This window comes from Paenibacillus sp. MZ03-122A, assembly GCF_024213325.1.
In the GTDB taxonomy this organism is placed as follows: Bacteria; Bacillota; Bacilli; order Paenibacillales; family Paenibacillaceae; genus Paenibacillus; species Paenibacillus polymyxa_B.
This window is the reverse complement of sequence record NZ_JANAVI010000004.1, coordinates 115,344-173,014: the sequence shown is the minus strand read 5'-3', so window position 1 is coordinate 173,014 and position 57,671 is coordinate 115,344. Positions and strand designations below refer to the sequence as shown.

Here is a 57,671-nt window from a genome sequence, read left to right as displayed (position 1 = left end):
TTTGGTATGTCAAAATAAACTTCGGTGCCCGGCTCATGCTTTAGAATAATAACTCCCTCGCCGTACATAAGCTTGAGTCGTCTGTGCACATTGTACAAGCCGATCTGTTTAGCCGGAACCCGATCATGATAGAGGTTATCCACAACATCATCCCGTATACCTACCCCGGTATCCGCCACAGAAATACGCACCTTTTCTCCACGATCCTTTACAGAAATAGTTACTGTACCTGACCCCTTTTTCTTGAGGATTCCGTGATTAATCGCATTCTCAACCAGGGGCTGGATAATAAGACTAGGAATACGCACAGACACCTCATCCATTACATATTCTACCTGAAGCCGGTTGCCGAAGCGTGCTTTCTCAATTTCCACGTAATCAGACACCTGCTGAAGCTCTTTATGAATTTCGATCAAATCATCATTCAGCTCCAAATTATAGCGCAGATAGCCCGATAAATTAATGATCAGCTCTCGTGCCTTATCCGGCTTGGTGCGTGTCGTAGAGGCAATGGCGTTCAGCGCGTTAAACAGAAAATGGGGATTAATTTTCGTTTGGAGCGCCTTTAGCTCGGCTTTATTCGCCGCTTCCTTAATTTGCTCCACACGCGACACTTCCATTAACGTGGAAATGATTTGAGACAAGCCAATCGCCATCGTTTGCAACGGATACGTGATTTTATAAGCTTTGCGATAGTAAATCTTCAAGGTTCCAGTTACTTCTCCCCGCTCCTCTAACGGGATAATGAGCAGAGACTGGATTTGCGGTGTTTTATCGTCTGCAATATGGTTGCGAATCGTGATTTTACCGCTGCGGATCGTCGATTTAGTCACATCGCTAATAATCTCATCTCCGATGTGATAACGCTCTTCGCCAAAACCGACATAGGCCAGCACATCTCTGGTATCGGTAATCGCTACCGCGTCTGCCTTGATATCTTCTTTTATGATCGAACAAATGGTATGCAAGGATTCCGCATTAATGGAGCGAAAATAAGGCAACGTTTTGTTGGCAATATCCAATGCCAGCTTGGCCTGTCTGGCCGCGATATTCTCCTTTTCCCCTTCCACACTCTGGATTAATAGAACGATTAAACCGATACTGACTTCTCCGATAATCATCGGTAGACCAATTTTGGAAACGATGTCCACACCAAGGCCATGGGGTTGTGCCATCACCAGAATGAGCAGCATCGTCAATGCTTCGCAGACCATACCTGCGGCGATACCGACCAGCCATCTCTTGGAACGGTTAACCCTGCGGCCGATATATCCTGACACCACACCTGCCAAAATACTCGTAATCAGACACGGAATCGAGGTCACTCCCCCGATATCAATTAGATAACGATGGATCCCTGATACAATACCTGTAACGATCCCAACCCAGGGTCCAAACAAAATACCGCCCGCCATAATTGCAATGATTCGAACGTTAACCAGCGAACCTTCGACTTCAATCCCGGTGTACGTACCGAACAGTGCAAACATGCAAAAAATCAACGTTAGTAAGGTTAGCTCTGCCGGGGAATGACTGTTCTTTTGCAAGGTTTCCTTAAATCGTGGGATACGTGTAATAAAAAACAAACAAATCAGTAACAACGCTGCGCGCTCAAATAGCTGCATCAGCATTTCCAACAAGGCGTTCACCTGCGTTCCTCCCAAATAAAAACGGATATGCCTACATAGGTTGTGTTATCGTGTACGTCGTTCATACACACCATACCCAAGTATCATCAAGCCACATACGAATAAAATAATAACAAATATATTGTCAACAAAACTCGGCATATCAGGTTCTGACATAGAGATGCCCGAACTATTTAATTTAACAGGTACGGAATTCGCAGCCCATTGAATGACCGATATAAAGCGCTCCATCGTATAAATCACTCCGCTACCCAACAGGCTCAACACGCCGATCAACAAATATTTAAGCTCCATAAGAATTTATTCCTCCTTAATTACAAAGCATTTAAACTGCCACAAATTATACCATCAACTTCCATCTAATTATAGCGTCTAGAATCCCCTCTTCATTTCCCTTCTTCAAACGCAGTAAAAAACCGGAGAGTACCGCTTGATAGCGATAATCCCCGGATCTCTAGTCCGATAATGAAGTATTTCGGTTATTTGCTTTTGCTGATTTCGGTAGGAATGTTGTCCTCCTTCTGATCATATACCAGTTCTTTTAACTGGATAATCAACGTCTCCAGCTCATTAAACCCGGTCACCATATTGGAGGTTATATTTCGTTGTTCCTCTACTCCAGCCAAAATTTGCTCTGACGCTGCACTCGCTTGTTCTGTAACGCTTGAAAACTCCTCCATCTCTTGAACGACCTGAGATGAGAATTGCTGCATACTATTCGTACTGGCTTCCACCTCCACGGCCTGCAGCAGCACTTTATTGGCATTTTGCAGGATATCCTCCAGTACAATTTCGGTCGAATGGGCCGATTCCATACTCTGCTGTAGTCTTTGCTGTCCCATGTCAAATTGGCTTACGACAGAATCCATCTGAGTTCTCAGTTGGGTCAAAATACCTTCCATTGCCACCGAGGTATTCCCTACCATTTCAGCCAAATTACGCACTTCGCCAGCCACGATGGCAAACCCTTTTCCATGCTCTCCCGCTCTGGCGGCCTCAATGGATGCATTCAAGGACAGCAAATTAGTTTGTTTCGAGATTTGAGTAATATCTTTGAGCATGGCAGACATATTATCACTTTGTGTTTTAAACTCGTCCAATTCTTCTTTGGTACGACTCATAACCAGACCCAAATCCTTAATTTGAGACGTTAATGCAAGCAGTTGACTGATCCCTCTGCTCCCGGCACTTTTCGTATCTTCGGAGAGCTGCTTCAATTCTCGTGAATGATCGGCAACCTCGCGCACGTGCTGGTCAGACTGAGCCAAGTTATCCGTTACCTCAGTGATATTCGAAGCTTGCATTTCTACCCCTTTGGCAACCTCCTGAAACCCGATGGCGACTTCATTCGTCACGCTGCCCGTAGCATCCACTTGATTTCTGAATCGTTCTGTGAAGCTATGCAATCCAGCTACAGCCTGTCTCACTTGTTCAAACAAAAATTCAATACGTTGCCTTGTGGCATCCATATCTTTATTTTGCTCTTCCGTTTTCTTAAACTGCTTTTGATTTAACACCGATACCACTAACAATAGCAAACCAATCAGTAAAACAATAATAAACTCGTGCACATAACGCAAAGGACCGGTAGCCGGAGGAGTTGCTGGCGTACCGATGGTAATTTGTATAAAAATATTACACAGATTTAAGACCATTGCTATCAAAAAATATCGGTAAGATGGGTAGAGCAACAACAATGAACAAATAAAGATCGTAGTCATTGCCTCCACGCTAGATAAGTTTACAAATATACATATTAATACGCTATACAACGTAATAATCCAAGGAATAAGGCGGATTCCTTTCTTTTTCATATTCAGAATCGTCAAAACTGCGGCGACTACAAATCCTACACCACTAGACATCCACACCGATGGATTAGATAATGCCGGGATGGTGCTGCTCAAGGTCATAATCCAAAAAATAATGATCACCAATTTGTTTCTTTGCCACAACAATTCATTTGTTCTGTCCATGATTGTGTACGCGCTCCTTAGATATATATTAGGTATTTATAAAATAAAAATGTAAATGCCATACTATATATATCGTCATATCAGAACGCGTATTGAATGAAAATCGTACGAACACCACATTCCCTTTTAAACACCAAATCACAACAGGACAACTTTTTAAAGAGAAAGAGTATGTAAGTGTAAAAAAATGAATGCAAAAAAATCGCCCCCTGGCAGGGAGCGATTTTGAATACCTTTTTGATGATCTTCTGCAATTGAAAAAGATTCATAAGCCAACTGAAAACATTAGGATTCCTTGTTTTCGGAAGCCTCTTCAGCGCCTTCAGTTGCCGCTGCATCACCTTCCACAGCAGCATTTTCTACTTCAACTGCACGCGGAACGATAATAGAAGCAAGCAGTTCTTCTTCAGGGACGTGCAGTGTTACTCCTTTAGGGAGCTTCAAGTCGCTAGCGCTCAGCTTGTCGCCAACATCCAGTGCGGATACATCCACGTCAATGGTAGATGGTAAATCAGCAGGAAGGCCTTCGACTTCAACTTCCGTTTCCTGAACTTGCAGAATACCGCCTGTTTTTGTACCTACAGGTGTACCCTGATAATCAATAGAAACACGCACGCGAAGCGGTTTGTTTTTGGCAATTTTCAAAAAATCGGCATGCAGCCATTGGTTGTCACGCTGTTGATAATCTTTAATAATAACCGGAATGGTTTCTCCACCTTCTACAGTGAGGTTGAACACCTCTGAACGTCCGGTTTTGACTACTTTATTAAATTCCTTGGCATCGACATGTACAGGGGTTCCTTCAAGCTCAGAGCCGTAAACCACAGCTGGAATCCGTCCTTTTAACCTCAATTCACGAATAGCCGAACCCTTCTTCTCTGTTCTCGGCTGGGCGGTCAGTTGAATACTTCCTCCATTAGAACTCATGATATACAACCTCCTTCAGGTTACCTTACAAATGATTTTCCTCCAAGAATCTTGCCTGTTTACCAGTCGTACTACAGGATATAAGCCAGCAAGCTGGCAAAACTAAACAAGTCCATAATTCTATTTTACCCCTTTTTTCTGAAACTGACACACGTTTACATAAAAAAATAGCATTTCTCGAAATAATCGAAAAATGCTACTTTCGTATATATAGCGACCAAGCATACAAGTCTATCCGGCCCGATTATCATTTACCAGTAGCAAATATTCTTCTCTGCCACTATGAATCAATACCTGCATCACAGACTGGTTTAGGTCTATATCAATATAGCGATCTGCCTCAACATCCTTGGCATCCCAGTGATTAAGCCGGACAATGTAGCCAATTCGCTGTATATCAGGAGACACCTGAATACGCGCTATTGCACGACCGTCATCCAAATCACGAAATTCGACATGTCCGTCGCGGTGCCCAGTTCCCCATACCCATACGTTCCAGCCAGTGTATTGTCGATCTGCACGCTCGTAGATCAGTTCAATCGTGCGAAATGGAGCGATTTCCCTATCGTTTCCAAGCGGCACATCTGTCAACGCCATGGCTGTACCTGCAATTTCTTGATCTGTTCCCTCATCCGAGTCTTCCAATTCGTTCTCCGCCTGACGATTAACCTGATCTTGTTCAGTCAAAAAGGAGACTCCTGCAGGTTCTTCCTGATCATATAACACCATCATCGACCAGCGCGATACAGTCACACGATGGCCTACCACTTCATACCGTGTCTCATTACCAGCCCCGTGTGCGTCCACGACCACATGCCAACGATCCGATTCCGCAGGCAATAATATCGTTTGCTCTGTATCCGAGCCGTTATAAATCACCACAATATGATTCCAGGCATCGCCGTTAGCATGGTGCCTCAAAGCAAAAGCCACCACATGCCCACTGCTTTGCAGCATTTCCATATGCTGCTCCACCAACTCACGATGGTCCATTCGGAATGCCGGGTGGTTGCGCCGCAATGCAATTAAACCTTGGTAGTAATCAAACACTGGGCGAAACCTCGCCTTGTTATGCCAATGGATGGCATTCACCACATCTGAGCTTCGGTAGCTATTATGGTCTCCATATTTGGAGCGCAGCAGTTCATCCCCTGCATGAATAAAAGGAATGCCTTGCGATGTGAGTACCATACCGTTAGCCAACAGGGACTTGCGTACGGTTTCGTTCTCTAGCAAGTTATCTTCATCCAGTTCCCAATACGGGTCTGCTTCGGCAACAGCTTGTTCCGGTGTCCTCCCATCCTGTGGCTTCCCCTGCTCCCATTGTGGAAAACGACAGTGCTCCCGCAAATGTCTTACCGTCAAAATTTTATCCCACAGATTGAGATTATCGTGGGCAGTTACATAATTGACGGTCTCCGATGGCTGAGCTGTGAAATCATGAATAGCCCCAAAAGCACCTTTGAGCACCTGTTCTTCCTGATGTTCTGCCCCCGTGGCAAACCCGCTCCCAGTACCGTCGCTATCTCCCTTAATAGCAGAACGGTAGTTGTCGTTAAAAACGGCAAAGCCTTTGTCGCGTTGCGTTCCTTTTAGCGTAAGCAAGGGTTGCGGAGATTCTCCTCCCGTCCAAGGCTCACCATAGATCAGCAGATCGGGACGCACTTCAGAGCGAAGCTCCTGGGTAAGCTGCTCTACGGTCGGTGTATCCATCAGCCCCATCAGATCAAATCGAAAGCCGTCTATATGATATTCCTCTGCCCAATAGCATAGTGAATCCTTGATATACTTGCGCACCATCGGACGTTCGGTTGCCACCTCATTACCTACACCTGATCCATTGGTGAGCTGCCCTTGCTCATCCGTGCGGTAATAATATCCAGGTACAACAGGCTCAAATGGCCCCTGTTCCACCGAATAAGTATGGTTGTACACGACGTCCATAATGACACCGATGCCGGCAGTATGCAAAGACTGTACCAACAGTTTCAGCTCTCGTATGCGTGTCTCTGGATCAGCCGGATTGGAAGAATAAGACCCCTCCGGCACATTATAATGCTGCGGATCATAGCCCCAGTTATATTCAGTTTCTAATTCTGCAAAGTCATTCACCGTATGAAAATCAGCCACTGGAAGCAAATGAACATGTGTAATGCCCAGCTCCAGCAGATGATCCAGCCCGATGCTGTTCCCCTCAGTATCCTTCAATCCCGTATACGTAAAGGCCTCAAACCGTCCCTGAGCAGCAGATAAGTCTTTTTCCCCCCTATTAAAATGGGTATCCATCGAAAAATCACGCACATGAAGCTCATAGAGAATGGCATCTGTCGGTCGCTTAAGGGTAGGCCCCGCATCCAATTCCCATCCTTCCGGGTTGGTTTGAGCCAAATCAATGATCGCTGTACGCTGCCCGTTGGCTGATACCCCTGTGGCATATGGATCGGCAGCATAATGAATGGTGTTGTCCGCCCACTCCAGCCTGTACATGTAATAATATTTGTTCCAGTCCCCTTCCAGCTCTATAGACCATACACCTTGATCACCACGGCTCATGAGAAATTCCTGACCACCGCTGTGCTCCTGAACGTTCCCCTCCTGATCGTACACCCCCGCATCGTTATACAACGCTATATGGACCTGCTGCGCAGTCGGTGCCCATACCTTAAACTTGCTGCCCGCAGGCGTATAAGTAAGACCCAAATCATAACCTTCATATATGGGATATGTTGTGTGCTCAAGCTCATTGAGCTGATTGAAATCTGACATTCCTGTTCACCACCCATTTCTGTACATCGGCTTACAGCCTCTGTTCATCCATCATTTATGATGTTTATGACTTGTCAATATACCTCAGGATTTTGTAAAATCTTCACCTAATAGGCTATCAAAATAAGACAAGTTTGAAAAGCTGGATGATTTAAATAAGGATGACGCTTCCATTTCAACGCACACTCCATTTTATGACAAAACTATGAACAGGCTACAGCTTTTGCCCTTAAGGTATAACAATAGTTAGAAAAGTCAGGACAATCTACGGTTATCCATTTCAAAAATATCGTCTGCAATCCGCATGGTAGAACTTCGGTGCGAAACAAGGACAATCGTTTTATCTTGCTGCTGTTCCTTTAACGATTTTAAAATAATTGCCTCGTTCAGGCTGTCCAAATTGCTAGTAGGCTCGTCGAGCAGTAAGAGAGGCGCATTATGGACAAAGGCTCTGGCCAGCCCCAAGCGTTGGCGTTCTCCACCGGACAGCCTGTCCCCCAATTCTCCAACTCGGCTGTCATACCCTTGAGGCAAGGTCATAATAAAATCGTGCACGGATGCCTTACGTGCTGCTTCCACCACCTGCTCATGTGTAGCATCAGGCTTTCCGATTTTGATATTAGCTGCAATTGAATCATCAAACAGGAACGTATGCTGGTCTACATAGCTCTGTAAGCCTCTCAAATGTCGGGTCCCAATTTCCTTCAAATCGTGTCCGGATAGCAAAATTTCACCTTGCTGCGGGTCCCTAAATCGCATCAGCAACTTTAGCAGTGTAGACTTGCCAGAGCCGCTTTTACCCTGAATGCCTAAAATCCGCTTATGCGGTATCGTGAGACTTACATCATTCAGTACCGTTTGACCATCGTATGCAAAAGTCACCTTGTCTACTCGTGCCCCAGTAAAGGCAACACTCATCCCTTCGATATTTTCCTCAACCTCCGGGGTTTCCTCCAATAGACTCAACACTCGTTCCCCGCTCGCCAGCGTTTGAAGCAAATTGTTGGACAAGTTGCTCAGTGCGACGACCGGACCAAATGAACTAAACAGTGCAATGACAGAAATTAGCATACCTGTAAAGTCAACCTGACCATTAGACATACCGTACAAGCCAGCCAGCAGCATCAAGAATGAGAATCCAACTACAGCCGCATCTGTGATCGCTCTTGTGATGCCTTCATGATGCTTCAAGTCCTTCTGCTTGGCATCCAATTGATCCGTACGACGGTTAATCTCATTCAAACGTTGTTCTCCTTGTCCATATTGCACAATTTCCTTCATCCCCCGTAAGCTGTCCAAAAAGTAACTGCTCAGCTTGCCAAAGCTGCTTCGGTATTCCATCCCCTGACGTTTGCCCATACGTGACGTGAGTAAGGGAATAAATAAACCGACAGTTAGGTAAGCAAGCGCAGCGAGCCAGCCTAATAGAGGCTCATAAGAACCGATAAAAAATACCATGAGCAGTGAAGTGATGATGCCGATCATTACAGGCGCTATCGTATGCGCATAAAATACTTCCAGCAGCTCAATATCACTCGTAATGAGTGATATCAGATTCCCCTTGTCCTTGCCTTCCAATTTGGCTGGAGCGAGTCTGCGCAGGGCTTGAAGCACCTTGTCACGCAGTACAGCCAGTAGCTTGAAAGCGAGATAATGACCACTCATTTGCTCGCCATAACGGAATACGCCGCGCAGTACGGCACAAACCACGATCGACGTCAGCAAAAACAACATGGTGTAGCCTGTCGTGATGCCCGTTGCTGTAAGCAGAGCAAGGGCTCCATACACTATAATGCCAATAGCACAAATAAAACCAAGCACTCCTGTCACAATCGTGATGAGCAGTACAGGTAAAAGAGGTCCCGCCAATACCAATAATTGGCCCATGATCCGTAATCCGTGTCTACGCATATACAGCCCCTCCTTTTGCAAACTGCTCTACCCGGTGTTGACTGAGATACATATCCGCATAATGTCCCTGCTGGCTCAACAGTTCATGATGCGTTCCGGATTCTGCCACCAATCCGTTTTGCAGCACATAGATACAGTCGGATTGAACTACATTTTCCAGTCTATGCGAGATAAGAATCACTGTTTTTTGACCTGCCAGCGCATGTATTACCTCCATAATGCCTTCCTCACTCTCACTGTCAATGTTAGAGGTGGCTTCGTCAAAAATGTACACACGACTATCATGCAGCAATGCTCTGGCCAGTGCTAGCCGTTGGCGCTGTCCTCCTGACAGATTTGCCCCCTGCTCCTCCAGTTCTGCTTCCAGTCCTCCTTCTGAAAGAATAAAATCATACAGCTTCACTTGTCGCAAAGCTTCCAGCATTTGTTGCTCATCCGCGTGCTCATTGCCCATTTTTAAATTTGCTTCCACTGTGCCTTTAAAAATATAGCTGTTAAAACCAATCCAGATCATGTGACGCATGCGGCTTTCTTCCGAAATATCGGTAAGCTCGGTTCCTCCAATCGTCAGACTTCCTCGATACCCCTCGTGATGCCCAACGATCAATCCGGCTACCGTACTTTTACCAGAGCCTGATTCCCCAACAATTGAAACCAAGCTGCCCTGGGGAATATCCATGGATATATTTCGTAAGGTATCTCTTTCGTCGTAGGCGAAACTCACCTGTTTCAGTCGAATATCTGTGTTTTCTATGCTTTCTTGTCCTTGTATAAGATCCTCTGTACTCAACATTTGAAATATTTTGTCACTCGCTGCCATTCCGTTCATGGCGATATGGAAGTAAGAACCCAGTAAACGCAGCGGAATGAAAAATTCTGCTGACAGCAAAACAATGATGATCGCTCCTGCCAAGCCAATATGGCCTGAAGAATATTCACTTATCGCGACCAGTACACCCGCAGCAGCACCACCAAATGCGATAAGATCCATAATGGCCACGGAGTTAAGCTGCATAGTCAGCACTTTCATCGTCATTTTGCGAAAGTCCTCAGCTGCTGTGTTCATTTCCTGATGTTTATCCTGGTCTGTTCCGTACATTTTGAGCGTAGTCAGACCTTGTACATTCTCCAAAAAGCTGTGGCCCAGATTGACGTAACTGCCCCAATATTTCCGAAACAGCTTTTTAGCCATCCTCATAATGACAATGATCGACACTGGAATTAAGGGAACGCAGATCAATAGTATAATGGCTGCTTTGAAGCTGACAAAAGAGAGGGTTATGAATAACGTTACGGGGGCAAGCAGACTGTAAAATAGCTGAGGCATATATCTACCGAAATAGGTTTCAAGCTGCTCTACCCCTTCTACAGCAACCTGAATAACCCCCGAGGTGGAGGTATGATCTGTATATGCGGGTCCCATCTTCAGCAACTTGCCGTAAATTTGCGAGCGCAGCGTTTTTTTAGCATTTACCGAAGCACGATAGGATAACATACTGGCTGCATAATTGCTCAGGCAGCGAACTGCAATAGCAGCAATAACAATGACCGTCATAGATAGAATCAGCTTGCGAGTCACTTGTCCTTCCCATGCCTGCTGCATAACAAAGGCCATAGGCAACACAGCGGCTATACTCCCCAAAAGACCGATCCACTGCACAAGCACACCCAATACGATATATTTCCGAGAATGTTCCACTAGACCGAGCAGATGGCTATCGACCATTTTAGACCTTTTTTTTGGAGTAGGTGTAGGTATAGGTTCAGATGAAGATGAAGGCGTTATTTTTGCTGCAGCATTTCTTATTGTTCCGATGCGGAATATAAAGTAATAATATTTAAAAAGGATGACCAAGACGATGAGCGCTTTCCCCCACACATTAGGCGTGAAAATAAAGCCTGTGATCAGCATCGCTGACGCTAAGCCCAATGTCATGATTTTCGTAGACAGCTTCAACGACCTTGTTTGAACAAAACTCTCTAGATGCTTTTGGTACAGAGAGGTATTCGAAAACCACTGGTGAATCCTTTCGGACCCCCGCATAAAGAAAAAGGTCGCTAGCAGCAGAAACGGTGTAGTCGGTAGCAACGGTAGCACTACACCAATAACTCCAAGCGCCAAAAATAAAAACCCTAAGGTAATATAGATCGGTTTCACTATAATCCTCCCTAATAGTTATAATAGTAATGATTTCATTTCATAGATAATGATAATCATTATCAATATAAACAATTTAAGCAGGTTGTTATGTGATATAAATCACGTATATAAAAATCCTCTTGAAGCACATCTCTACAGAACACGTTAGTGTTGATGTGAATGCTTTGTCTTCAAGAGGATTATCGAAAGTAGGTGTTGATAATTCGTTGTTTTATGAATTTATAATATCATATTGCTCCAATACCTGCCGATGTAACGGGTGGTCTGCGGTTATGGAAGTATAACGCGTCAGCGCCGCACCCAGTCCTTCACTGCGGATCACCTGCTGAAGCTCGACTGCCTCGGGGTCTTCCGTAATATCAAATTTACAGGCAGCAGCCATTCCTAACGCCAGATGATCCGTAGGGATGCCATACTCCTGCGCTTGGAGCGCGGGACGTACAAGACGATCATTTGGAGACAGCTTGCGCAACGGTGAACGTCCGACCCGAGTAACATCGTCTGTCAGATTAGGATTGCGGAAGCGATCCAAAATTTTAGAGATGTACTTCTTATGCTCCCCTTGATCCAAACCGAAGCGCTTCACAAGCACTGCTCCTGTCTCCTCCAGTGACCCTTGTATCGAATCCACCACCTTGCTATCCTTCAAGGCCTCCTGGATGGTAGCATAACCTGCGGTATAACCAAGATAGGCTGCCACGCAATGCCCCGTATTCACCGTGAACAGCTTTCGTTCAATGTAAGGCTCTAGATCCTGCACGTACAGGATGCCTTCGATTTCTTCATGCTCAGGTGCCATTTGTGAACGATCCACCACCCACTCGTAAAAAGGCTCTACCTGCACATGTAACGGGTCCTCGTGGTGTTGGATCGGCACAATCCGGTCTACAGCAGCATTGGGGAAATATACCGAAGCCTCAGCCTTGGCGCGGGTCGCCTCATCCAATAGTGCAAAAACATGCTCTTTCAGTTGGGCGCTGCCTCCGATTGCATTTTCGCAAGCAATCACATGCAGCGGGCCTGCCCCTCGCTCCACCCGCCGCGCTATTCCCTCGGCAATACCTGCTGCAATGTGCTTGAGGATGCCGACACCTACTGCGGTCGTTACCAGATCAGCGTGGTCTACCGCATCAGCTACAGCCGCTGCATCCTTGCCGTCAATCGCCGTTACATTCGTGACCAGCTCCGTATCCTTTGTATCATTGGCTAACTCTACGGTATATTGTTTACGACGGCGTAACTCGGATACAAGGGTGTCGTTGACATCTGAAAAGACAACCTCATAGCCTGCACGCGACAGAATTAATCCGATAAAGCCGCGACCGATATTTCCTGCTCCAAAGTGGACGGCTCTCATAGCTCCAGCTCACTTTCAAACAGATCTATAATTTCCTGCGGGGTCACCGCGTTGCGAAGTTTATCCATATTTTCTTCCTCCGCACACACCACAGCGATACTCGTCAAAATCTCCATATGATCGCCGCCTTGTGCTGCAATGCCGATCACCATATATGCTTTCTCTTCCCCAAAATCTACGCCTTGCGGGAACTGAACGATGGAGATGCCTGTGGATTGAATAAGCGTCTTGGATTCCTTGGTGCCATGTGGAATAGCCAGCCCATTCCCGATGTAGGTAGACACGATCTCCTCGCGTTCCAGCATCTTGTCAATGTACTCACTTGAAATATGTCCCGCATCCAGCAGGATTTGTCCAGCCATACGAATCGCCTCATATTTGTCTTTGGCGGTTGCGTTCATTTTTACTTTGTCTATCGTCATAATACTCACGGTAGATTCCTCCCTGTCCCTAATTTACTGTGGAAAAATTCAGCCAGCTCACTCGATATATAATTGACAATATGATCCCTGCTACCGTGTTCCAGTAGCGTAACCATGTCTTCCTGCAAGAGTAATGCACTAATCTCGCTCAATACCTCCAAGCTTTCTCTCGGCAGCTCACGAGGCCCCAACATGAGCAGCACGCATTCTACCTGTTCACCTGTATCCGCCAACAGCGGCTCTGCCAGCTTATACAAGGTAAGCGAAGGCTTGCGAATATAGTGGCTGCGCGTATGAACTAAAGCAATGGAGGTATCAGAGATCACCTGACTACCTTGGCGCTCTCTTTCCATGAGTTGTGCAGCAACCGCAGAAGGCTCTGTAACATTCCCCCGCCCCGCCTCCAGCATGCATATCGCCTCTACGGTCGCCGCCATATCCATCCCTTGATTTTCCAGCGGATACACTTGAAATTGCTGTACAATGTGTACAATTTCCTCGAGACTTTTCCGCAGACCGGTAAGCCACTCCATATCCTGGCCAGGCTGAACGGCCTGTTCCTGCTGATGATCATTGAGATGATGGAGTGTAATATGTTGGATGAAATGACGTAGACGGTCACTCTCCTCCTGCGTTAGCAGCGGACTGATCTTAAGATACCGATCTGGTTCAAGCGGTAGCTCTACTGTCGAAATGATCAGATCATAATCCTCCTTGGGAATCCGCGCCGCCTCGTACCATGAAGCCCTATCCACAATTTTGATCTGTGGGAGCTCTTTGGCGAGTCTTGTTGCCAGAAGTCTGGATGATCCAATGCCGCTCGTGCAGACTACAATGGCCCGCACTTCCCGACGCAATTGTCGCAGCCGCTCCAGCGAAGCGCCGAAATGCATGACGAGAAATCCGATCTCTTCATCAGGCACTTTCATTTCTGTCATGCTCGCCGCAGCCTTTTTCACTGATTCGAATAAGCTGCTGTAATCCTTGCGGATTTGCTGAAGGAGAGGGTTACGAATCGACCTGCCTTCCTTCAAACGTTTGAATACCGGAGCCATATGGGCAATCAGTCCTTCACGCAGAACACGGTCCTCTTTCAATGGCGTGCCTGTCTCTTCCTCCACACGACGAATCAACTCATGAACCGACTCCAACAGTACGAGATCATCCAACGGCAGCAGTCGGGTAGAGTGATCTTCGGCATCACGAAATAGCAGCCTGAGATAAGATCGTTCCGGCTCTGGAAATTCAATATCCAGCGCCTCTGACAACTCCGTGCATATGCGTTCCACCATAGCTGTGCGAAGCATGATATTTTCATCTGAATCTGTTTTTAAATACGAGAGAAGAGGATCTATAACATACCCGAGTCGAAGACGTACCAGCGAAACGCAAATTTGAATCAGCAGCTCCATGTATTTGCTTTCCACCATGTTTTCCAACCATTTTTCATGGGGCTGCCAGAGGGCCTTTTCCACGATTAGCAGGTTATCTCTGCCAATCATCTCCAGCAACTTGTCGGCAACACGGGTTACAGGACGAAGTTCTTCCCGGGCTGAAAACAGATCGGATTCATCCAAATATTCGAGAGCCAGCTCGGAAATCGCCCGTCTTTTGTCTGTCTCCCGCCCTGTAATCTCGACCCCGTACCCCCGTCTGCGCACAAGCATGAGTCCACGTTCCTCAATCCAGTCTTGCAATTCGTCTAGATCATGACTGACCGTAGTTACCGTGACTTTCAGGTCTGAAGCCAGCGCCAACAGCTTGATCGGCTCCCGTGTATCCAGCAGCATGCAGAGAACCACGATCTTTCTCTCCTCAGCCGAATATTCGTCTGACTTCGTATGCAGCAATTGTTTTCGCAGGCATACAAGCCGAGCTGGATCAGCATCTATACAGATACCGATCCCTGACTTTTTCTCCAGCTTCACCTCATGAGCTGCCAGCCAATGCTCGACTGCGCCCAGTTCCCGATGAACCGTCCTTGTGCTGACATTGATCTTCGTGGCAATTTCCCCGGCTGTAACCTCTTTGGACTGCTCCAGAAGATATTCCACGATGTCACGTTGTCGTTTCGTAATATTCATAAGCGCATACCGTTCCTTCCCAAGCTCATCCCTCCAGCAGGAGACGTACATTGCATACAGTCCGCCTGACTTCGATGGGGATTAAGAATCGGATTTCAGACGTTCAACCAGCGCTTCGTATTCAGGACTCTTCAGAAAATTGTCAATGGAAATGTGCTCAGCTTTCGGAGCTACTGTTTTAGCCCGGTCTGTCAACGTTTTTTGCGTAATGACAATATCCGCATCCTGTGGAATTTCACTGATTGCCGTATTCGTAACTGTTACGCCCACACCCGCCTGCTTCATTTTTTTGCGTAAAATCGAGGCACCCATAGCGCTTGAACCCATACCTGCATCACAGGAAAAGACGATTTTGTTCACTTCGGATTTATCCTTGAGCGTTCGATCTGCAGCAATTTCTGCAGCACGATCAGATTCGTGGTTATCTTCCATTACAGTGGCGTTAGCACTTGCACTCTTGCTTTGATTTTTCATATCTTTCAGGCGGGATGCAGCTTCCTCCAGCCCCTCTTCTTGTTGCTTACCAGTCTTGAGTAACACTGCGGCAACAGCAAAAGATACGACCGCAGCAGCGATCACCCCGCTTAGCATTGGCAAATATCCGCCTTTTGGCGTCATTAGAAAATAGGCGATGATGCTGCCCGGCGAAGGAGCAGCAACCAGTCCGGCACCTGTCAACATGAAACAGAAGGTTCCCACAACGCCCCCAGCTATAGCAGCAAGAATCAAAATCGGCTTCATCAAAATATAAGGGAAATAAATTTCATGAATCCCGCCGAAAAAATGAATGATGACTGCGCCAGGAGCCGACGACTTCGCAGAGCCTTTACCAAACAGGCAGTAGGCCAGCAAAATACCGAGCCCCGGCCCAGGGTTGGATTCCAGCATGAACAGTACGGATTTTCCTGTTCTTGCAGCTTCCTCCAACGCAATCGGACTTAATACTCCGTGATTCAGCGCGTTGTTTAAAAATAATACTTTTCCGGGCTCAATAATGAGGTTGACAAGCGGCAGTAGCCCTGCGTTCACGAGGAACTGTACCCCTGCCGACAATACTTGACTGATCATTTGTACAACCGGGCCGATCGCCACATGGGCAAGCAGTGCTAGAATGGCACCGATAATCCCGGCCGAAAAATTATTGACCAGCATTTCAAAGCCTGATCTGACTTTGCCTTCAATGGCCTTGTCGAACTTCTTCAATATCCACGCAGCCAGCGGACCAGCGACCATCGCGCCCAGGAACATCGGGATATCGGCTCCCACTATGACACCCATCGTCATAATGGCACCAATCACACCTCCACGTTGTCCGTGAATCATCGTGCCTCCCGTGTAACCAATCAGCAGCGGCAGCAAATAATTTTTCATCGGATCAACCAGTTGTGCGAAACCTTCGTTTGGGAACCACCCGGTCGGAATAAAGAGTGCCGTAATCAATCCCCACGCGATAAATGCTCCCATATTGGGCATAACCATACCGCTGAGAAAACGGCCAAAACGCTGTACGGCGACACGAGTGCCTCCTTTTGAACTTGGCTTTGCGTCCAATGTACTCATATTCAAATCCTCCTTGTAGGTAAGCATCACTACCTTTTCTTAAAATTCATACTAAATGACAGCGCTATCTTCATCAATGAAATGAAAACGTACTTTCGTCATGAACGTTGATGACAACATTTAAATTTAAATTAACCGAGAAGGTATTAGACCTGCATAATTCTTCTTAATATGACCTGTAGCTATAGAAATTAGTCGAAAAAACACTGTTGTAAATCTACACAATTTTAAAGTGATGCTCTCTTCTAAGCCTGAGAAGACAACGTAAATCCGTCTTCTAAAAGACAACAAAAAAATAGTCGCTATGTCAGGTCATAGCGACTATTTATACAAAAACTGAGCGGACTAACGATGCTCTTATTTAATTCAATATCCATATAAAAAACCAGAATAAAGCGTTATTATTTCATGCTGTATTGCTCATTATTGCACATCGGAAATCAACTGCTCGTATTGATCCGCAGACAGTAGCTTGCCCAATGCTTCCTCCACATCTTTATCTATCTCTACTTCGATCATCCAACCTTTTTCATAGGGAGATTCATTCACTAGCTCAGGCGTACTTTCCAGCGCTTCATTCACTTTTAATACGGTTCCCGTCACCGGAGCAAAAAGGTCGGATACCGTCTTCACCGATTCAATCGTACCGATTTCCGCTCCCTGCTCAATCGTTACTCCCGCCTCAGGTAATTCTACAAAAACAATATCACCCAGTTGATGCTGTGCAAAATCTGTAATACCAATCCGCAACGTTCCATTCTCTGTGCGCTGAACCCACTCATGTTCGTCTGTATACCAAAGTTGCTGCTTCACTTCACCCATTTTGTTCCCCTCGCTTCCATATGAATAAAATCGCTTTTGCTCACCTGTATTAGACAGGTTAAGATTATGACAACAGGAACACTCATGTCAATAATACTAACAAAAATACTTCATATGACCTCATATAGCGTACTATATAAAAATATGATAGCTTATAACAAACGCTTACATATCCTTATTTATATATTAAATGTTTTTTCTATTGTTTTTGATGACATTTTTATTGACATTTTGAATGAATTTGCGTATTAATGGGTTATAGCAAATGCTTTGGGAAACACCCCGACAACTGCAAACGCGGATGAACGCGGAGGGAGAGACTACCAAAAAGATTCACAAGCTGTTGCGGTTTGTGGGACAGTTGTGCACGCGAATCGGATCAAGTTGTTATCTGCAAAGCCAGGTAATATACTGTTGATCCCGAAGGTAGCGCCGAAGGAGTAAGCCTGCATTGCAGGTGAATCTCTCAGGCAAAAGGACCTCTGCCGGACGCATCTCTGGAGAGCATTCGCTATTGGAGCGGATCACCCAAGGGGAAACCCGGTACATACCGGGGTAACTTTCTGGTATCAAGGACAGAGCTGAAAAAAGAGTGTAGACTGCCGTCTATACGTTTTTTTCGGCCTGTCTTTTTTGTTTAGCCGATCACACCGAATAGGAGTGGAAAAATGACTAATTTGCGAAAAACACCGCTATATTCGTCCTACGGGACGCAGTCTGGGGTTCGTTGTATTGACTTTGGCGGCTGGGAGCTCCCCGTTCAGTTTAGCGGCATTCAAAAGGAGCATGAGGCCGTCCGGCAACGTGCGGGTTTATTCGATGTATCGCATATGGGCGAATTTTTGGTTGAAGGCAAAGAGGCCGAAGCTTTTCTGCAAAGGGTGACCACAAATGATGTCAGCCAGTTGGAACCAGGTCAGGCACAATATTCACTCCTGTGTTACCCCGATGGAGGGGTAGTAGACGACCTGCTTGTTTACTGCAAAGGACCGGAGCGCTACATGCTCGTTGTGAACGCCTCTAACATCGATAAGGATTGGGATTGGCTAATTCGCCATATGCCTGCATCCGTTCACATGGAGAATGTGTCTGATGCGATAGCATTGCTGGCGTTGCAAGGACCGGAAGCAGCACGTATTGCCGCAGCCGTGGCAGATACGGACATTACGAATCTGGCATCTTTCCGCTTCCATGAGAATGTGCCATTGTTCGGAGCAAAAGCACTCGTCTCACGAACCGGATATACGGGCGAAGACGGTTTTGAGTTTTATGTACCTGCTGCGGAAGCACCAGCCGTATGGGAGGGTTTGCTTCGTTCCGGTGAGTCGTATGGGCTGATTCCCGCTGGACTTGGTGCTCGGGATACCCTACGCTTTGAGGCACGGTTGCCGCTGTACGGACAGGAGTTATCTGCCACGATTTCACCGCTCGAAGCCGGTCTAGGGTTCTTCGTCAAGCTGAATAAAGGAGATTTTATCGGTAGAGAAGCACTGCAACGTCAGAAAGATCAAGGGATTCCTCGCAAATTAATCGGGCTGGAAATGATGGATCGCGGTATCCCTCGCGCCCATTACCCGGTATTCGCAGAAGGACAACACATCGGTGAGGTCACAACGGGGACTCAGTCGCCCACCTTGAAGCGTAATCTCGGCCTCGCCTTGGTAGACAGTCGTTTTAGCGCCCTCTCCACACCGCTGGAGGTTGAGACTCGTGGCAAACGCCTGCGTGCCGAGGTGGTGGCAGCACCCTTTTATAAACGCCCACGCTGATCTTAAACTCTCCTCATTTCTATAAAGCAAACATGTCAGATATGTACTTCCGGGTTTTCATCTCACACTTTTTTATTAACTAATTTACGATTTAAATTTTGATTTTCGAAAGGAGCCAGAACCTATGAAGCAGCATCGTTATCTCCCTATGACTGAACAGGATCAAACCGAAATGCTGCGTGTGGTCGGCGCTTCATCCATCGATGATTTATTCAGTGACATTCCAGAGGCCATTCGATATCAAGGGGAACTCCCTCTTTCTTCTCGACTCGGCGAGAGAGCCTTAACCCGCCACTTGGCCGAGCTTGCTGGACACAACGCCAATACAGACACACATGCCAGCTTTCTTGGCGCAGGAATTTATGATCATCATATTCCGTCCGTCATCCAGCACATCACTTCACGCTCGGAATTCTATACAGCCTACACCCCCTATCAGCCGGAAGTAAGCCAAGGCGAGCTACAAGCCATTTTCGAATTTCAGTCGTATATTTGCGAATTGACGGGCATGGCTGTAGCTAATGCCAGCATGTACGACGGAGCGACTGCACTGGCGGAAGCGGGCTCACTGTCCGCCGCAGCTACCCGCCGTAAACAGCTTATCGTATCAAGGTCCGTCCATCCGGAAGCACGTCAGGTATTGGCAGCCTATGCACGCGGATTGGATTTGGACATCGTGGAGATCGGCTGTTCGGACGGCGTAACGGATGCTAATGCGTTAGCGGCGGCCGTATCGGAAAAGACTGCGGCTGTTTTGGTCCAAAGCCCCAACTTTTTCGGAGCCGTGGAAAACCTGAAGCCGATGGCTGATCTCATCCATGCGCACAAAGGTCTTTTGGTCGTCAGTGCCAACCCACTGGCACTTGGCTTGCTGGAGACACCCGGCAAACAGGGCGCGGATATTGTGGTAGGAGATGCGCAGCCACTTGGCATCTCCTCTTCTCTCGGCGGTCCGACCTGTGGATACTTTGCCGTTTCTCAGGCACATATGCGCCGTATCCCCGGCCGTATTGTGGGTCAGACCACTGACCGTAACGGTAAACGCGGCTTCGTGCTGACCTTGCAAGCGCGGGAACAGCATATCCGCCGCGAAAAGGCCACGTCTAACATTTGCTCCAATCAAGCGTTGCTAGCTTTATCTGCATCTGTATACTTGTCTGTCATGGGTAGACAGGGGATCAAGGAAGTAGCCGAGCTAAATTTGCATAAAAGCCGTTATGCTTTAGAGCAATTGCTGAGCTTGAAGGGCGTAACTGTCTCATTTAACGCACCGACCTTTAACGAGTTTGCCCTTAGACTGCCTGAGGGTACGGATATGAGCAAACTCCAGGCCGAACTGCTAGCTGCTGGATTTATCGCTGGCTACGATTTGGGCCGGGACTATGAGGAACTTGCTGGTCACATGTTGATTGCCGTGACGGAGCAAAGAACCAAAGAAGAGATTGACCAATTTGTACACACCTTGGGGGGATTGCTATGACACACACCGGACAGGATCAGAAACAAGGGCTGTTGAAGGAACACGATCAAGCGCTCATTTTTGAATTGAGCCGTCCGGGTCGCATCGCCTATTCCCTTCCCGAGTGCGACGTTCCCCGTCGCCCGGTGGCAGAGCTTTTGCCAGATTATGCGCTGCGCAGCGAACCTGCGGCATTACCCGAGGTATACGAAGTAGACGTTATTCGGCATTATACCGCCTTGTCCCGGCGCAATTTCGGCGTGGACAACGGATTTTATCCGCTCGGCTCCTGTACGATGAAATACAATCCGAAAGTGAATGAGGATGTCGCCCGATATACAGGCTTCGCCAAAATCCATCCATATCAGCCCGAGGAGAGCATCCAGGGTGCCATGGAGTTGCTGCATACGCTCCAAAATGATTTGGCTGCGTTAACTGGCATGGATGCCGTCACACTTCAGCCCGCCGCGGGCGCCCATGGCGAATGGACCGGGCTGATGATGATTCGCTCATACCACGAAGCACGTGGTGAGCGACGTACCAAGGTGCTCGTGCCGGATTCCTCGCACGGAACGAACCCCGCCAGCGCAACCGTCGCGGGCTTCGAAACAGTCACCCTTCCCTCCACCCCTGAGGGGCTGGTGGATCTGGATGCGCTGCGTCAAGCCGTAGGCAACGACACCGCTGCGCTCATGCTGACCAACCCGAACACGCTTGGACTGTTCGAGAAGCAAATCACTGACATTGCTGCCATCGTGCATGACGCGGGTGGTCTGCTCTACTATGACGGGGCGAACTCCAACGCCATCATGGGAATTACTCGTCCCGGCGATATGGGCTTCGATGTAGTGCATCTCAATTTGCACAAAACGATGAGTACCCCTCACGGCGGCGGCGGCCCCGGCGCTGGGCCTGTCGGCGTAAAGCAACGGCTCATCCCTTATTTGCCCAAGCCGCTTGTCGTACGTGATTCGCAGGGGGTGTACCACTGGGACCGGGAACAAGGAGATTCTTTTGGACGGGTTAAAGCCTTTTACGGCAACTTCGGTATTCTCGTTCGTGCCTACGCCTATATCCGTAGCTACGGTCCTGATGGCTTAAAGCGTGTATCGGAATGCGCTGTGCTCAATGCCAATTACATGATGCATCGGCTCGCTCCACATTTTGACCTGCCCTACCCTGGACATTGCAAACACGAATTCGTAATGTCGGGGCGAAGCTTGAAAAAATTTGGAGTGCGCACGCTTGATGTAGCCAAACGGCTGCTTGATTTCGGCTACCATCCGCCTACAATTTACTTCCCGCTGAATGTAGAGGAGTGCATCATGATCGAGCCCACGGAGACGGAAAGTAAGGAAACACTTGATGCTTTTGTCGACACTATGATTCATATTGCGCGGGAAGCGGAAGAGAACCCTGAGCTGGTGCTCAATGCACCATATACTACTCCAGTCACACGATTGGACGAAACTACCGCAGCCCGCAAACCTGTACTGAATTGCTCATGCAGTTAAAAACAAATTCTACTTAAAGGATGCAAAAAAGCCGGTATCTAAATAGATACCGGCTGCTGTATGTACACAGCAATTTTTTTGTTGGAAAAAGATATAACCTTTGAAATGTAATACCCTTCCTTAGCCTTCGATGCTTTGAACCAATTCAACAACCTGTTCTGCTGTTTGCATGTCCAGAGCTTTTGTAGCCAGTTTTTCCATGTCCGCACGGGACAACTTGGAGATTTGACTACGTGCTGGCAGAATAGAAGTTGCGCTCATACTGAACTCATCAAGTCCAAGACCCAGCAGCAACGGAATTGCTGTTGTATCTCCTGCCATTTCACCACACATACCAACCCAACGTCCTTCACGGTGAGCGGCATCAATAACCATTTTCACCAGACGCAGAATGGATGGATTGTATGGTTGATACAGGTAAGAAACCCGCTCGTTCATGCGATCCGCTGCCATTGTGTATTGAATCAGATCGTTTGTACCGATACTGAAGAAATCTACTTCTTTTGCGAATTGGTCAGCCAATACCGCTGTAGAAGGAATTTCTACCATGATGCCCAACTGAATTTCTTCAGATACGGATACACCCTCGGCTACCAACTTTTCCTTTTCTTCCAACAAAACAGCTTTAGCTTCACGGAATTCGTTCAGCGTAGCAATCATCGGGAACATGATGCGCAGGTTACCATGCACACTCGCACGCAACAAAGCACGCAATTGAGTGCGGAAAATATCCTGGCGATCTAGACACAGACGAATAGCACGGAATCCGAGGAACGGATTCATTTCTTTCGGCAGGTCCAGATATGGAAGTTCTTTGTCGCCACCGATATCCAAAGTACGGACTACAACCGGCTTACCTTCCATTCTTTCCAGAACGGTTTTGTACGCCGTATACTGTACTTCTTCGGATGGAAGCTTATCGCGTCCCATGTACAAGAACTCCGTACGGTACAAGCCAACGCCTTCACCACCGTTGTCCAGAACACCAGCTACATCATTAGGCGTACCAATATTGGCTGCCAGTTCGACATGGACACCATCGACAGAAACTGTAGCTTCGCCGCGCAGCTTGCGCCACTCTTCGCGTTGCTTGTCGTATGCCACCTGTTTAGCACGGTATTCCGCAACAATCTCTTCGGTTGGGTTCACGAATACGTGACCATCCAAACCATCAACGATAATCAAATCGCCGCTTTTAGCTTGAGACAATATATTTTTCGTTCCCACAACTGCAGGAATTTCAAGTGAGCGAGCCATAATGGCCGAATGCGAAGTACGTCCGCCGATGTTCGTTGCAAAACCTTTAACAAATTCACGGTTCAGCTGAGCTGTGTCGGAAGGTGTCAAATCTTCTGCAAGCACAATCGTTTCTTCGGCAATTTCTGCAGGACTAACAAAATGAACACCAAGCAGGTGATTCAGGATCCGCTTGGTTACATCACGCATGTCCGATGCGCGTTCTTGCAAATAGGCACTTTTCATGTTTTCAAACATGGAAATGAACTGTGTAGCTACTTCATTCAAAGCATAGTCAGCATTAAGCTGCTCGTCTCTGATTTTAGCTTTAACCGGATCGATCAATTCAGGATCATTCAGGATGAGCAGGTGAGATGCAAAAATTTCTGCTTTTTTCTCTCCCAGCTCCTGAAGCGTTTTCTCCTTAATCGATTCCAATTCGGTTTGAGATTGTACCAAAGCCGCATCCAATCTCGCGATTTCAGCTTCAACATCACCAACCGCGCGTCTCTCTACAGCGTAATTCGGATGCTCCAAGATAAACGCCCGGGCAATGGCTATGCCTGCCGAAGCGGCAATCCCGGAAATTTTAAGCATGAACTTCGCCCAGCCCTTCGTTAACGATTACATTTTCAAGAGCTTTCAGTGCTTCGGCTGCTTCAGCGCCTTCGCAGATAATGTTAATAGTATCACCTTGTTCCAGACCCAGAGACAATACACCCAGAATGGATTTCAAAGTTACTTTTTTACCGTTAGCTTCGGCAAAAGATTCAGCACCGCTGAATTTGTTAGCTGTATTTACCAGTGCAGTTGCAGGACGTGCATGGATACCGTCTTCATCCGTAATTCTAAAAGTTGTTTGCATAATTTGTTCCTCCCACTTTCCTAAAGATAATATTTGTTTACACGCAGTATACCAGATCATTGATGAGACGGCCTAAGCCGCCTAATCAACTAATCCGAAACACATAGAGTTTATTTTATCGTAATTATACCATCTTCGCCAGCCTTCAATACTCCAGTTTTGTTTAAAGTTACCGAAGAACCTTCTGGAAGGTTGGTAAAAATGACAGGTGAAATGATGGATTTAGCGTTTGCCTTCACGTATTCCAGGTCTACTTTCATAATAGGCTGGCCGGCTGACACAAGATCGCCTTCGTTCACCAAAACGTCAAATCCTTGCCCTTTAAGCTTCACGGTATTCACCCCGATATGAACAAGCACTTCTTTACCGCCATCGGATTGAATACCAATCGCATGCTTGCTCGGGAATACATTGAATACTTTACCATAAACAGGGGACACAATCGTTCCATCATTTGGCACGACCGCAAAGCCGTCACCTGTCATACGTTCTGCAAATACCGGATCGGGAACCGTCGAGATATCAACCAATTCGCCGTTAACAGGCATTACAATATCTTCTACAATAATGGTTTGTTGTTCTTCCCCAGCTTCCTTCTCCTCTTGTGGAGCAGGTTGCGCCGGAGCTGGTGCAGGTGTACGTCCAGCCATGATATCTGCCATTTGAGTTTTAATGGTGTCGGAACGTGTACCGAAAATTGCCTGTACGTTGTTGCCGACTTCAAGGACACCCGATGCGCCAAGTTGCTTCAGACGAGCTTTGTCAACGTTCGATTTCTCATTAACCTCGATCCGAAGACGTGTGATACAAGCATCCAGATGCTTGATATTTGATGAACCACCGAAAGGTGCCAAAATGTTGTGCGGGAGCTCATCACTACTACCGGCTGCTGCACCATCCACATTTTCTGTAGCTTCTTCACGTCCTGGTGTTTTCAAGTTGAACTTCCGTATGATGAACCGGAATCCGAAGTAGTAAATCACTGCCAAAATCAGACCGACGATGATTACATACCACCAAGGCGTACGGGTTGGAATAATCCCGAAAATCAGGAAGTCAATAAATCCGCCTGAGAAGGTCATACCGATTTTGACATGTAAAATTTGCATGGTCATAAATGACAGACCTGCGAATATACAGTGTACTGCAAACAGCAGTGGAGCTACGAACAGGAAGGAAAATTCCAGTGGCTCCGTAATACCTGTCAAGAACGAAGTCAATGCTGCTGAACCCATGATACCTGCTACATATTTTTTATGTTCTGGTCTTGCTTCATGGTACATTGCAAGCGCTGCTGCCGGCAAACCGAACATCATGAATGGGAATTTACCCACTTGGAACGTACTTGCTGTCAACGCCACTCCATCACGAAGCTGGCTGAAGAAGATCTGCTGGTCACCGTGAACGGTTTGACCTGCTTTGTTAACATATTCACCAAATTCAAACCAGAACGGTGAATACCAGATGTGATGCAAACCAAATGGAATAAGCGCGCGTTCGATAACCCCGAACAGGAACGCCGACAAAGTCGGGTTGGAATACACCATAAAGTGAGATACTGCGTTAAGTCCTTGTTGAACTGGAGGCCAGATCAGAACCAGCGCAAGCCCGACAATCAGTGAGGACACCGCCGTTGCAATTGGAACGAAACGCTTACCCGCGAAAAAGCCCAGATACGAAGGAAGCTCAATTTTGAAAAAGCGGTTGTACATGGCCGCGGCCAGTATACCGATGATTATCCCGCCGAACACCCCGGTTTGAAGCGTTGGAATACCCAACACGTTCGCATAACCCGGTATTTTTTGAGCAATCAGACCAGGTGTGACACCCACGGCTGTACCCAAAGTAATGTTCATAACGAGGTAACCGATGATGGCAGCCAAACCGGCTACACCTTCACCGCCCGCCAGACCGACGGCTACGCCGACTGCGAACAACAGGGCCAGATTATCAAAAACGATTTGTCCGGCATTCATCATGATCGTCGCTACCGATTGAACCCAGCCCGCATTTAATGCCGGAATGTACTGGAGAAAATCAGGATTGACCAGCATGTTACCGATACCCAACAAAAGCCCCGCAGCTGGCAAAATCGCTACAGGAAGCATTAATGCTTTACCGACACGCTGTAAAACGCCGAAAAGCTTTTTAAACATACCTTCCACATCCTTCTCTGAAATTTAGAACAGAGGCAAAACAACAAAAAAGGCATGAGCCGATTTAAGTATGTTTGAAAACAACCTTGGGATATAGCTTGCCCCAGTAGGCTGTAAACAATCATAACTTAAAACAACTCATGCCTGATCGAATCAGTAACACGTTAAATGTTCAGTTGTTGTCTTCCTCATTGCAGAATTGATTATAGCACCCCGCTAAATGCGAGGCAATACTTTTTTATTCCGGTTTTATCACTCTTGTTGCTCTTTGCGTTGGGACAACCGTTGCAGATGCATTGTCAAATAACTAACCTCAGCCGGGTACACAGATTTACGGAGTCTTTTCTCCATAATTTTCGTGAGCTTCCAGGCCAGCATATACATTTCCGGATACTCCTCATTCAAAAGCTTGTCCAATCGATAAATCTCCTGCACAATTTCTCCCCGGCGCACACGTTCAATCGCAAACCTCAGATGAGTCAGCAGTCGAGAATAATCAAGGGATTGAAGAGGAATACGATAATCCAGTGTCGTCTCGACAACCTGAACCATATCAGCAATCAGACGAGAATCCTTCCTAACCTCGGAGATATGCTGGTTTGTCATGGCACTATAAATATGCAGGGCCACGAATCCGATTTCATCTTCTCCCAGATCTACATCCATCTTATCCCTGATTAAAGCAACAGCCTGCTCAGCCATCTTGTATTCCTGAGGATATATTTCCCTAGTCTCATACAAAAACGGATTATGAATCGTAATTCCCTGTTTATGACGGTTGATGGAAAAAGCAATATGGTCAGTTAAAGCAATCAGTATGTGCTCATTTAGAGGCTTCTTAGCTTGAAGCTGAACAAGATGAAGCACCTCACCGATGACCTCAATGAGCTTCTCATCCAGCTCAGGAAGCAACCGTTTGTATTGCTCCTGTTCTTCATGGCTTTTTAATATAAATAATTTCTCAACTGAATCCAACGGCATAAGATCGCCGGGTCTGCGATTGAAACCGATTCCTTTTCCAATCACGACAACCTCATCATGCTCGGGATGCATCCCTATAATCACATTGTTATTCAGCGCTTTGGCCACTTTTAGGCTGCTCACATCCGCACCTCTTTTATCAGAACCTTGATCCTAAGAATTATAGCATGAAGCTCAGAGGAATCCACGTTAAAGTACCAAATATTCGGCTAAAGGTCAATAAAAAGAAAACGCTTTTCATCACATTGCCGGGAAATGCTGTGATGAAAAGCGGTCTTTTGGTTAGGGATAGATGCTCCCCAAAGACTTATCGTTATTCTTTATCTGTTAGCGCTACCTCCACCGAGGCTGGAAGAGGCTGCTTATTCACTTCACCGGAAGGCGGCACGGAATGAATGCCTTTTTTCCCCGTGGTCAACCCCTTGATTAACTGCTCCACATCAATACCGGATACACTCTTCAGCATCTCGGGTGCCGTAGCCATCAGTTCGGTGACATAATTGCTGACACGCGCTGCTCCTTCTCCTTTTCCCGTATCAACTACGGTGAGTTTATCAATGGACGCAATCGGTTCGGCAATACGTCCAGCCAGATCAGGCAGCATTTTCACGATAATATCGAGCACGGCGGCCTCTCCAAACTTTTGGAACGCCTCCGCCAGTTTTTCCTTGGCCTCCGCTTCTGCAAGTCCACGCAAACGGATGACATCTGCGTCTGCCGTACCTTTGGCGCGTTCGGCATCCGCTTCTGCTTGCCCGTTAAGACGTTTTTGTTCAGCTGACGCTTTAGCCTGTGTCTCAATCGAGTATTGCAGCGATTCAGCCTCACGCATTTTACGAGATTTATCTGCTTCCGCCGCTTGCTCGACCGCATACCGATCGGCTTCTGCCTTCTTTTTCACTTCCGCATCATATTGCTTTTCACGTACCTGTATTTCCTTGGATTGAAGATCAATTTCCCGTTCTTTGCGCACCAGCTCGACCTTCATCTGCTCTTCGACAGCAGTCTGCTTGGCACGGGCCTCCTGGATGTGATAAGCCTGATCGGCTTCTGCCTTCGCTGTATCCTGTTCTTTCTTAAACGAAGCCACTTTCAGTTCCTTCTCCTTGGCTGCCTCCGCAATGTTGGTATCCCGCAGCAGTTCGGCCTTCTGGCCTTCCTGTTCCGCACGTGCCTTCTGAATCCGGGCATCCCGCACAGCCTCGGCTTCTGCAATCTCAGCATCCCGTTTCACAGCGGCAATTCTCGGCTTACCAAGCGCATCCAGATATCCGTGCTTATCACGCACGTCTTTGATGGTGAATGAAACGATTTGCAAGCCCATCTTTTTCAGATCACGAGCAGCCACGCCCTGTACTTCCTGCGCAAACCGATCCCGATTACGATAAACTTCTTCCACTGTCATCGAACCGAGGATTGCGCGTAAATGTCCCTCCAGCACTTCCTGAGCCTCTCCTCTAAGAGCCTCCAATGGTTTCCCGATGAACTGCTCGGCTGCTGTAGCCACATCCTCAATGGAACTGCCAACCTTGATAATCGCCACACCATCCGCAATCACGGGAACTCCTTGCTCCGTATACACTTCCGGTGTGGTTACGTCCAGTTTATGGGACAACAAAGAGATGAATTCGGACTGCTGGAAAATTGGCCAAATGAAGGCCCCCCCGCCGCGTACAATTTTAATTTTGCGTCCAGAGTCATCCTCGGAAATATTTTTATTTCCCAGAAAAGAGCCCGTCACGATCATCCCTTCATCCGGTCCAACCGTTTTGTAACGGGCCCAAAAAGCGATCCCTAATATAACGATAACGATGACAACAATCCCAGGGACCAACACAATATCTTGCAAATTTGACACTCCCGATCACGCTCCCTTCAAGTTAAGCGAATGCGCCGTCTATGTGTCCAGGTACGCTACGCGGACGACGCCCTCTGCGACCTCAACCACGACGATACGGGTTCCCGCAGCAAGCGGTTTGTGATCGAAGCTCGATGCTGTATGTATGGTGTTGCCTGCACCCAAGCGGATCATAACCTCCCCGTAACCAACCTCAGGTACAGGAATGGTGACCTCACCGATCCGGCCAGTCAGCTCACGCATGGAGAAGCCGCTGGATACTTCCGAATTCGCCATGGGCTTGATAAACGCAAAAAACACGAGTATTCCGATGACAAACGCAATCCCTAAAGCAAGCACAACGACCCACCCCATGCTCAGTCCAGTATACTTTGTCAGCAGTACTCCAGCTCCGCCAAAAGCGGTCATAGCTCCAAGTAAAACGACAGGTCTGAACCAATCGAGGCCCGGCAGCTCCAATGCACCATCCAGCCAACTACCGAGTACATCTCCAATCAGCACACTGACTACGGTAAAGATAGCGCCCCCTGCCAATAACCACCAAAATATGGTTTCCATGCGACTCCTCCTTCCATGTACCTTTTCAGTCTGGTTTCCAGTCTATAACTATGTTTACGTATTCAACCTTAAAAAGTTTCAAAATTTTCCTCCCAAATCCCACGTTGAACCCAAAAAAGCACGTTCGTACGTCTAATGACGCACAAACGTGCTTAAAATGATACAAGTATAGTTTACAGAGATGCTTTGTAAATTTCGACTACATCTTCGCGATTGAGCTTATTAAAACCACCAAAAGATCCGAATTTCACAGCTTTATCAGCCATAACATCGATCTGGGACGCATCAATATCGTAATCAGCCAGACGGCTTGGTGCACCAATCGAGTTCCAGAAATCACGCAACGCCTGAATACCTTCCAGCGCCACTTCTTCATCACTCTTGCCTTCTGGGTTTACATGGAACACATTGACGGCCAGTTGTTTGAAGCGTTCAGGCTTCACATGCAGATTGTGTTTCATCCAGTTCGGGAACAGAATAGCCAGTCCTCCACCATGTGGAATATCATAAACAGCAGACACCGCATGCTCGATATTGTGAGTAGCCCAGTCACCTGTCAGCCCCATGTTCAGGAAGCCGTTCAGCGCCATCGTACCACAATACATAATCGTTTCACGCAGCTCGTAGTTTTCCAGATCGTTGACCAGACCTGGAGCCGCATCCATGACCGTACGTAAAATCGTTTCGCACCAGCCAAGTTGGACCGGAGTATTGGATTCCAAATGGAAATAATGCTCCAGCGTATGTGACATCATATCTACGATTCCGTAAACGGTTTGATTTTGTGGCAGTGAGTATGTGTTTACAGGGTCAAGAATAGAAAACGCAGGGAACGCAAATACGCTACCCCATCCCAATTTTTCCTGTGTTTTTTCATTTGTAATAACAGAACCCGCATTCATTTCAGAACCGGTAGCTGCCATGGTCAAAACTGTACCTAATGGCAATGCTGCCTGTGGTGCCGCTTTACGCTCTGCAAAATCCCACATGTCGCCATCATATTTTGCACCAACAGCAATGGCTTTGGAACAATCCAGCACACTACCGCCGCCTACAGCCAGAACGAGGTCGATTTGATGTGTTTTACACAATTCCACGCCTTTATGTACTGTAGATAAGCGAGGATTCGGCTCTACACCAGCCAGTTCCGTTACCTCTGCACCAATTTCATTAAGCAAACTTATTACATTATCGTACAAACCGCTGCGCTTAATGCTGCCGCCGCCATATACAAGCAGTACACGTTTACCATATTTAGGAACTTCACGCTTGAGAGCCTCCAATTGTCCTTTACCGAAGATCAATTGTGTAGGATTATAAAATTCGAATGCTTTCATCGCAAACGCTCGCCTCCAATAGTTCTAAAGTTTAATGTTAAGAAACTACTCTATTATAACCTTTTCGGTTACAGGAAACAAATATGCTTTATTTTCAGAAAAAAACCACACTCCTTGAGGAGCATGGTTCCATGTCATATCTTGGGAGGGTTCTCGTAGTGTATTATGTGCTGCACCAGCGATTTTATTCACCCAAAGTATATCCCAATTGTTTCATAAAACGACCAAACGCCTGCTGCCCGGACTCATTCCGTTTATACACTCCTGCATGCTCTAAAATTTCACTGAATTTCAGTCCAACTTCATTTTGTACGGTACGAACAGCCGTTTCCTTGTCAGGCAAACGACCGAACCGAGTGTTTAACTGATAAATCCAGTCTGCATGCTTAAACAGTGGATGTCCTTCCTGCTGCATAGCCACAGCCAGTTTGTCATCCCCACACAAAATATCTGCAATCCCATCCAGTTCATCCTTGAGCCGCCCCGGTAATATGGCAAGTCCCATCACTTCGATCAGACCGATATTTTCCTTCTTGATGTGATGCATCTCGCGGTGAGGATGGAAAATACCTTCCGGATACTCTTCACTCGTTCGGTTGTTACGCAGTACGAGATCCATCTGATACCTGCCTTCGGAATCTCGGCGCACAATCGGCGTCACAGTATTATGTGGAATCGTTTCCCCCTCCTGCTCTGTATGAGAAAGGACATCAGCTACAGGATCACTATAAGCTTTCCAGGCTTCAAAAGCAGCATTTCCCGCCTCCAACAGCGCCTCGGCATCTGTTGACGTAAAACGGATGACCGACATCGGCCAGTTTACAATCCCTGCTGTAACCTGCGGGAACGCTTCATTATGGTATACACCGTCCACACCCGCTTTTTCAATTGGGAATGTATGACGACCACCCTGAAAATGATCATGGGTCAGGATCGATCCGCCGACAATCGGCAGATCCGCATTGGAGCCAATAAAATAATGCGGAAACGCTTTCGTAAAGGCCAGCAATCGCCGCAGTGTATCCTTCGTAAGCTTCATCGGTACATGATCATGATGGAACACGATGCAATGCTCGTTGTAATACACATAGGGTGAGTATTGAAAAAACCACGGCTCCCCATTCAATTCCACCGGAATGATACGCAGATTTTGACGGGACGGATGATTTACTCTTCCTGCATATCCGACGTTTTCACGGCATAATTGACACTTGGGATAAACAGGCGGCGGCAAAAGCTTCGCCATCGCAATTTCTTTAGGACTTTTTTCTGGCTTGGACAAATTAATCGTGATTTCCATATCTCCGTAAGATGTCGACTGATTCCAGTACACATTGCTGGCAACCCGATCCATTCGAATGTAGTTCGAATCGATGGATAATTGATAAAAAGCATCTGTCGCCGCCTCTATGCCACGTTCATCCTCCGTTTGATGAAAGTCACGGATGACTTCAGACGGTCTCGCCATCAACAGTCCCATGATTTTGGAATCAAGCAAATCGCGATACGTATCTGTGTTTTCAGGGATAAGTCCTATGGCAAAACCATAATCTATCAATACATTAAGCACAGGCTGGAGAGCTTCGGGGGCCATAATGCCCCCTGCTTCCCCACCTGAATAAGGCTCCGAAAACCCAAACTGCTCCAACAGCAGATTACGGCTGTAATCTGTATCTTGCGGACCGATCAAGCCCTTGTTTTGTGCGAATGCAACCAGTTGTTCCACCGCATATAGAGCCGATTGCTGCACAGTTTCGTCGATGTCATGGGCCAGATGCCGGAAATGTTCCCGGCCTTGGCCTTTATCTGTGGATTGGCGCTCGCTCATATGTCATCGTCTCCCGTCTATTCGTCGCCGTAGCCGTGAGGGTGCGACTGATGCCATCCCCATGCTCCGCTAATAATATCCTCCAATTGGGTACGTGCTGGACTCCAGCCCAACACCGAACGAGCCTTGTCAGAAGATGCAACCAATATCGCTGGATCGCCTGCGCGGCGTGGCTCTGTAACAACTGGAATGTCGAGTCCAGTGACCTTGCGTGCCGTCTCAATAACTTCTTTCACAGAGAAGCCCTGTCCATTGCCCAAGTTGAATACGTTGCTGTCATTGCCTTCGCGCAAGTAATTTACTGCACGCACATGAGCATCCGCCAGGTCACTCACGTGAATGTAATCCCGAACACACGTGCCGTCAGGTGTCGCATAATCCTCACCAAACACAGCGATGTGTGGACGTTGCTTCAAGGCTGTCTGGAGCACTAATGGGATCAGATGGCTTTCTGGTCGGTGATCTTCACCGATCTTGCCGCTCTCATGCGCACCAGCCGCATTAAAATACCGTAAAGACACATATTTGATGCCTAAAACTTTATCAAACCACGACATCATGCGCTCCATCATCAGCTTTGTTTCACCATACACGTTGGTTGGCTCTGTACGGTCTCCCTCTTCAATCGGCACCTTTTCCGGTTCGCCGTAGGTAGCCGCAGTAGAGGAAAACACGATTCGGCGCACTCCAGCATCCTTCATTGCCTCCAGCAAGCTCAGCGTGCCAAATACATTGTTGTCGTAATATTTACCAGGATTTTGCATGCTTTCTCCAACCAGCGAATTGGCTGCAAAATGGATAACTGCATCGATACTATTTTCAGAGAACAGTTTGGACAGTAGTTCTTTATCCCTCAAATCCCCTTCATACAACTTGCCTCCAAGCAATGCTGCTTTGTGCCCGGTTTGCAAATTGTCCAGCACCACAACTTCTTCTCCCAGATCCAACAGTTCTGCTACGGTATGTGAACCGATATATCCAGCTCCACCTGTGACTAAAATGGCCATGTTATTCGTCCTCCTTCAGTTCTTTTACTCCGTCTCCTGCCTTGCATACATAAAAGCTGGCTTCCAGCCCTGTGCGGGTCTGATAAGCTTCGCCGACTTCCTTCACAAAACGTTCCACATCGTCCTCATGAACCAATGAAACCGTACAACCTCCAAATCCGGCTCCTGTCATACGAGCACCCAGCGTGCCAGGAATGCGTCGTGCTTCTTCAACCATGACGTCCAGCTCCGTGCAGCTGACCTCATACAAATCGCGCAATGAATCATGAGAAGCATTCATTAACTGACCAAAAGCTGCAAGTTCATTCGCTGCGAGAGCATCGACAGAGGCCAGCACACGAGCGTTTTCCTCCACCACATGCTGTGCCCGCCGACACACTGTTTGGTCCGCGATGTGATGCTGAAGCTCTCCGAAACGTGCCTCATCCAGCTGAGCGAGGTATTCCAATGACGGCTTCTGCTGCTGTAAAATGGACAGTGCTTCGGCACACTGGCTACGACGCTCATTATAGGCTGAGTCCACCAAACCGCGACGCTTGTTTGTATTGCCGATCACGAGCTTATAAGCCCCCGTGCGGAATGGCACTTTACGGTACTCCAACGTATCGCACATCAGAAGAATTGCATGATCAGCTGCTCCGTTCGCTACAGCGAACTGGTCCATAATACCGCAATTGACACCAACGTAATTGTTTTCTGCCCGCTGGGACAACAAAGCGATTTCGACCGTATCTGTTTCCTGTTTTTCGATCGTGAGAAACGCATATCCTGTAACAACCTCAATGGAGGCTGAGGAGGATAATCCAGCACCATTCGGTATTTCTCCATGATAGAGCAGGTCATATCCGTTAGACGGATGAACTCCCTTTTCAGCCAACTCCACCAGCACACCCACCGGATAGTCCACCCACTCATCCGTTTTGTTTTTACCTATTTCTCCACGGGGGATAGACACTTCATACGACAGGTTTGTCGAAGCAAAATGAATTTCATCATCATTGCGCGCACGAAGGATTAGCGTCGTTCCGAATTCCAGCGCAGCCGGGAGTACATAACCACCGTTATAGTCGATATGCTCTCCAATCAGATTGACACGTCCAGGTGCATGAAATATCCGCAGTTCATTGCTGCTTTCACCATATTTTTCAATAAAATGTTTCTTTAATTCAGTAGAATTCATATCCGCATCCACCTCATATACCGTTAGTAAAGGCCCTCCTGATTTCCCTGTAACATCTTAATCAGGTTGACATCTCTTATGATTTCAGTATAAATGAAAGCGTCACACAATGTAATGCATCCATGTGTTTAAGCTATGGATAAATGTGACTTGGATATGTACAATGTAAGTATACCGCATCCGCTAAACCATTCACAAATGCAGGAAGGATGACCCTATTTTGCAAGCGTATTCATATAGTTATGCCGTCGCCTCTAATCCGGTGTTTTATGAAAATAGCCCGCTGCATGTGCTTTTTGCAGGAGAGAGCCAAACCAAATCCGGTCATGCCGTGGGGCCGAAAATCTATGATTACTATCTGCTACACTTTGTAGAATCGGGCAGAGGTATCTTCCGAACGGAACAGCACACATATCAGCTTGAAGAAAACGATTTTTTCCTTATTCATCCCGGTCAGCTGGTGAGCTATACCTCTGATGAAGAGGAACCGTGGCGTTATCGTTGGTCTGCGTTTACCGGGCACCATACTGAGCAGGTGGTGCAGGAGGCCGGGCTACGTGTTCACCAGCCTGTCTTTCATGCTTCCGATCAAAGTCCCATCCCCGGTTATTTGGAGCAAATGCAATTGGCCTTTTATAGCAGAAAATCTAGTTCTCATCTATCAGCCTTGGGCTATTTGTATCTGATTATGGGGGAAGCAGGCAATTACCTGAGTGACTGGACTGATCCGTCCGGGGCGGATTCGCAAATTCAACGTACAGTCAAGCAGATGGTTCAATATATGTCCACTCAGTACGCACACCCCGTTTCCATTGAGCAAATGTCTGAAGGACTTGGTTATAATCGTGCGTATTTGTCACGGATATTCAAAAAGGAAACGGGGATCTCCCCCGTCACCTATCTGCTTAAGCTAAGAATCGACAAATCACGTCAACTGCTGCGTGAACGTCCTGAACTATCGGTAGAGCAAGTGGCCGCTTCGGTGGGACTAACCGATGCCTTATATTTCTCACGTCAATTCAAGCGCTTCTGTGGTCAGTCTCCAACCGAGTACCGAAGCAAGGTTAAGCAGTATCCACAGTCGTAAAACAGACTTAAACAGCCCGCATCCTTCAAACGGATACGGGCTGTTAATTTATATTGTATAAGAGAACACGAAATTAGGCCGATGACTACAAATTAACTTTCGCCATTAGGCTGTGCCGCCGTCCTGTCAGTTCCCGGCATTCAGAATCGAATCAATCCGATCCAATTCCTCCTGAGAAAAGTCCAGATTGGATAAGGTAGCAACATTTTCTTCAATTTGGCTTACACGGCTTGCCCCAATCAAGACAGAGGTCAGACGTTCGCCGCGCAGAGCCCAGGCCAGCGAGAATTGAGCCAAACTTTGTCCGCGTGCAGCAGCCATCTGATTCAGGGCGCGTACCTTACGAAGTGTCTCTGGCGTCACATGGTTCTCATTCAGGAAAACCGAAGTACTCGCTGCACGTGAATCCTCGGGAATTCCGTTCAAATATTTATTGGTCAGCAATCCCTGCGCCAGCGGGCAAAAGGCAATGCTGCCTACCCCGTTTTCGTCCAGTACATCTTGTAATCCGTTTTCAATCCAGCGATCAAGTAAGGAGTATTTCGGCTGATGAATCAGAAGCGGTGTTCCCAACTCCTTCAGAATGCGAGCTGCTTCTGCCGTTTGCTCCGCACTATAATTGGACACACCCACATACAGCGCTTTGCCGGAACGTACGATATGATCCAGTGCTCCCATCGTTTCTTCCAGCGGCGTATCAGGATCAAATCGGTGAGAGTAGAATATATCGACATAGTCCAGCCCCATCCGCTTCAGGCTCTGATCCAGACTAGATATCATATACTTGCGAGATCCCCAGTCACCATAAGGCCCTGCCCACATATTGTAGCCCGCTTTAGTGGAGATGACCAACTCATCTCGATACGGTTTCATATCACTGGCTAATACTTGTCCGAAAAATTCCTCAGCTGATCCCGCAGGAGGGCCATAGTTATTAGCTAAATCAAAATGCGTAATTCCCAGATCAAAGGAGCGAGTAATCATGCTACGGCCATTCTCCGCGTTGTTAATCCCGCCAAAATTGTGCCACAAGCCCAGCGAAATAGCGGGCAGTTTTAGACCTGATCTCCCTGTACGGTTATATTTCATACTTTCATAACGATCTTCGCCAGCTAAATAAACCATGCTATCCCAGCCTCTCTCGAAACATTGTAATGTCCATCACAACATCATCATAGCGCTTTTATCCAGGCGTTGACAAGAAAACGATTACAGACCTAATTGATGAGCAAGTTTTTCCATAACTTTACCGATTGGATCAGTGATCAAAAGATCCGCCTTATGATCATAAGAGGTGGGATCTGTATTCAGCAGCACTGTATGTTTACCACGAAAATAAGTAATCAAGCCCGCAGCGGGATGTACTGTCAGCGACGTTCCTCCAATTAACAGCAGATCAGCCTGCGAAATAGCCTGAACGGATTGAATAATGGTATCCTGATTCAGCTCCTCCTCATATAAAACGACATCCGGTTTGATAATTCCTCCATCTATTGGACATTTAGGTACAACCTCAGAGCTGTTCATCACTTCATCTAGGCTGTAAAAGCGTCCGCATTCCATACAGTGGTTCCGATGCACCGAGCCGTGAAGTTCCAATACATTCACACTGCCGGCAGCCTGATGTAAGCCGTCAATATTTTGGGTCACAACCGCTTTTAGACAGCCTTGCTTTTCCAATGACGCGAGGAAATGATGACAACCGTTCGGCTCCGCATCGGGATGCAGCATTTTGCTGCGATAGAAGTCGAAGAACACTTCAGGATGCTTCACAAAAAATGAACGGCTCAGCATAACCTCAGGCGAATAAGGCAATTTCTCCTCACTTTGATACAGGCCAGCTGCCGAACGAAAATCCGGAATACCACTTTCCGTCGATGTGCCTGCACCGCCGAAAAAAACAATATTCTGTGATTGCTGTATCCATTCCGCCAACGTATTAACTTTCATACCCTACGCACCTCCAGTTCTTCATATCCACGAACAACCTTATCCGCATCCAGCAAATGACCAGAACGTTCTGCTTCTGGCGCAAATCCAATAGCGAGCCGCACTCCGGCACGTTTGCCCATCTGCATGTCCCCATTGCTATCTCCGATGACTACCACGTCCGCCGGCGACAATCCTAGTAATGCGCAGGCTTTTTCAGCCATTTCCGGGTCAGGCTTACCATATGTAACCCTATCATGTCCGATAATCTCATCAAAATAGGATGTCAGCCCCATCCACTCCAAATGCTCCTGTGCAGCCTCTGTACTGTCAGAGGTCACAACCGCTAGCTTCAGCCCGGCATGGCGGCTTTGCTCCAGCAATGTCCGCAACCCTGGAAACACCTTCGCTGCCCGATGTCGCCGAATATCAGCCATCGCCGTTTTATTAAAGTCGCGGACAAGCCGCACAGCTTCATTCCACGGTACACCAGCATTATAAAGCTGCCAAGCCAGTACCCCCGTACTTTCGTCCACCGTCCCCATGGCCAGCGGGCCAGAAGGGTCGTAACCGATCACACGTCCCTCCTGATCGTGAACAGTACCTAGAACGGTACCTTTTTCCACCGTAAAACCGGCACCTGCCACGATAAGATGCTGCTCTATCATATCCAGTATAGAACGAGCCCAGGGGCCCCACAACTGAATAAAATCCAGCAACGTTCCATCTTTATCTAATAAAATACCACGGCATGGGTACCGCTCCCCCTGCACGATCAGCTCAGACATGCAGCACACCTCCTTTACTGATTCTTAGCAGCCACATCCACACTCTCTTTCATCCAGTCCTGTAAAGCCGTTACCGTCTGATTCCATTGCTCGGCAGCGCTAATTTTTGCAGGATTATCCCCTTTTTGGACACCATAACTGCCGAATTGGGCATGATTTCCCCCTTCGACTGTAAAATACAGCGTGTTGGCTGGTAAATAAGTTCTTCCACTTTGGACATTTTCCATCTGGACGACTCCATCATCACTTCCCAGTAGAGAAATAACGGGCAGATTTTTATCCTTTAAATTACCCTTGTTATCCGGGTAGGAGGCGAGGAAAAATACACCTTCGACCTGATCAGGATGTGCAGCTGCATATCGAGCCGCCATCACACCGCCTAACGAATGGCCTCCAATAACAAACGCTTCTTTCGGATATGCCTTTAGCACTTCATTCGCTAAATCCGGGGAGATCAATGCAAGGTTCAGTGGCATTTTTGCAATGATCACATGATGACCCTTTTCCGCCAGACGGCGTGCCAACGGCGCATAACTTTCGGGCTTCACCAACGCCCCTGGATACAAAATGACTCCGGCTCCGCTTCTTTTTACAGGCTCAAAACCAACCCAATGTTCTTGTTCATTTACTTTCACAGCATCCGCTACTTCGGCTAATGCAGCAGCAGCCGTCTCGTCAGGCTGATAAGGCGTAAATACCTTCCATGCCCCCCACCCTGCGATCAGTACAATGACAATCAGGATGCCTAAGAGAATTTTCCATATTTTCCGAGGACCACGTGTCCCATATGAATTGTATGATCTTCTTGTTCTTCTTCTCATTGTAAAAGTTCCTTTCGCCTTTTGTACCTCGAAATTCGTAATTTGAATATAAAATGTGTCGCTGTATTCATCAGCGTAACTATAGCCTTGTTAGGGTAACATCGTTGTACATACAGGGTCAAATCAGCATACATTTCCAGGTATTAGCCCATCTTTGTCCCGTGTTCAAGCTTTCGCCACATAATAAGGACATGGTAGCGCTTACTGTTGTGAAAAAAATCACAACGATAAGGTCCAGAGTATCGTACCTTGTTCCTTGTAAAGAATTATTTTTTAAATAGTTTAGTCGGCAGAAGCCGTTCGGAGGGAAACACATGACGACAAGCCATGATGTACAAGTGGAAAGCTTCTTTCTCAATCTGCGATTTCTGTTGATCATATGCGTATTTGCAGGAAATGCTCTGGAGCCTCTAGTCGGTTCACTTCATATTGCCCAACAATGGTTCAGCTGGATATTCATGTTCCATATGCCGTTGTTTGTACTCGTTACAGGCTACTTTGCCAAATCATCTTTGACCGGACCCGCAGGCCAAAAAGTTCTGCTTCAGATCGGTATGCAATATCTTATTTTTCAATCTCTTTATTCGATCTTGGATGTTGCACTCTTCCACGTTCCCCATATCCATCATTCGTTCTTTGCTCCTTATCTGCTACTCTGGTTCCTTGCCAGTCATATCTGTTGGAGACTGCTGATGCTGACTTTTCAGAAAATACCACCTGTCCTCCAATTGGGTATATCCGTGCTGCTGGGTATCCTTGTCGGGTATCTCCCTGTGGATGGTATATGGCTGAGCGTATGCAGAACCTTTGTTTATTTGCCTTACTTTGTAGCAGGTTATCATTTGAATTATGCGGACGTTCGACGGTTCTTCACAACACCAGTCCGCATAATCGCTGGCATTGTATCTCTTCTGCTTATGGTACTGGCGGGAACGTCGTATTTCGGCATCCCGGCAGGCTGGCTGTATGGCAATATGACTTACGGTGAATTGGGCCATACCGAATGGTACGCAGGAATTTACCGTATCGGCATTTATGGAGTTCAATGGATAGCATCGATGGCGTTTCTAAGCTTTGTTCCGACCGTGACAGGACGTATAACCGAGATGGGAAGACGGACACTATATGTCTTTTTACTCCATGGCTTGATCGTCCGTACCGTTGTTGCAAAGGGAGTCTACGAATATATAGATACTCCAGTGGAAGTCATGTTGATTGTAGTGTGTGCTGCAGGTCTGTGCTGTATGTTGACCATGCCTTGGGTTCGAACTGCAACAAGACCTCTGATTGAGCCACAGGTAGAGTGGATGCTAAAGCCAGCTCCTTATCCTTTTAGACGGTCCGCGTAATCTTTTTATCCCTTTTTATTTAACATTGAATACGCGACAACCCACTCACAGACGAACATGTAAGCGAGTCTACCCTCCCTTTACTCCACTTAGAGCCTGTTTCATACAGGCGTGATGTGGTAAGTAAAGGATGCGCGCAACAAAAAACAACTTTTTTATTAAGGAGTGATTTGTAATGGCACGTAATCAAAATCAGGGGAAAATGAGTCGCGAAGAAGCAGGTCGTATGGGTGGAGAAGCTACTTCCAAGAAGCACAATAAGGAATTTTATCAGGAGATTGGTAAAAAAGGCGGGGAAGCAACCGCAAACTCTCATGATAAAGAATTTTATCAGGAAATCGGCAAAAAGGGCGGCGATGCTACAGCTGAGTCGCATGACAAAAATTTCTACAGAGACATCGGTCGTAAAGGCGGCAGAAATTAAGGTGTAGTGTCATATTCCGCTCTCCTTTAACATAAAAAAAGCCTGAGCCCATCCGCTTTATTGCGAAATGGGCTCTTTCATATTTTAGCTGATACGCAAACCTATCAGTATACATATTTCTAATAGAATCACATTCTAACCTCTCCTAAATGCAATATATAGACAAATAAAACTGGTCATATCTATATATTGTTGATTACAGAACACTTCTTGTACTTTTTCAAAATCTTCATATATGTAGAAAAAAGCTCACATCTATGATAGACTCTTTAGAAAACATCTGCGCTATTACGGCGTCCATTGAACGCCATACTATTTTTATACTTTGGGGGGAAACCAGCATCATGACAGCTAAGACGAAAATGCGTTCCGATATGATTAAAAAAGGCTTTGACCGCGCTCCTCACCGCAGCTTGCTGCGCGCAGCGGGTGTCAAGGAAGAAGATTTTGACAAACCGTTTATTGCGGTATGCAACTCGTATATTGATATCGTACCGGGCCACGTCCATTTGCAGGAATTTGGCAAAATTGTCAAGCAAGCCATTCGTGAGGCAGGCGGTGTACCTTTCGAGTTTAACACCATCGGTGTAGATGACGGCATTGCCATGGGGCACATCGGTATGCGTTATTCTCTGCCGAGCCGTGAAATTATAGCTGACTCTCTGGAAACTGTCGTTTCCGCTCACTGGTTTGACGGCATGGTTTGTATTCCTAACTGTGATAAAATTACCCCTGGCATGATGATGGGCGCATTGCGCGTTAACATTCCAACTATTTTCGTCAGCGGCGGTCCTATGAAAGCTGGTAAAGACAAGAACGGACGCTCTATTTCCCTGACCTCCGTCTTCGAAGGCGTAGGTGCATATCAGGCTGGTAAAATCGACGATCAAAGCTTGCTTGAATTAGAACAATATGGCTGTCCAACATGTGGCTCCTGTTCAGGGATGTTCACAGCGAATTCCATGAACTGTCTCGCAGAAGCGATGGGTCTGGCTATGCCGGGTAACGGCACCATTCTCGCAGTAGCAGAAGAACGTAAAGAATTCGTTAAACAATCTGCACGCCAATTAATGGAATTGATTAAGCTGGATCTTAAACCACGTGATATCGTGACTAAAGAAGCTATTGATAATGCATTTGCACTGGATATGGCAATGGGCGGTTCCACGAATACCGTATTGCATACATTGGCACTTGCCCATGAAGCAGAAGTGGACTACCCTATCGAACGTATTAATGAAGTCGCAAACCGCGTACCTCATTTGTCCAAATTGGCACCTGCTTCCGACTATCATATTGAGGATGTTCATAATGCAGGCGGCGTAAGCGCAGTCCTGAATGAATTGTTGAAGAAACCGGGCGCACTGCATGGTGACTGTATTACTGTAACCGGAAAAACCATTCGTGAAAACGTAGAGGGTCAGGAAATTCTGGACACTAACGTTATCCATAAACTGGACAACCCTTATTCTGAACGTGGCGGTCTGGCTGTATTATTCGGTAATCTGGCACCGCAAGGCTCCATTATCAAAGTCGGTGCAGTTGATCCTTCGGTTGGTGGTTATCACAAAGGTCCTGCTATCTGCTTTGATTCACAGGAGGATGCACTGGCAGGTATCGCCAACGGTAAAATTAATGAAGGACACGTTGTTGTTATCCGTTATGAAGGTCCAAAGGGCGGACCTGGTATGCCTGAAATGCTCGCTCCAACTTCACAAATCGTGGGCATGGGGCTTGGTGCCAAGGTGGGTCTGATTACAGACGGACGCTTCTCAGGTGCTTCCCGTGGTATCTCCATCGGTCATATTTCCCCCGAAGCCGCAGAAGGTGGACCTATCGCTTTTGTTGAGGACGGCGATATCATTGAGCTGGACTTGAACAATCGTAAGATTGAGCTCCACATTACGGACGAAGAATTCGAACGTCGTCGCGCCAACTGGAAAGGCTTTGAGCCGAAGGTGAAAACGGGTTACCTGGCGCGTTATTCCAAGCTGGTGACGAACGCAAGTAACGGCGGAATTATGAAAATCTAAATGCTTTGCCAAGATAGGATTACTTTATGAACGGCTAAAAAGCCTCTCGATCCCTAACAATGGATCGAGAGGCTTTTTTATTAGGTCATTAGGTTAGCTATTCAGTCATTTCGCTGTTGAGTATATGGACATCATCTCTCTGAGTTGTTTGCTCAAGAGCTTCGTCTGAGTAGTGTGAGTCTCCCTGATGAAAACGGTCAAACAAGGTATCCATTGGCATCACGATCAGTTTCGGTACCATTACATCTTTTTTTTCACTCAATTGTTCTGAACCCGAAGGATGAATAACACGAAATAACAGCTTTAGATATACAGTGGACACATGCTTGAACAGTCCTTTGGGAAGCTCCCGAACTTGAAATCCCAACTTCTCTGGTCCCCGATGAATCATACTTACTGCATAGATCGCCTTTACACCCTTCATTTCAGAATCATGTACAATGCGTTGGGCCAGATCAGGAAGTTGTTTTTTCACAATCCTAATCAATTGAATAGCTAGATGTACCATCGACTTAGCCGTCGACCCCAATTGAAATAACTTTTTATTATCAAAATGAAGCTCAATTATCGGGTCCCCTTTTTCTAGCCACCTGCTGTTCTCCATATTTACATTTGGCCCATGATAGATACGGCGACGATAATAAAAGATCGTATCCTCCTGACTTACGGGACGAAGACGAAACAAAACATGGAATAGCCGCTCATACTGGAGCCATCCACATACCAGCGTTCTTTTTGACCAGCTCGTACTGAACATCTCGGAGGCAGTAGGTTGATTGACAGACTGACGGCAAAACAATGTATCCACCCGTACGCTGCGCAGTTGTCGTTCTTGGGCGACCCTCAGCAGCTTCTCCAGTGCGATTAGCATATTCTGGGGCGCTTCCGCGTCTGCCCCCAATGTCGTACCACAGTCATGGAGCAGCATCACCTCGCCACCCCTTAGCTTTTTGAGCATTCTCTCCGCCAATTGTTTCGCTCCAATGCTTGCCTTCCAGTCCCCGAACATGGAGGACCATAATACGATTCGACGACCATGGGTGTTGGAAATATCAAAAAAGTTCACTATCCCCCAAGGTGGGCGATAAAAGGTCGTTCCCTCGCCAGTTACTCGACGAATGACTGACTCTGTCTGGGCAATTTGTCTTCTGACCGTAACAGGCCGCATAAGCCAATTCGATTTGTGCACATAATTATGAATACCGATTAGATGACCTTCATCATGCATGCGTTTCAGAAGTTCAGGGTGTTTTTCTGCATTCATCCCAACAACAAAAAAAGTAGCCTTGGCATCAAAACGCTTCAGTAAATCAAGCAGCTGTGATGTATACACTGGATCAGGACCATCATCAAAGGTGAGCGCATATTCTTGCTCACTTTTACCGCGCCGGAACACCCGGAACCCAAATATACGACTAACCAGCGCCGGAACAAAAGCATAAAAAGTTGAAATGTAAAACATCCATAACAGCAAAGTCTGCACGTTTTATCCCCACTTTTCTATTCTGAACTCCCAAGCAGGCTTCCTGAGGAAAACTCACTTACTTATATGTTATCACAATGACGTAAACATGCCGAGATTTCGCGACTGCATATGGTCAGCATTGAGGTCCAATTTAGTGTACAATAAGTAAAAATCTTAAAGGAGTCGTTGTATACATATGCTTCCATTGTACAAAAAATATTGGCGTACCGTTTTTGATATCGGACTGATCGTATTAACCGTGTATTTAATTATGTTCGTATCCAGCAAACTGTATCAACTTGCGGCACCTGTGTTCCTTTCGTTCGTCGTGTTCTGGTGCATTGAACCTGCCGCTCGTTATTTTCATCGTAAGGGAATGAAGAAGCCCTTCGCCTCTGCGCTCTCCGTATTGCTGTTTATCATCCTTTTACTTGCTATTTTTTTCGGATTGGGCCTGATTCTGGTTACGCAATTTACGAAAGTCGCGCAAAACCTCCCACATTATACGCAGATTATCCAAACGGAATTCACGCGGTATCTTCATCTTTCTCAAGATAAAATTGCTGCTTTACCTCCGGGTGTTACCGAACGTGTAAATGATTATTTTGCGACTGCTACCACCATTGCTACGAAATGGGCACAGCTAGGGTTATCCTTTTTCATACAATTCCTCAGCTCTTTCACTGTTTTTATGGGCAACTTTGCGGTTGCGATCATTTTAGCGTTCTTTTTAAGTATGGAAATTAATCTTTGGAAGGGCATTGCTCGTAGTAAAACACCCAAGACACTAAAAACGGCTTACCTTTTTCTAAAAAATCACGTACTTAAAGCTATCTCCGCTTTTCTCAAGGCTCAAGCTCTACTGGTAGGGATTACCTTTGTTCTCGTATTTATAGGTTTACTCATTTTGCAAGTGGATAATGCCCTATCGTTAGCGCTCGTGGCAGCTTTGTTTGATATCCTGCCCTTGTTGGGTGTGCCTGTTATTTTTATTCCGTGGGCAGTGTATTTGTTCATCACAGGCAATACTGGCCTGGCTGTAGGGTTGCTTATTGTCATGGCTGTCACGGTGATCGTCCGCCAGCTGGCAGAGCCTAAAATTACTGGTAACTCCATCGGTGTTTCATCTGCCTATCTGATGCTTTCCTTTGCCATTATATCGTTATCCATCTTCGGATTGGCCGGATTAATCCTGTCCCCCATTCTGATCATTTTGCTCAAGGAATTATGGCAGCAAGGTTATCTGCAGCAATGGATTCGGTTTCCGACAGAGGAATTTGACGAGCCTCCGTTTATCGTTAAAATCCAGGAGGAAGATCGTGAAGCTACCCGTGGAACTCAGGAGGATTGAGCTAACAGATCCATTACTTGACCAAACAGTGCTGTAGCTTGATTTGCAGAATGTGTTGAAGCATTTTGCACAAGGACGGCGACCGCATAACGAGGCCGCTCTATCGGACCATACCCTATAAACCACTGGTGATTGATAGGGTGACCGTTCTTCAAAGCTTGGGCGGTACCCGATTTGCCGGCCAGATTCCATGATTTATTACGCAAGGAGGCACCCGTCCCCTGTGTCACAACCTTTTCCATTGCTTCACGAAGCATGCGAGCCGTCGATGTCTGAATCGAGCGACTACCCTCGGATGAAGGTACAGCATGAGTAGGTAGTTCCAGTAAGGTGCTACCGTCTGCGTAGCTAATGCGTTTTACAATGCGTGGTGCACGTACTTGACCATCGTGCAGCAAGGTGACGATGAGATTAGCAGTTTGGAGAGGCGTCACCAGCACATCGCGCTGACCGATAGCTGTCTGTACACGTACGCCCGGATCAGACGCGTTCGTATGGGAGTCGAATACGGCTCCCTTTTCTTCGTGATCCAGCGGTCTGAATTGAGGTAGCCCTGCAAGATTCCGCTCCTGCCAGCCCACAGTTCGGCCCAATCCCAATGCAGAGGCTGTGGCCTGAATTTGCTCAGCATTAAGCCGTTCACCGAGATGAGCGAACACACTATTACAGGATACGGCAAGCCCTTCCTCCAGGTTCAGGGTACCGTGTCCTTCTTTTTTCCAGCAAGTCAAACCGTACTTGCCATATGTTCCATGACAATGGAATTGTTCCTGCGGTTGGACAGCACCTGATTCAAGTGCAGCAGCAGCCGTAACCAACTTAAAAATGGAACCGGGCGTTACCGCCTTGAGGGCACGATTAGACCAGTCTGTTTTTTGCTGGGGATCAACATGACCGGGATTATAAAAAGGGCGAGACACCATCGCCAGTACATCCGCGTTACCTGCATCGAGCACTACCACCGCCCCTTCTGCCAAATGACTAGATTCCGTCAGCTTTTCAATCTGTTCCTGTATAGGTAGATCAATTGTAGTCTGTACCTGTAATGGATAGTGACCATTGGATGGAGCACTGACACGCAGCGGTACATGAGTCAATGGACGACGCTGCGCATCTACAAATCGGGAGACGAACGTTTCACCGACGCCGCTCAGCAGCGGCTCCAACGTTCTTTCCAGCCCGGCTGCCCCCATCGGCAGTTCACTCGCTCGGTCGGCACGTTCATACAGAAAGCCAAGCCATTGCCTGCCATTGGGCAAATCCCTGTAACGTTTCGCATAAGGTACAAGCTCAATAAGCGAAGGGGCTAGCTTCAGCAGCTTGCCTGCTTCATGCGGATTGATTTGTACGGGCTCTCCGCCCCCATCACGCCATATGAGCGGGGATTGCAGTCCTTTCCATCGTGTCAGTAGTTGATTCTTGTTCGTACGCAGTAGCTTAGCCAGTTCTTCGCCATGTATAGCCGCTTTGCCATCTACATCGGGAAAAAGCACTGGCGCCCATACGACTCCGCCAGTCAAGGGTTGCCCATGCCGGTCCGTAAACTGTCCACGTCCAGAGTCGATAGAAATGCCCTCCTGTCGCTGACGTGCTGACATTTCCTTAAGCGAATGCCCTCCATAAACAGACATATGAATGCCCGCTGTCCCCTGAATCCAAGCCAGTCGGAATAATAAAATCAGCAGTAGCGCCATCACCCCCAAGGCCATATATGCAATTCGACGTTTTCGTATGAAACTGCTACCACGCCTCGGCACACCCATCCTTCTTTCATCATTTTTCCAGTAGTATGTCCTGTAGTTGAAAAAGAAAACCCACTCAACTTTTAACGTGAATGGGTTTCCGAATTTAATAAAAAACCGTAATAAAAATAGTAATGGTCAGCACAACCCAAGCTACCTTTGTGTTTGTATTCATCTTTTGCTTTCCTTCTTGAGGGATTTTTAAGCACATCCATAAAAAGTACAAAACCACGGAGATCAGTGACATTCCTGATTCCCATGGGTTTGTTATATCTACACCGTAAATCGCGAAAGCTGTTCCTTCAAATTCACCGATACTCCTTCCAGCTTATCCGACAAACCTACCAGTTGATTACCGATATTGGCCTGCTCAGTGCTGAGCGAAGCGACTTCCTGCGAAGTAGCCGAGGATTGCTCGGCCACCGCACTTACATTGGTCATTGCCTCGGACAAAGTGGTCTGCGATTCACTCAGATGATGAATGGAGGCGGTAACCGTTCCCAATCGTAGCGCGAACTCTCCCATTTGCTGCTGCACCGATTGGAAAATGTCCGTTGTTTCCTGCACGGCTCCCATCTGTTCCCGGAACAGCGGGTACACCTCAGATAATGCCTGTACCGTTTCATTCATTTCATTGACGATGTTGTTAGTAATGCCTGTAGCCGTACGAATAGCTTGACGTGATTGTTCAGCCAACTGCCGAACTTCATTAGCTACCACCATAAAACCACGCCCCGCCGTCCCCGCTCGTGCCGCTTCAATCGTCGCATTCAGTGATAGAATATTCGTTTGTTTCGCAATATCCTGTAGTACGTCCAGCACCTTAAATACATCCGAAGTTGTCTGCTTCAGTTCATCTACTTTGCCCACCAGAGCATGTGTAGTTTCTTCCGTAACCCGAGTCTTGCCCAATAGATTTTTCAGCTGAATGGTCCCTTTTTCACTGGATTGTTCAACTTCTTGTGCGACCAGACTCATTTCATAATTGGAAGCCATCACCGTGTCCATTTGCTGAGATATATTCCCGGTTAGTCCGCTGCCACGTTCAGCCTCTGTTGCCAAACTGGCGGCGCCATGAGCAATCTCTTCCGTTGCTGCTGCAATTTCTTTGGCTGAAATGGCTGTCTTCTTCGAGGCATCGCCTAATTCTGTCGCTGTATTCAGAACTTCCTGAGCTGAGGCATTCGTCTGTTGTACCAGCAATGTAATCTGCTCCATCATCATATCAAAGCTTTCTGACAACTGCCCAATTTCATCCTGAGCCTTATAGTTCGTTCGGATTTGCAAGTTGCCTTTGGCGCCTTCGACCATTAAATCCTTCAGATGTGTCAATGGACGAGCCACGAGGCGCACGATCCACAGGCCAATGAACAATGCAATGAGTGCAGCCACTGCAGCAAATATCCAGGTTGTGGTTAGAATCCCCTTAGCGTCTCTCACCAGCTCAGATACAGGTACTACACCCACGAGAATCCACTTGGAAGTTCCCAGCGTATTATGAACCGCAAGCACACTTTGCTTTTTGCCGTCTGCTTCCTGCTCCATAATTTGATTTCCTTCGATTCCTTCAAGCTTGGAAACGTAATCCAGCTTTGTCTTCCCTCCTGTCAAGCTCTCATTGTTAGAGCCTACAAACTCACCCTTGTCTGTCACAAGGCTAATCATACTGCCAGAGCCCAAATTAATACCTTTTAACTCGTCCTCCACCGCACTGGACTTTAAATCCATAACCAGAACATAAGTCCCTCCCAACCCGGACATGCTGTTCATGGAGCGTGCCAAACGAAAGGTTTTGCTACCATTGTCATTCACCTGCGTAGGAAGCCAAACCATTCCCTTGTTTTTCAAAATATCCTTAAACCACGCTTCCTGCCGTACATCCTTTTGTGTTCCGGTGCCCATAGCAGCTAAATTGGTTTCTTCCGGGTACAAGTACATTGAATCAATCGCTTTATTCGTAAAAGCAAGATTCGTTAGCTTCTTATTCACTTCGCCCATAGCAACAAAAGATGCAAAGGGATTTTTATCTTGCTTTACAGCCTTTTGCAACTGATCACTTAATTCAGTATCAAAAAATACCTGTGTCGATGTATCTTGAAAGCGCTCTAGAATAATATCAAGCTTTTCTGAAGTTTGCTGAACGGTCTGCTGATAAGCCGTAGCTGCATTTTGCTCAATCGTACTTTTAGCCTTGTAGTATGAGAGCATCCCCAAGCTGACCACAAATAACATAATTGCCGCAAAAAAGATCAGAAACAACTTCATTCCAACCGAACGTATCGGATTATAGTTTTTGACCAAATGCATGAAGTCTTTACTGTACCTTTCCGGCTTAAGTAAACGCTTTAAATTGTGTGTACCTTTATGAGTCGCTTTAGCTACCCAGGGGGCAACCTTCGAAGACACCACACCCGTTTGTTCCCCTTTTTCCGTGTTCACTTTACTGCCTTTCAAACTCTGCATTTGATCCGTTTTCTTGGGTTGCTTTTTTACTGTATTCCCCTCTTTTTTCCGTAAACCCATTCCTCTCACCTGCCACCATATAATTAGTTTCTAATTCCACGTCATCCATTATGTATCTATTATCTATATAACTTCTATCGGAACTATTCGACAAGGAATGTAGCTTTCCTTTGAGTATCAACTAAATTTTGTGAAACTTTTTTCCTAGAAAACTATTCAAAAAAAAGCCTCTCCAACCGATAGGAGAGGCTTTTGAATCTTTTAACCTGTGACTTAAGGCTTATTTACTTCTTTTTACGCATCATATCAAAATAGGATACGGGTTGATCTACCTTCATTCTAATTCGTTGAAGCGGGTGACGAGCAGCATCCAATTCGTTGCCTTCTTCATCCCATATCGTTCCGACCGTTTGTTTAAAGAATGTTCCGTTCGGGCCGAAAAATTCAATTTCATGACCGGGTTTAAAATGGTTCCGTTGTTGAATAGTTGCGATGCCACTCGCGGCATCGTAGTCCATGACCAGTCCAGCAAAATCATAAGGGACTGCTTTTTCTTCCGGCTCATAAATATGATCCTCATGATCCGGTGTATCGTAGAAAAATCCTGTATTCAGCGGGCGATTGGCTGCCTTGTTAATTTCTTCAATCCATTCTGGTTTGAGCACATAATTTTCAGGATCAGCCATATAGGAATCAATCGCTTGACGATAGACATTCACGACCGTAGCCACATAGTGTATAGACTTCATACGTCCCTCTACTTTAAAACTGTCTACACCTACATCAATCAGATCAGGGACATTTTCAATCATACACAGATCCTTGGAACCCATAGAAAAAGCATTATCGCTCTCTTCAAAGAGTGGAAGCTGGTTAACACCGAGTTGGAACTGTTTCAGTGCATTGCTGTCCTGTGCCTCTTCCTCAGATATCCAAACTTCACCTGGGCGTGCATCCTCAAACAAATCGTATTTCCAGCGGCAAGACTGACAACATCCCCCACGATTGGAATCACGGTCTGTAAAGTGATTGGACAACACGCAGCGGCCGGAAAATGAAGAGCACATCGCACCATGGACAAAAGCTTCGATTTCGATGTCCACATGCTTTTTAATTTCTTCGATTTCCTCTAGACTGGTCTCACGACCCAGTACCACACGCGGTAGTCCTTCGTTTTTCCAAAACTTTACCGCTTGCCAGTTCAGCGTGGACTGCTGTGTACTCAAATGCACTTCCAATCCAGGAACAGCACGCAATGCCACGGATACAATAGCCGGATCAGCGACAATAACGGCATGAATTCCTGCCTCGTACAGATTGCGCAAGTATTCCTCGATTCCGGCAATATCTTCATTGTGGGCATAGATATTGGTGGCCACAAGCACCTTAGCACCGTACTTGTTGGCAAATTCTACACCTTCGCGCATTTCTTCAAAACTGAAATTATCAGCGTTAGAACGCAGACCATATTTTTGTCCACCAATATATACAGCATCCGCGCCATAGTGAACGGCAAACTTCAGCTTTTCCAGATTTCCGGCAGGAGCCAACAGCTCCGGCTTATCCAGACGATTCCGTTTACCTATATATTTTCTCGTTTTGGTTATCGTCCCCATGACGTTCCCCCCTCTGTGAATTCAATTCATTTTAAAATTAATAAACCTGCTCTTTATAGAAAAATCCGAAGGAAAGTTCCCGTTCTGGATCTTGAAGACGGCGAACTTCATCCAGCCAGCTTTCATCATAAGCATAAGCATCCGGGTCAGCTGTATAAGTATCTATTGCTTTACGATAAGCACGAACAACCGCCTCATTGTAAGCCGTAGGTTTCAATAAGCCCTCGATCTTAAAGCTATGCACGCCCGCCTCCATTAGAATATGCAGATCCTCCATGATGCAAAAATCATCTGAACTCATAATATGTGTCCCATTAATATCCTCGTAGATGGGGAACTTTTCTTCCTTCCGCTCTGCTTCAATCAGAAACAAGCCGCGCCCTCTGCCCAAATCGCCTTCTACATTACGTCCCTGGTGCAGCATATAACTTTGAACAAGCTTACGCTTGGAGTGATAAATATTGGTCATACCATGTACCTGAACCTGTGCTTCTATGTTCAACTTTGGTATCATTTCGGTAATTTCATCCATACTGAGCTCACGAGCCAAAATGACCCGGGAAGCCCCTTTTTCACCCCAATAGTTGGCGGTTGCGAAGTTGGTGGAGATCATCTCACCGTTCCAGAACAGCTTAAGGTGCGGAGCATACTCCTTCACGGCCATGAGCACTGCGGGATCATTAAACTCAATGGCATCAATGCCGCATCCAGCTAGGGTCTGCACATATTCGGGAAGGAGCGGCAATAGCTCGTTCGTCATCAAATTCGTCATGGATACATATACCTGTGCCGTATGCTTGCGTGCCTCTTCCACCACTTCACGGATTTGGTCAGGGGTAAAATGTCCCGGCAGCCGCATTCCAAAGCGGTCATCTCCAATAAGTAATGCAGTAGCTCCAGCCTCCAGCATATGGCGGGCATCCTCCGGAGAGCTGGCAGTTGCCAGTAGTTCGGGTTTGTAAGCCATAGGCTCACCTCCTAATTTGTCTTACGGTTACTTACCTGAATGTTATGCAAATGTTCTTTATACGTTTTGGCAAACAAATGTTCATGTGTCCCATCTTTTTTGGTCACATAAAATAAATAATCTGTAGCTTTTGGCTGTAAAGCCGCTATCACTGAGTTTAGACTGGGACTTGCAATCGGCCCTGGCGGAAGTCCCAGATGCAAATACGTATTATAAGGGCTTTTCACAGCCAAATCCTTGTAATACAGCCGTTCTTTTTGCTTGTCCAGCATATATTGAACCGTAGCATCAATTTCCAACTTCTTACCCTGTTTGATCCGGTTATAAATGACGCCAGCTACTACAGACCGCTCATCTTCCACAACCACTTCGCGCTCTACGAGAGAAGCAACTGTCAGCAGTTGATGCAGCGTTTCATCCCTCTGTTTCAGCTTGGCATCCAAATCGGAAACAGTTTCTAACCGCTTTTGTGTCTGTTCTAGCATCACCTGTATAATATCTTTGGCCGTACTGCCCTTTTTCAGCTCATAGGTTTCCGGAAAAAGATAGCCCTCCAGCGCATAGCGAAGCCCCGCCTGCTTTGGAATGTCCCGCACTAGCGCGACGTCAAAAGCGGACGGATCGTTGGCCAGTTGCAAAAATTGCTGCCGATCTGCCAATCCTTCCTTTTGCAGCTTATCAGCCATCTGTCTAATCGTAAAACCTTCCGGGATTGTAAAACGAATCATTTCCTCTTTGACAACATCTCCAGCCGATAACTTAGTAATCAACTGATCAAAGGTTGCGCCAGGCTGCGCCTCATATTTTCCGGCCTGAAATGCGCTTCCTTGCTGTTTGAATTTCACATAAGCCTTAAACACGAACGCATTACGTATAAGTCCCTTCTGCTCCAGCGTATCTGCAATTGCCGATGTTCCTGTTCCCTGCACCACCGTAAAAGCAACGGGTTGTGTTTGGGGCTGAACAGGCTGCAGGGCATTCCAAATATAGAGGGTTGCCCCTCCTGCTATAATGATAAGCAGTAGAAACAACGTAAACATCCTCGTCCTTCGCTTCACATCCACCCAACTCCTTCACAGCCAAAAAGGGCGGACTGGTCCGCCCTTTCAGGTTTGATCTCATCGCTATCCAGACTTACAGTTCTTCCGGCAACGTACATTCATCGTACAGTTCGGAAATATCTTCCCACTCATCATCATCTTCAATGGTGGTGATGGAGATTTCGCCGTCTGTGGATGAGCTTACATGGTATAGTTCATGTTCGCCAACAGTAGCCCCAGGTCTACGCAATACAGCGTACCGTTGTTCACCTACCTTGAACTCTGCTTCCAATTCCATGCGAATTGCATGGCCCTGTTCATCCTGTAACTCTACATCGCCGTCGAACGTTTCCTTCAAATCAGAGGTCCAACTCAGGTCTTCACGTGAATAGCTCGTCATTTCCCGTCTTCCTCTTCTTCTACAAATGTATTAAAGGTCTCTTCGACGATTTCCCATTCGGCATCGTCTTGGATCACAAACAATTTAATATCATCGCCTTCTTCCTCGTAACGGAAGGCGTACACATCGGACTCATCAGCTTCAGGGTCCACTGGCGCAACCATCATGTACTTCGCTTCGGAACCATCTACCTCAAACTTCATAATGACCTCGAACTCTTCCTCGTTGCCCTCGTCATCGGCAATATAAATAATTTCCGGCTCTTCTTCCATACCCACTTGATTTTCAGCCATTACGAAATCCCCCTCACCTTGTACTGTGTGCGTCCAAATAGTTTTGCAAGATCAGGCTTGCGGCCAGTTTATCTACCACCTGCTTGCGTTTTTTTCGGCTGACGTCGGCCTCCAGAAGCGCACGCTCCGCCGAACGCGTCGTCAGCCGTTCATCCCAAAGGTGAACGGGTAAACCCAGTAACTCCTTGAGTCGGTTCGCAAACTCGATGCAAATCTCACCGCGTGGACCCACGGTTCCGTTCATGTTTTTCGGCAAGCCTACAACAACCTCGCCGACCTCATTGTCACGAACCAAATTTGCAATTTTACCGAACTCGCTGTCGTCACCGCGTCGTTCTATGACTTCCAATCCTTGGGCGGTCCAGCCGAAGGCATCACTTACGGCGACCCCAATTCGGCGATCCCCGTAATCCAATCCCATTACTTTCATGCCTGTCTCCTAACGGTGCTTGGCGAGATAGAAACGAACCAATTCTTCAATCAACTCATCGCGCTCTTTTTTACGTACCAGGCTTCTGGCATTATTATGCCGTGGCACATAAGCCGGATCACCGGATAGCAAATAGCCGACGATTTGATTGATCGGATTGTATTCTTTTTCCACCAGCGCATCATATACGGTCAACAAAATCTCCTGAGCAGAAGCTTCCTTCTCATCTGCCTTGACATTAAATTTGACCGTTTTGTCCATGGAATCCATTGTTGACACCTCGCTTCCACAAAACATGTGTACATGTTTATGCCAGCTTATTCTTTTACATCATACCATAAGCAAAGCCCTACAAGGAAATATCTAAGCCCGTTTTTTCCCAAAAATCCGCAAAAATTATCGAACTTTATCCTTGTGAGGCTGCCGACACCAGTTCATGCGCACGTTGAAGTGCTTCGTCCAGCTTGCTGGCATCCTTACCACCGGCTTGCGCCATGTCAGGTCGTCCGCCACCACCGCCACCGCATACGGCAGCAATTTCTTTCACGAGCTTGCCTGCATGAAGTCCAGCCTTGGTATGCTCTGCCGGAACTGCTACGACAAAATTAACTTTGTCGTCCATTGCAGCGCCGAGCACCAGCACAGCAGCCGGAAGCTTCCCTTTCAGTTCATCAGCAATCGCACGCAACGCATCCATGCTGGAAGCCTGCACGGGTGCAGCCAACAGCTGCACCCCGCCTGCTTGCACGACCTGATCGGTCAGCTGGCCTGCCTCAATAACGCTCAGCTTGCTTTGCAGCGATTCATTTTCACGACTGAGGTCTTTAATTTGTTGCTGCAAAGATTCGATACGCTTAGGTACCTCAGACAGCTTGGATTTTACAAGCCCAGCCGACATCTTCAACAGTTCTAATTGACCTTCCATATATTCAAAGCCAAAACGTCCGGTCACCGCTTCAATACGACGTACACCTGATCCAATGCCGCTCTCGCTGACAAGCTTGAACAAGCCAATTTGCGAAGTATTGCTGACATGACAGCCACCGCATAGTTCAATGCTGTAATCGCCTACCTTAACGACCCGTACGATATCTCCATACTTTTCACCGAACAGCGCCATTGCTCCGAGAGCCTTGGCTTCATCAATCGGTTTCAGTTCAATATTAACGTCCAGTTGACTCCAGATGGCACGGTTTACACGCAGTTCAATATCCGCCAGCTCTTCTGGTGTAATGCTTCCAAAATGGGAGAAGTCAAAACGCAGACGCCCAGGCTCTACCAAAGAACCCGCCTGATTGACATGGTCACCCAGCACTTCTTTAAGCGCTTTGTGAAGCAAATGTGTAGCCGTATGGTTTTTCTCTATTTCTCCACGTGAAGCTTGATCTACTTCTGCTTTCACCGTATCGCCAACGTTCAGCTCACCGGCCTCTACAACAACCTGATGCACATGCTGACCTTGTGGCGCCTTAAACAGCCCTTCGACCTTCGCGGTTACCGTACCTCCACGCAGCAAGCCTTGATCACTGACTTGTCCTCCGCTTTCGGCATAGAAAGGAGTCACATCCAGCACGACCTGACAAGACTGCCCTTCACTAACACTGTCCACCAGTGCATCTTCATATACAATCGCCACTATTTTAGACTCAGTTATGAGGTCATTATATCCAACAAATTCACTTTTAACCGCCAGATCGGACAAAGCTCCGCCCTGAATCTTCATGCTGGCGCTGTCCTGATGAGCATCACGGGCACGTTTGCGTTGCTCCTGCATCGCTTCATCAAAACCTTCACGGTCTACTTTCAAGCCTTGCTCGTCCGCATAATCCTCTGTAAGATCGAACGGGAATCCGTACGTATCATACAGTTTGAAGGCATCTGCTCCGCTAATGACATTGCGACCTTCGGCTTTCGCCTGAGCACTGATATCGGACAAAATGACCAATCCATCTGTCAGTGTTTCATGGAAGCGTTCCTCTTCCGTTTTGATCACTTTGATGATGAAATCACGCTTGTCCACTACCTCAGGGTAATACACCCCCATGACATCCCCAACGGTTTCCACCAGCTCAAACATAAATGGACGGTTC

General features: G+C 47.0%; 44 protein-coding genes, 1 pseudogene and 1 riboswitch (2 of these 46 cut by a window edge). Of the genes and pseudogenes, 8 read left to right on the top strand and 37 right to left on the bottom strand.

The window, feature by feature from the left end; genetic code table 11:
- The 12 genes from NLX74_RS10845 to gcvH form a co-directional block, all read right to left on the bottom strand.
- Positions 1-1,649, bottom strand: the 5' portion of a protein-coding gene (locus NLX74_RS10845) for a sensor histidine kinase (RefSeq protein ID WP_172828267.1). The gene continues 13 nt to the left of window position 1, outside the view; the window shows 1,649 of its 1,662 coding nt (coding positions 1-1,649); its start codon is at positions 1,647-1,649; its stop codon lies off the left edge, out of view.
- 45 nt (positions 1,650-1,694) lie between these two features.
- Positions 1,695-1,943, bottom strand: coding sequence for a hypothetical protein (locus NLX74_RS10840; RefSeq protein ID WP_039272912.1), 249 nt, complete (start codon positions 1,941-1,943; stop codon positions 1,695-1,697).
- A gap of 185 nt (positions 1,944-2,128) precedes the next feature.
- Positions 2,129-3,625: a methyl-accepting chemotaxis protein gene (locus NLX74_RS10835; protein ID WP_254328711.1), complete on the bottom strand. Its 1,497-nt coding sequence runs from the start codon at positions 3,623-3,625 to the stop codon at positions 2,129-2,131.
- Between the two features lie 285 nt (positions 3,626-3,910).
- Positions 3,911-4,552 (bottom strand): 50S ribosomal protein L25, encoded by a 642-nt coding sequence (locus NLX74_RS10830; RefSeq protein ID WP_254328710.1) that lies wholly within the window; start codon positions 4,550-4,552, stop codon positions 3,911-3,913.
- A gap of 231 nt (positions 4,553-4,783) precedes the next feature.
- Positions 4,784-7,318, bottom strand: coding sequence for a type I pullulanase (pulA, locus tag NLX74_RS10825; protein WP_254328709.1), 2,535 nt, complete (start codon positions 7,316-7,318; stop codon positions 4,784-4,786).
- A 255-nt stretch (positions 7,319-7,573) separates the two neighbouring features.
- Positions 7,574-9,229, bottom strand: a complete 1,656-nt coding sequence (locus NLX74_RS10820; protein ID WP_254328708.1) for an amino acid ABC transporter ATP-binding/permease protein — start codon at positions 9,227-9,229, stop codon at positions 7,574-7,576.
- On the bottom strand, positions 9,222-11,387 hold the full coding sequence (locus NLX74_RS25835) for a DUF454 family protein (protein ID WP_254328707.1): 2,166 nt from the start codon (positions 11,385-11,387) through the stop codon (positions 9,222-9,224). Before NLX74_RS25835 ends, NLX74_RS10820 begins: the two co-directional genes overlap by 8 nt.
- A gap of 214 nt (positions 11,388-11,601) precedes the next feature.
- Positions 11,602-12,747 (bottom strand): mannitol-1-phosphate 5-dehydrogenase, encoded by a 1,146-nt coding sequence (locus NLX74_RS10810; protein ID WP_254328706.1) that lies wholly within the window; start codon positions 12,745-12,747, stop codon positions 11,602-11,604.
- Positions 12,744-13,178 (bottom strand): PTS mannitol transporter subunit IIA, encoded by a 435-nt coding sequence (locus tag NLX74_RS10805; RefSeq protein ID WP_235308869.1) that lies wholly within the window; start codon positions 13,176-13,178, stop codon positions 12,744-12,746. Before NLX74_RS10805 ends, NLX74_RS10810 begins: the two co-directional genes overlap by 4 nt.
- Positions 13,175-15,253 carry a BglG family transcription antiterminator gene (locus NLX74_RS10800; protein WP_254328705.1) on the bottom strand — a complete coding sequence of 693 codons (2,079 nt, stop codon included), beginning with the start codon at positions 15,251-15,253 and terminating at the stop codon, positions 13,175-13,177. Before NLX74_RS10800 ends, NLX74_RS10805 begins: the two co-directional genes overlap by 4 nt.
- An 81-nt stretch (positions 15,254-15,334) precedes the next feature.
- Complete coding sequence (locus NLX74_RS10795) at positions 15,335-16,813, bottom strand: PTS mannitol transporter subunit IIBC (RefSeq protein WP_069290173.1); 1,479 nt, start codon at positions 16,811-16,813, stop codon at positions 15,335-15,337.
- A gap of 423 nt (positions 16,814-17,236) precedes the next feature.
- Positions 17,237-17,635, bottom strand: a complete 399-nt coding sequence (gene gcvH / locus NLX74_RS10790) for a glycine cleavage system protein GcvH (RefSeq protein ID WP_254328704.1) — start codon at positions 17,633-17,635, stop codon at positions 17,237-17,239.
- 343 nt (positions 17,636-17,978) lie between these two features.
- Positions 17,979-18,127, top strand: a riboswitch (glycine riboswitch).
- A 176-nt stretch (positions 18,128-18,303) separates the two neighbouring features.
- Between gcvH and gcvT the strand changes: the two genes are divergently transcribed.
- The 3 genes from gcvT (at position 18,304) to gcvPB (ending at position 22,377) form a co-directional block, all read left to right on the top strand.
- Complete coding sequence (gene gcvT, locus NLX74_RS10785) at positions 18,304-19,404, top strand: glycine cleavage system aminomethyltransferase GcvT (protein WP_254328703.1); 1,101 nt, start codon at positions 18,304-18,306, stop codon at positions 19,402-19,404.
- A 124-nt stretch (positions 19,405-19,528) separates the two neighbouring features.
- Positions 19,529-20,884 (top strand): aminomethyl-transferring glycine dehydrogenase subunit GcvPA, encoded by a 1,356-nt coding sequence (gcvPA, locus tag NLX74_RS10780; RefSeq protein WP_254328702.1) that lies wholly within the window; start codon positions 19,529-19,531, stop codon positions 20,882-20,884.
- Positions 20,881-22,377 carry an aminomethyl-transferring glycine dehydrogenase subunit GcvPB gene (gene gcvPB, locus NLX74_RS10775; RefSeq protein WP_302058557.1) on the top strand — a complete coding sequence of 499 codons (1,497 nt, stop codon included), beginning with the start codon at positions 20,881-20,883 and terminating at the stop codon, positions 22,375-22,377. Before gcvPA ends, gcvPB begins: the two co-directional genes overlap by 4 nt.
- Positions 22,378-22,497: 120 nt before the next feature.
- Here the strand turns inward: gcvPB and ptsP are convergent, their stop codons facing one another.
- The 10 genes from ptsP to NLX74_RS10725 all read right to left on the bottom strand — a co-directional run bounded on the left by ptsP (position 22,498) and on the right by NLX74_RS10725 (position 35,383).
- Positions 22,498-24,210, bottom strand: a complete 1,713-nt coding sequence (gene ptsP, locus NLX74_RS10770) for a phosphoenolpyruvate--protein phosphotransferase (protein WP_103049341.1) — start codon at positions 24,208-24,210, stop codon at positions 22,498-22,500.
- Complete coding sequence (locus tag NLX74_RS10765; protein WP_013372579.1) at positions 24,203-24,478, bottom strand: HPr family phosphocarrier protein; 276 nt, start codon at positions 24,476-24,478, stop codon at positions 24,203-24,205. Before NLX74_RS10765 ends, ptsP begins: the two co-directional genes overlap by 8 nt.
- A 110-nt stretch (positions 24,479-24,588) precedes the next feature.
- Positions 24,589-26,634 (bottom strand): glucose-specific PTS transporter subunit IIBC, encoded by a 2,046-nt coding sequence (ptsG, locus tag NLX74_RS10760; RefSeq protein WP_254328701.1) that lies wholly within the window; start codon positions 26,632-26,634, stop codon positions 24,589-24,591.
- Between the two features lie 252 nt (positions 26,635-26,886).
- Positions 26,887-27,738, bottom strand: coding sequence for a glucose PTS transporter transcription antiterminator GlcT (glcT, locus tag NLX74_RS10755; RefSeq protein ID WP_254328700.1), 852 nt, complete (start codon positions 27,736-27,738; stop codon positions 26,887-26,889).
- Between the two features lie 190 nt (positions 27,739-27,928).
- Complete coding sequence (locus NLX74_RS10750; protein ID WP_254328874.1) at positions 27,929-29,464, bottom strand: flotillin lipid rafts scaffold protein FloT; 1,536 nt, start codon at positions 29,462-29,464, stop codon at positions 27,929-27,931.
- Between the two features lie 48 nt (positions 29,465-29,512).
- Positions 29,513-30,031, bottom strand: a complete 519-nt coding sequence (locus NLX74_RS10745) for an NfeD family membrane protein (protein WP_235308857.1) — start codon at positions 30,029-30,031, stop codon at positions 29,513-29,515.
- 173 nt (positions 30,032-30,204) lie between these two features.
- Entirely contained in the window at positions 30,205-31,368 is a 1,164-nt protein-coding gene (locus NLX74_RS10740) for an iron-containing alcohol dehydrogenase (RefSeq protein ID WP_254328699.1), read from the bottom strand.
- Between the two features lie 184 nt (positions 31,369-31,552).
- Positions 31,553-33,196 carry a UDP-glucose--hexose-1-phosphate uridylyltransferase gene (locus tag NLX74_RS10735; protein WP_254328698.1) on the bottom strand — a complete coding sequence of 548 codons (1,644 nt, stop codon included), beginning with the start codon at positions 33,194-33,196 and terminating at the stop codon, positions 31,553-31,555.
- Positions 33,197-33,213: 17 nt separating this feature from the next.
- On the bottom strand, positions 33,214-34,203 hold the full coding sequence (gene galE, locus NLX74_RS10730; protein ID WP_023989887.1) for a UDP-glucose 4-epimerase GalE: 990 nt from the start codon (positions 34,201-34,203) through the stop codon (positions 33,214-33,216).
- 1 nt (position 34,204) lies between these two features.
- Positions 34,205-35,383 carry a galactokinase gene (locus tag NLX74_RS10725; protein ID WP_235308854.1) on the bottom strand — a complete coding sequence of 393 codons (1,179 nt, stop codon included), beginning with the start codon at positions 35,381-35,383 and terminating at the stop codon, positions 34,205-34,207.
- A gap of 220 nt (positions 35,384-35,603) precedes the next feature.
- On the opposite strand from NLX74_RS10725, the gene NLX74_RS10720 reads away from it, so the two are divergent.
- Positions 35,604-36,470 (top strand): AraC family transcriptional regulator, encoded by an 867-nt coding sequence (locus NLX74_RS10720; RefSeq protein WP_235308853.1) that lies wholly within the window; start codon positions 35,604-35,606, stop codon positions 36,468-36,470.
- Between the two features lie 126 nt (positions 36,471-36,596).
- Here the strand turns inward: NLX74_RS10720 and mgrA are convergent, their stop codons facing one another.
- The 4 genes from mgrA to NLX74_RS10700 form a co-directional block, all read right to left on the bottom strand.
- Positions 36,597-37,595, bottom strand: coding sequence for an L-glyceraldehyde 3-phosphate reductase (mgrA, locus tag NLX74_RS10715; protein WP_039272878.1), 999 nt, complete (start codon positions 37,593-37,595; stop codon positions 36,597-36,599).
- 84 nt (positions 37,596-37,679) lie between these two features.
- Entirely contained in the window at positions 37,680-38,420 is a 741-nt protein-coding gene (locus tag NLX74_RS10710; RefSeq protein WP_235308849.1) for an NAD-dependent protein deacylase, read from the bottom strand.
- Positions 38,417-39,187 carry an HAD family hydrolase gene (locus tag NLX74_RS10705; protein ID WP_254328697.1) on the bottom strand — a complete coding sequence of 257 codons (771 nt, stop codon included), beginning with the start codon at positions 39,185-39,187 and terminating at the stop codon, positions 38,417-38,419. The genes NLX74_RS10710 and NLX74_RS10705 overlap by 4 nt, the downstream gene beginning before the upstream one ends.
- A gap of 14 nt (positions 39,188-39,201) precedes the next feature.
- The gene (locus NLX74_RS10700) at positions 39,202-40,008 is read right to left on the bottom strand and encodes an alpha/beta fold hydrolase (protein WP_254328696.1); all 807 of its coding nucleotides are present in this window, start codon (positions 40,006-40,008) and stop codon (positions 39,202-39,204) included.
- Positions 40,009-40,322: 314 nt separating this feature from the next.
- Here NLX74_RS10700 and NLX74_RS10695 point away from each other — a divergent pair, with 314 nt between their 5' ends.
- The 3 genes and pseudogenes from NLX74_RS10695 to ilvD all read left to right on the top strand — a co-directional run bounded on the left by NLX74_RS10695 (position 40,323) and on the right by ilvD (position 43,814).
- On the top strand, positions 40,323-41,357 hold the full coding sequence (locus NLX74_RS10695) for an acyltransferase family protein (protein ID WP_254328695.1): 1,035 nt from the start codon (positions 40,323-40,325) through the stop codon (positions 41,355-41,357).
- A 175-nt stretch (positions 41,358-41,532) separates the two neighbouring features.
- A pseudogene (locus NLX74_RS10690) lies at positions 41,533-41,772 on the top strand (KGG domain-containing protein); the annotation flags it as partial.
- Between the two features lie 353 nt (positions 41,773-42,125).
- Positions 42,126-43,814 carry a dihydroxy-acid dehydratase gene (gene ilvD / locus NLX74_RS10685; protein WP_023989895.1) on the top strand — a complete coding sequence of 563 codons (1,689 nt, stop codon included), beginning with the start codon at positions 42,126-42,128 and terminating at the stop codon, positions 43,812-43,814.
- A 97-nt stretch (positions 43,815-43,911) separates the two neighbouring features.
- Here the strand turns inward: ilvD and NLX74_RS10680 are convergent, their stop codons facing one another.
- On the bottom strand, positions 43,912-45,297 hold the full coding sequence (locus NLX74_RS10680; RefSeq protein ID WP_254328694.1) for a polysaccharide deacetylase family protein: 1,386 nt from the start codon (positions 45,295-45,297) through the stop codon (positions 43,912-43,914).
- 178 nt (positions 45,298-45,475) lie between these two features.
- Here NLX74_RS10680 and NLX74_RS10675 point away from each other — a divergent pair, with 178 nt between their 5' ends.
- Positions 45,476-46,630: an AI-2E family transporter gene (locus NLX74_RS10675; protein ID WP_254325046.1), complete on the top strand. Its 1,155-nt coding sequence runs from the start codon at positions 45,476-45,478 to the stop codon at positions 46,628-46,630.
- On the opposite strand, the gene NLX74_RS10670 is transcribed toward NLX74_RS10675, so the two are convergent.
- From NLX74_RS10670 to alaS, 10 genes are all read right to left on the bottom strand, one after another.
- Positions 46,618-48,393, bottom strand: a complete 1,776-nt coding sequence (locus tag NLX74_RS10670) for a peptidoglycan D,D-transpeptidase FtsI family protein (RefSeq protein WP_254328693.1) — start codon at positions 48,391-48,393, stop codon at positions 46,618-46,620. The two genes, NLX74_RS10675 and NLX74_RS10670, sit on opposite strands and share 13 nt — an antisense overlap.
- Before the next feature lie 252 nt (positions 48,394-48,645).
- Positions 48,646-50,895: a methyl-accepting chemotaxis protein gene (locus NLX74_RS10665; protein WP_254328692.1), complete on the bottom strand. Its 2,250-nt coding sequence runs from the start codon at positions 50,893-50,895 to the stop codon at positions 48,646-48,648.
- A 224-nt stretch (positions 50,896-51,119) separates the two neighbouring features.
- Complete coding sequence (locus NLX74_RS10660; protein WP_039272863.1) at positions 51,120-52,451, bottom strand: peptidase U32 family protein; 1,332 nt, start codon at positions 52,449-52,451, stop codon at positions 51,120-51,122.
- Positions 52,452-52,488: 37 nt separating this feature from the next.
- On the bottom strand, positions 52,489-53,418 hold the full coding sequence (locus NLX74_RS10655; RefSeq protein ID WP_254328691.1) for a peptidase U32 family protein: 930 nt from the start codon (positions 53,416-53,418) through the stop codon (positions 52,489-52,491).
- 11 nt (positions 53,419-53,429) lie between these two features.
- Entirely contained in the window at positions 53,430-54,458 is a 1,029-nt protein-coding gene (gene mltG, locus NLX74_RS10650) for an endolytic transglycosylase MltG (RefSeq protein WP_254328873.1), read from the bottom strand.
- A gap of 94 nt (positions 54,459-54,552) precedes the next feature.
- Positions 54,553-54,858: a DUF1292 domain-containing protein gene (locus NLX74_RS10645; RefSeq protein ID WP_254328690.1), complete on the bottom strand. Its 306-nt coding sequence runs from the start codon at positions 54,856-54,858 to the stop codon at positions 54,553-54,555.
- Positions 54,855-55,151, bottom strand: a complete 297-nt coding sequence (locus NLX74_RS10640; RefSeq protein ID WP_069290188.1) for a DUF1292 domain-containing protein — start codon at positions 55,149-55,151, stop codon at positions 54,855-54,857. The genes NLX74_RS10645 and NLX74_RS10640 overlap by 4 nt, the downstream gene beginning before the upstream one ends.
- A 13-nt stretch (positions 55,152-55,164) precedes the next feature.
- The gene (gene ruvX, locus NLX74_RS10635) at positions 55,165-55,581 is read right to left on the bottom strand and encodes a Holliday junction resolvase RuvX (protein WP_061829280.1); all 417 of its coding nucleotides are present in this window, start codon (positions 55,579-55,581) and stop codon (positions 55,165-55,167) included.
- Between the two features lie 9 nt (positions 55,582-55,590).
- A complete protein-coding gene (locus NLX74_RS10630) occupies positions 55,591-55,851 on the bottom strand; it encodes an IreB family regulatory phosphoprotein (RefSeq protein WP_007431624.1) in 261 nt (86 codons plus the stop codon).
- Between the two features lie 136 nt (positions 55,852-55,987).
- Positions 55,988-57,671, bottom strand: partial view of an alanine--tRNA ligase gene (alaS, locus tag NLX74_RS10625; RefSeq protein WP_254328689.1) — the 3' portion only. Its footprint extends 950 nt past the window's final position; only the last 1,684 of its 2,634 coding nucleotides appear in the window; the start codon falls outside the window, past its right edge — the gene reads right to left on this strand; the stop codon is at positions 55,988-55,990.

Bases quoted from the DNA above. Each gene is read 5' to 3' on its own strand.
- NLX74_RS10840 (WP_039272912.1), bottom strand. From the start codon at position 1,943: ATGGAGCTTAAATATTTGTTGATCGGCGTGTTGAGCCTGTTGGGTAGC.
- NLX74_RS10835 (WP_254328711.1), bottom strand. From the start codon at position 3,625: ATGGACAGAACAAATGAATTGTTGTGGCAAAGAAACAAATTGGTGATC.
- NLX74_RS10830 (WP_254328710.1), bottom strand. From the start codon at position 4,552: ATGAGTTCTAATGGAGGAAGTATTCAACTGACCGCCCAGCCGAGAACA.
- pulA (WP_254328709.1), bottom strand. From the start codon at position 7,318: ATGTCAGATTTCAATCAGCTCAATGAGCTTGAGCACACAACATATCCC.
- NLX74_RS10820 (WP_254328708.1), bottom strand. From the start codon at position 9,229: ATGCGTAGACACGGATTACGGATCATGGGCCAATTATTGGTATTGGCG.
- NLX74_RS10810 (WP_254328706.1), bottom strand. From the start codon at position 12,747: ATGAGAGCCGTCCACTTTGGAGCAGGAAATATCGGTCGCGGCTTTATC.
- NLX74_RS10800 (WP_254328705.1), bottom strand. From the start codon at position 15,253: ATGAATATTACGAAACGACAACGTGACATCGTGGAATATCTTCTGGAG.
- NLX74_RS10795 (WP_069290173.1), bottom strand. From the start codon at position 16,813: ATGAGTACATTGGACGCAAAGCCAAGTTCAAAAGGAGGCACTCGTGTC.
- gcvH (WP_254328704.1), bottom strand. From the start codon at position 17,635: ATGGGTGAAGTGAAGCAGCAACTTTGGTATACAGACGAACATGAGTGG.
- gcvT (WP_254328703.1), top strand. From the start codon at position 18,304: ATGACTAATTTGCGAAAAACACCGCTATATTCGTCCTACGGGACGCAG.
- gcvPA (WP_254328702.1), top strand. From the start codon at position 19,529: ATGAAGCAGCATCGTTATCTCCCTATGACTGAACAGGATCAAACCGAA.
- gcvPB (WP_302058557.1), top strand. From the start codon at position 20,881: ATGACACACACCGGACAGGATCAGAAACAAGGGCTGTTGAAGGAACAC.
- ptsP (WP_103049341.1), bottom strand. From the start codon at position 24,210: ATGCTTAAAATTTCCGGGATTGCCGCTTCGGCAGGCATAGCCATTGCC.
- NLX74_RS10765 (WP_013372579.1), bottom strand. From the start codon at position 24,478: ATGCAAACAACTTTTAGAATTACGGATGAAGACGGTATCCATGCACGT.
- ptsG (WP_254328701.1), bottom strand. From the start codon at position 26,634: ATGTTTAAAAAGCTTTTCGGCGTTTTACAGCGTGTCGGTAAAGCATTA.
- NLX74_RS10745 (WP_235308857.1), bottom strand. From the start codon at position 30,031: ATGGAAACCATATTTTGGTGGTTATTGGCAGGGGGCGCTATCTTTACC.
- NLX74_RS10740 (WP_254328699.1), bottom strand. From the start codon at position 31,368: ATGAAAGCATTCGAATTTTATAATCCTACACAATTGATCTTCGGTAAA.
- NLX74_RS10735 (WP_254328698.1), bottom strand. From the start codon at position 33,196: ATGAGCGAGCGCCAATCCACAGATAAAGGCCAAGGCCGGGAACATTTC.
- galE (WP_023989887.1), bottom strand. From the start codon at position 34,203: ATGGCCATTTTAGTCACAGGTGGAGCTGGATATATCGGTTCACATACC.
- NLX74_RS10725 (WP_235308854.1), bottom strand. From the start codon at position 35,383: ATGAATTCTACTGAATTAAAGAAACATTTTATTGAAAAATATGGTGAA.
- mgrA (WP_039272878.1), bottom strand. From the start codon at position 37,595: ATGGTTTATTTAGCTGGCGAAGATCGTTATGAAAGTATGAAATATAAC.
- NLX74_RS10710 (WP_235308849.1), bottom strand. From the start codon at position 38,420: ATGAAAGTTAATACGTTGGCGGAATGGATACAGCAATCACAGAATATT.
- NLX74_RS10705 (WP_254328697.1), bottom strand. From the start codon at position 39,187: ATGTCTGAGCTGATCGTGCAGGGGGAGCGGTACCCATGCCGTGGTATT.
- NLX74_RS10700 (WP_254328696.1), bottom strand. From the start codon at position 40,008: ATGAGAAGAAGAACAAGAAGATCATACAATTCATATGGGACACGTGGT.
- NLX74_RS10695 (WP_254328695.1), top strand. From the start codon at position 40,323: ATGACGACAAGCCATGATGTACAAGTGGAAAGCTTCTTTCTCAATCTG.
- ilvD (WP_023989895.1), top strand. From the start codon at position 42,126: ATGACAGCTAAGACGAAAATGCGTTCCGATATGATTAAAAAAGGCTTT.
- NLX74_RS10675 (WP_254325046.1), top strand. From the start codon at position 45,476: ATGCTTCCATTGTACAAAAAATATTGGCGTACCGTTTTTGATATCGGA.
- NLX74_RS10670 (WP_254328693.1), bottom strand. From the start codon at position 48,393: ATGGGTGTGCCGAGGCGTGGTAGCAGTTTCATACGAAAACGTCGAATT.
- NLX74_RS10665 (WP_254328692.1), bottom strand. From the start codon at position 50,895: ATGGGTTTACGGAAAAAAGAGGGGAATACAGTAAAAAAGCAACCCAAG.
- NLX74_RS10660 (WP_039272863.1), bottom strand. From the start codon at position 52,451: ATGGGGACGATAACCAAAACGAGAAAATATATAGGTAAACGGAATCGT.
- NLX74_RS10655 (WP_254328691.1), bottom strand. From the start codon at position 53,418: ATGGCTTACAAACCCGAACTACTGGCAACTGCCAGCTCTCCGGAGGAT.
- mltG (WP_254328873.1), bottom strand. From the start codon at position 54,458: ATGTTTACGTTGTTTCTACTGCTTATCATTATAGCAGGAGGGGCAACC.
- NLX74_RS10645 (WP_254328690.1), bottom strand. From the start codon at position 54,858: ATGACGAGCTATTCACGTGAAGACCTGAGTTGGACCTCTGATTTGAAG.
- NLX74_RS10640 (WP_069290188.1), bottom strand. From the start codon at position 55,151: ATGGCTGAAAATCAAGTGGGTATGGAAGAAGAGCCGGAAATTATTTAT.
- ruvX (WP_061829280.1), bottom strand. From the start codon at position 55,581: ATGAAAGTAATGGGATTGGATTACGGGGATCGCCGAATTGGGGTCGCC.
- NLX74_RS10630 (WP_007431624.1), bottom strand. From the start codon at position 55,851: ATGGATTCCATGGACAAAACGGTCAAATTTAATGTCAAGGCAGATGAG.